The 57671-nt window shown below is 63.0% G+C and carries 52 protein-coding genes and 2 tRNA genes (1 of these 54 running past the window's edge); 33 read left to right on the top strand and 21 right to left on the bottom strand.

Going from position 1 to position 57671, the window contains the following annotated elements:
- The 3 genes from ACODR8_RS12565 to ACODR8_RS12555 all read left to right on the top strand — a co-directional run.
- Positions 1–558 carry the 3' portion of a DUF808 domain-containing protein gene (locus ACODR8_RS12565; protein WP_489007552.1) on the top strand. Its footprint begins 372 nt before the window's first position, so 558 of the gene's 930 nt are visible here — the last part of the coding sequence; its start codon lies off the left edge, out of view; its stop codon occupies positions 556–558.
- Positions 559–680: 122 nt separating this feature from the next.
- Positions 681–2087, top strand: coding sequence for an MATE family efflux transporter (locus ACODR8_RS12560; RefSeq protein ID WP_489007551.1), 1407 nt, complete (start codon positions 681–683; stop codon positions 2085–2087).
- 79 nt (positions 2088–2166) lie between these two features.
- Positions 2167–2487: a hypothetical protein gene (locus ACODR8_RS12555; protein ID WP_489007550.1), complete on the top strand. Its 321-nt coding sequence runs from the start codon at positions 2167–2169 to the stop codon at positions 2485–2487.
- Between the two features lie 109 nt (positions 2488–2596).
- Here ACODR8_RS12555 and ACODR8_RS12550 read toward each other — a convergent pair whose 3' ends face one another.
- From ACODR8_RS12550 to ACODR8_RS12535, 4 genes are all read right to left on the bottom strand, one after another.
- On the bottom strand, positions 2597–3367 hold the full coding sequence (locus tag ACODR8_RS12550; protein ID WP_489007549.1) for an ABC transporter permease: 771 nt from the start codon (positions 3365–3367) through the stop codon (positions 2597–2599).
- Positions 3364–4296, bottom strand: coding sequence for an ABC transporter ATP-binding protein (locus ACODR8_RS12545; RefSeq protein ID WP_489007548.1), 933 nt, complete (start codon positions 4294–4296; stop codon positions 3364–3366). Before ACODR8_RS12545 ends, ACODR8_RS12550 begins: the two co-directional genes overlap by 4 nt.
- An 87-nt stretch (positions 4297–4383) precedes the next feature.
- Positions 4384–5013 carry a class I SAM-dependent methyltransferase gene (locus ACODR8_RS12540; protein ID WP_489007547.1) on the bottom strand — a complete coding sequence of 210 codons (630 nt, stop codon included), beginning with the start codon at positions 5011–5013 and terminating at the stop codon, positions 4384–4386.
- Positions 5014–5051: 38 nt separating this feature from the next.
- The gene (locus tag ACODR8_RS12535; protein ID WP_489007673.1) at positions 5052–5954 is read right to left on the bottom strand and encodes a LysR family transcriptional regulator; all 903 of its coding nucleotides are present in this window, start codon (positions 5952–5954) and stop codon (positions 5052–5054) included.
- Between the two features lie 108 nt (positions 5955–6062).
- Between ACODR8_RS12535 and ACODR8_RS12530 the strand changes: the two genes are divergently transcribed.
- Entirely contained in the window at positions 6063–7559 is a 1497-nt protein-coding gene (locus tag ACODR8_RS12530; RefSeq protein WP_489007546.1) for a CoA-acylating methylmalonate-semialdehyde dehydrogenase, read from the top strand.
- A gap of 77 nt (positions 7560–7636) precedes the next feature.
- Here ACODR8_RS12530 and ACODR8_RS12525 read toward each other — a convergent pair whose 3' ends face one another.
- Positions 7637–7930 (bottom strand): GIY-YIG nuclease family protein, encoded by a 294-nt coding sequence (locus tag ACODR8_RS12525; protein ID WP_489007545.1) that lies wholly within the window; start codon positions 7928–7930, stop codon positions 7637–7639.
- Positions 7931–8101: 171 nt separating this feature from the next.
- On the opposite strand from ACODR8_RS12525, the gene ACODR8_RS12520 reads away from it, so the two are divergent.
- The 3 genes from ACODR8_RS12520 (at position 8102) to mmsB (ending at position 11537) form a co-directional block, all read left to right on the top strand.
- Entirely contained in the window at positions 8102–9262 is a 1161-nt protein-coding gene (locus ACODR8_RS12520; protein ID WP_489007544.1) for an acyl-CoA dehydrogenase family protein, read from the top strand.
- A 175-nt stretch (positions 9263–9437) separates the two neighbouring features.
- On the top strand, positions 9438–10508 hold the full coding sequence (locus ACODR8_RS12515) for an enoyl-CoA hydratase/isomerase family protein (protein ID WP_489007543.1): 1071 nt from the start codon (positions 9438–9440) through the stop codon (positions 10506–10508).
- Positions 10509–10529: 21 nt separating this feature from the next.
- Positions 10530–11537, top strand: a complete 1008-nt coding sequence (mmsB, locus tag ACODR8_RS12510; RefSeq protein ID WP_489007672.1) for a 3-hydroxyisobutyrate dehydrogenase — start codon at positions 10530–10532, stop codon at positions 11535–11537.
- A gap of 118 nt (positions 11538–11655) precedes the next feature.
- Here mmsB and ACODR8_RS12505 read toward each other — a convergent pair whose 3' ends face one another.
- The 5 genes from ACODR8_RS12505 to folE all read right to left on the bottom strand — a co-directional run bounded on the left by ACODR8_RS12505 (position 11656) and on the right by folE (position 17864).
- Positions 11656–12879, bottom strand: a complete 1224-nt coding sequence (locus ACODR8_RS12505; RefSeq protein ID WP_489007542.1) for a dipeptidase — start codon at positions 12877–12879, stop codon at positions 11656–11658.
- Complete coding sequence (locus ACODR8_RS12500; protein WP_489007541.1) at positions 12879–15272, bottom strand: TonB-dependent receptor; 2394 nt, start codon at positions 15270–15272, stop codon at positions 12879–12881. Before ACODR8_RS12500 ends, ACODR8_RS12505 begins: the two co-directional genes overlap by 1 nt.
- Positions 15273–15563: 291 nt before the next feature.
- Positions 15564–16340 carry an enoyl-CoA hydratase-related protein gene (locus tag ACODR8_RS12495; RefSeq protein ID WP_119744426.1) on the bottom strand — a complete coding sequence of 259 codons (777 nt, stop codon included), beginning with the start codon at positions 16338–16340 and terminating at the stop codon, positions 15564–15566.
- Between the two features lie 85 nt (positions 16341–16425).
- Entirely contained in the window at positions 16426–17262 is an 837-nt protein-coding gene (locus ACODR8_RS12490; RefSeq protein ID WP_489007540.1) for an SDR family oxidoreductase, read from the bottom strand.
- Positions 17259–17864 (bottom strand): GTP cyclohydrolase I FolE, encoded by a 606-nt coding sequence (folE, locus tag ACODR8_RS12485; RefSeq protein WP_489007539.1) that lies wholly within the window; start codon positions 17862–17864, stop codon positions 17259–17261. Before folE ends, ACODR8_RS12490 begins: the two co-directional genes overlap by 4 nt.
- Positions 17865–18022: 158 nt before the next feature.
- Between folE and ACODR8_RS12480 the strand changes: the two genes are divergently transcribed.
- Positions 18023–18622, top strand: coding sequence for a nucleotidyltransferase family protein (locus ACODR8_RS12480; RefSeq protein ID WP_489007538.1), 600 nt, complete (start codon positions 18023–18025; stop codon positions 18620–18622).
- Here ACODR8_RS12480 and ACODR8_RS12475 read toward each other — a convergent pair whose 3' ends face one another.
- Positions 18623–20293 carry an MFS transporter gene (locus ACODR8_RS12475; protein WP_489007537.1) on the bottom strand — a complete coding sequence of 557 codons (1671 nt, stop codon included), beginning with the start codon at positions 20291–20293 and terminating at the stop codon, positions 18623–18625.
- Between the two features lie 173 nt (positions 20294–20466).
- On the opposite strand from ACODR8_RS12475, the gene ACODR8_RS12470 reads away from it, so the two are divergent.
- From ACODR8_RS12470 to pgl, 5 genes are all read left to right on the top strand, one after another.
- Positions 20467–21675: an acetyl-CoA C-acetyltransferase gene (locus ACODR8_RS12470; RefSeq protein WP_489007536.1), complete on the top strand. Its 1209-nt coding sequence runs from the start codon at positions 20467–20469 to the stop codon at positions 21673–21675.
- A gap of 103 nt (positions 21676–21778) precedes the next feature.
- Entirely contained in the window at positions 21779–23956 is a 2178-nt protein-coding gene (locus ACODR8_RS12465) for a 3-hydroxyacyl-CoA dehydrogenase NAD-binding domain-containing protein (RefSeq protein WP_489007535.1), read from the top strand.
- 95 nt (positions 23957–24051) lie between these two features.
- On the top strand, positions 24052–25050 hold the full coding sequence (gene galE, locus ACODR8_RS12460; RefSeq protein WP_489007534.1) for a UDP-glucose 4-epimerase GalE: 999 nt from the start codon (positions 24052–24054) through the stop codon (positions 25048–25050).
- A 10-nt stretch (positions 25051–25060) separates the two neighbouring features.
- Positions 25061–25537, top strand: coding sequence for a YbaK/EbsC family protein (locus ACODR8_RS12455; RefSeq protein ID WP_489007533.1), 477 nt, complete (start codon positions 25061–25063; stop codon positions 25535–25537).
- Positions 25538–25541: 4 nt separating this feature from the next.
- On the top strand, positions 25542–26231 hold the full coding sequence (gene pgl, locus ACODR8_RS12450; protein WP_489007532.1) for a 6-phosphogluconolactonase: 690 nt from the start codon (positions 25542–25544) through the stop codon (positions 26229–26231).
- 192 nt (positions 26232–26423) lie between these two features.
- Here pgl and ACODR8_RS12445 read toward each other — a convergent pair whose 3' ends face one another.
- From ACODR8_RS12445 to ACODR8_RS12435, 3 genes are all read right to left on the bottom strand, one after another.
- Entirely contained in the window at positions 26424–26972 is a 549-nt protein-coding gene (locus ACODR8_RS12445; protein ID WP_489007531.1) for a hypothetical protein, read from the bottom strand.
- A 149-nt stretch (positions 26973–27121) separates the two neighbouring features.
- A complete protein-coding gene (locus ACODR8_RS12440) occupies positions 27122–27376 on the bottom strand; it encodes a hypothetical protein (protein ID WP_006963603.1) in 255 nt (84 codons plus the stop codon).
- An 83-nt stretch (positions 27377–27459) separates the two neighbouring features.
- Positions 27460–27672: a hypothetical protein gene (locus ACODR8_RS12435; protein ID WP_489007530.1), complete on the bottom strand. Its 213-nt coding sequence runs from the start codon at positions 27670–27672 to the stop codon at positions 27460–27462.
- A 139-nt stretch (positions 27673–27811) separates the two neighbouring features.
- Between ACODR8_RS12435 and ACODR8_RS12430 the strand changes: the two genes are divergently transcribed.
- Together ACODR8_RS12430 and ACODR8_RS12425 are read left to right on the top strand one after the other, a co-directional pair.
- The gene (locus ACODR8_RS12430; protein WP_489007529.1) at positions 27812–28924 is read left to right on the top strand and encodes a sensor histidine kinase; all 1113 of its coding nucleotides are present in this window, start codon (positions 27812–27814) and stop codon (positions 28922–28924) included.
- Between the two features lie 5 nt (positions 28925–28929).
- Positions 28930–29673: a LytR/AlgR family response regulator transcription factor gene (locus ACODR8_RS12425; protein ID WP_489007528.1), complete on the top strand. Its 744-nt coding sequence runs from the start codon at positions 28930–28932 to the stop codon at positions 29671–29673.
- Between the two features lie 132 nt (positions 29674–29805).
- Here the strand turns inward: ACODR8_RS12425 and ACODR8_RS12420 are convergent, their stop codons facing one another.
- Entirely contained in the window at positions 29806–30138 is a 333-nt protein-coding gene (locus ACODR8_RS12420; RefSeq protein ID WP_489007527.1) for a UrcA family protein, read from the bottom strand.
- Between the two features lie 967 nt (positions 30139–31105).
- Between ACODR8_RS12420 and uvrA the strand changes: the two genes are divergently transcribed.
- Positions 31106–34024 (top strand): excinuclease ABC subunit UvrA, encoded by a 2919-nt coding sequence (gene uvrA, locus ACODR8_RS12415; RefSeq protein WP_489007526.1) that lies wholly within the window; start codon positions 31106–31108, stop codon positions 34022–34024.
- 21 nt (positions 34025–34045) lie between these two features.
- Here uvrA and ACODR8_RS12410 read toward each other — a convergent pair whose 3' ends face one another.
- Both ACODR8_RS12410 and ACODR8_RS12405 read right to left on the bottom strand, forming a co-directional pair.
- The gene (locus ACODR8_RS12410; RefSeq protein WP_489007525.1) at positions 34046–35275 is read right to left on the bottom strand and encodes an AAA family ATPase; all 1230 of its coding nucleotides are present in this window, start codon (positions 35273–35275) and stop codon (positions 34046–34048) included.
- A gap of 17 nt (positions 35276–35292) precedes the next feature.
- On the bottom strand, positions 35293–35955 hold the full coding sequence (locus ACODR8_RS12405; protein WP_489007524.1) for a hypothetical protein: 663 nt from the start codon (positions 35953–35955) through the stop codon (positions 35293–35295).
- Between the two features lie 411 nt (positions 35956–36366).
- On the opposite strand from ACODR8_RS12405, the gene ACODR8_RS12400 reads away from it, so the two are divergent.
- Both ACODR8_RS12400 and ACODR8_RS12395 read left to right on the top strand, forming a co-directional pair.
- A complete protein-coding gene (locus tag ACODR8_RS12400; protein WP_489007523.1) occupies positions 36367–36699 on the top strand; it encodes a hypothetical protein in 333 nt (110 codons plus the stop codon).
- Between the two features lie 359 nt (positions 36700–37058).
- The gene (locus tag ACODR8_RS12395; protein WP_489007522.1) at positions 37059–41723 is read left to right on the top strand and encodes an NAD-glutamate dehydrogenase; all 4665 of its coding nucleotides are present in this window, start codon (positions 37059–37061) and stop codon (positions 41721–41723) included.
- 83 nt (positions 41724–41806) lie between these two features.
- Here the strand turns inward: ACODR8_RS12395 and ACODR8_RS12390 are convergent.
- Positions 41807–41881: transfer RNA gene (locus ACODR8_RS12390), tRNA-Gln, on the bottom strand.
- 123 nt (positions 41882–42004) lie between these two features.
- Here ACODR8_RS12390 and ACODR8_RS12385 point away from each other — a divergent pair.
- The 3 genes from ACODR8_RS12385 (at position 42005) to ACODR8_RS12375 (ending at position 43895) form a co-directional block, all read left to right on the top strand.
- Positions 42005–42520, top strand: a complete 516-nt coding sequence (locus ACODR8_RS12385; RefSeq protein ID WP_489007521.1) for a MarR family winged helix-turn-helix transcriptional regulator — start codon at positions 42005–42007, stop codon at positions 42518–42520.
- 63 nt (positions 42521–42583) lie between these two features.
- Entirely contained in the window at positions 42584–42898 is a 315-nt protein-coding gene (locus ACODR8_RS12380) for a hypothetical protein (protein ID WP_489007520.1), read from the top strand.
- Positions 42899–42974: 76 nt separating this feature from the next.
- Positions 42975–43895, top strand: a complete 921-nt coding sequence (locus ACODR8_RS12375) for a DMT family transporter (RefSeq protein WP_489007519.1) — start codon at positions 42975–42977, stop codon at positions 43893–43895.
- Here the strand turns inward: ACODR8_RS12375 and ACODR8_RS12370 are convergent.
- The gene (locus ACODR8_RS12370) at positions 43882–44640 is read right to left on the bottom strand and encodes an enoyl-CoA hydratase-related protein (RefSeq protein ID WP_489007518.1); all 759 of its coding nucleotides are present in this window, start codon (positions 44638–44640) and stop codon (positions 43882–43884) included. The two genes, ACODR8_RS12375 and ACODR8_RS12370, sit on opposite strands and share 14 nt — an antisense overlap.
- A 94-nt stretch (positions 44641–44734) precedes the next feature.
- On the opposite strand from ACODR8_RS12370, the gene ACODR8_RS12365 reads away from it, so the two are divergent.
- From ACODR8_RS12365 to ACODR8_RS12355, 3 genes are all read left to right on the top strand, one after another.
- Entirely contained in the window at positions 44735–45721 is a 987-nt protein-coding gene (locus tag ACODR8_RS12365) for a bile acid:sodium symporter family protein (protein ID WP_489007517.1), read from the top strand.
- Positions 45722–45788: 67 nt separating this feature from the next.
- Complete coding sequence (locus tag ACODR8_RS12360; RefSeq protein WP_489007671.1) at positions 45789–46949, top strand: aromatic ring-hydroxylating oxygenase subunit alpha; 1161 nt, start codon at positions 45789–45791, stop codon at positions 46947–46949.
- Positions 46946–48556, top strand: coding sequence for a phytoene desaturase family protein (locus ACODR8_RS12355; RefSeq protein ID WP_489007516.1), 1611 nt, complete (start codon positions 46946–46948; stop codon positions 48554–48556). The genes ACODR8_RS12360 and ACODR8_RS12355 overlap by 4 nt, the downstream gene beginning before the upstream one ends.
- Before the next feature lie 9 nt (positions 48557–48565).
- Here the strand turns inward: ACODR8_RS12355 and ACODR8_RS12350 are convergent, their stop codons facing one another.
- Positions 48566–48823, bottom strand: a complete 258-nt coding sequence (locus tag ACODR8_RS12350; RefSeq protein ID WP_489007515.1) for a hypothetical protein — start codon at positions 48821–48823, stop codon at positions 48566–48568.
- A gap of 41 nt (positions 48824–48864) precedes the next feature.
- Positions 48865–49206 carry a GIY-YIG nuclease family protein gene (locus ACODR8_RS12345; RefSeq protein ID WP_489007514.1) on the bottom strand — a complete coding sequence of 114 codons (342 nt, stop codon included), beginning with the start codon at positions 49204–49206 and terminating at the stop codon, positions 48865–48867.
- Positions 49207–49557: 351 nt separating this feature from the next.
- Here ACODR8_RS12345 and ACODR8_RS12340 point away from each other — a divergent pair, with 351 nt between their 5' ends.
- The 9 genes from ACODR8_RS12340 to ACODR8_RS12300 all read left to right on the top strand — a co-directional run bounded on the left by ACODR8_RS12340 (position 49558) and on the right by ACODR8_RS12300 (position 57605).
- A complete protein-coding gene (locus tag ACODR8_RS12340) occupies positions 49558–50553 on the top strand; it encodes an aspartate carbamoyltransferase catalytic subunit (protein WP_119749311.1) in 996 nt (331 codons plus the stop codon).
- Positions 50554–50682: 129 nt separating this feature from the next.
- The gene (locus ACODR8_RS12335; RefSeq protein WP_489007513.1) at positions 50683–51906 is read left to right on the top strand and encodes a dihydroorotase; all 1224 of its coding nucleotides are present in this window, start codon (positions 50683–50685) and stop codon (positions 51904–51906) included.
- A 235-nt stretch (positions 51907–52141) separates the two neighbouring features.
- A complete protein-coding gene (locus tag ACODR8_RS12330) occupies positions 52142–53059 on the top strand; it encodes a YihY/virulence factor BrkB family protein (protein ID WP_489007512.1) in 918 nt (305 codons plus the stop codon).
- 53 nt (positions 53060–53112) lie between these two features.
- A tRNA-Trp gene (locus ACODR8_RS12325) sits at positions 53113–53188 on the top strand.
- Between the two features lie 170 nt (positions 53189–53358).
- Positions 53359–53565 carry a preprotein translocase subunit SecE gene (gene secE / locus ACODR8_RS12320; protein ID WP_066857860.1) on the top strand — a complete coding sequence of 69 codons (207 nt, stop codon included), beginning with the start codon at positions 53359–53361 and terminating at the stop codon, positions 53563–53565.
- A gap of 39 nt (positions 53566–53604) precedes the next feature.
- Entirely contained in the window at positions 53605–54141 is a 537-nt protein-coding gene (gene nusG, locus ACODR8_RS12315; RefSeq protein WP_006968004.1) for a transcription termination/antitermination protein NusG, read from the top strand.
- 219 nt (positions 54142–54360) lie between these two features.
- A complete protein-coding gene (gene rplK, locus ACODR8_RS12310; RefSeq protein ID WP_489007511.1) occupies positions 54361–54792 on the top strand; it encodes a 50S ribosomal protein L11 in 432 nt (143 codons plus the stop codon).
- A 4-nt stretch (positions 54793–54796) separates the two neighbouring features.
- Positions 54797–55495, top strand: a complete 699-nt coding sequence (gene rplA, locus ACODR8_RS12305) for a 50S ribosomal protein L1 (RefSeq protein ID WP_489007510.1) — start codon at positions 54797–54799, stop codon at positions 55493–55495.
- 319 nt (positions 55496–55814) lie between these two features.
- On the top strand, positions 55815–57605 hold the full coding sequence (locus ACODR8_RS12300) for a DEAD/DEAH box helicase (protein ID WP_489007509.1): 1791 nt from the start codon (positions 55815–55817) through the stop codon (positions 57603–57605).
- The last annotated feature ends 66 nt before the right edge of the window (positions 57606–57671 follow it).

Below are 57671 nucleotides of genomic sequence, written 5' to 3'. Positions count from 1 at the left end.
CAGGAGGCACTCGAAACGCACAGCTCGGCCGATCTGGAAAACCAGAAAGTATCCAGCGCGATCCGCACCGACTTCATCCTGTCGGGGGAGATCATGGCGATTTCGCTCGGCACGGTCGCGGCCGAACCGATCTGGGAACAGGCCATCATCCTGGTGGTCGTCGCCTTCCTGATCACCGCAGGCGTCTACGGCGTCGTCGGTTTCATCGTGAAGATGGACGATATCGGCCTGCATCTGGCCGCCCGCACCTCCGCCGCCACCCGCGTGATCGGGCGCGGCATGGTGAAGGCGATGCCCGTCATCATGAGCGTTTTAGCGGTCGTCGGCACCGCGGCGATGCTGTGGGTCGGCGGTGGCCTGATCGTCCATGGCCTGCACGAATTCCACTGGGATGCCATCCCCGGCACGATCCACCACGCCGCACAGGCCGCCGCCAGCGCCCTGCCCGCCATCGGCCCGCTGGTCGACTGGACCGTCAACGCCATCGGCGGCGCGATCGTCGGTCTGGTCGTCGGCGGCCTGATCGTCGCCGCACTGCACCTGTTCAAAAAGCATTGAGCCATATGCCCCGGCAAACCACCTAAAATCCGTTCGGGCTGAGCCTGTCGAAGCCTTGTCCTTCTTCTGAGGAAGGACGCCCCTTCGATAGGCTCAGAGCCTGCCCCCGGCTCGATCGGGGGATGAACGGCCAGAGTTTCGAGACTAGCAACGTGACCCACCCCGGCCCCTCCCCCTGGCGTATCGAAGCCACCGCCCTTGTCGCCCTCGCGCTGCCGATGATCGCGGGCAATATCGCCTGGTCGGCGATCGCCGCGACCGATCTGCTGCTGCTTGGCCGTCTCGGCGCAGGATCGGTCGCAGCGGGCGCGCTCGGCATCAACCTGTTCCATGCGCTGCTGCTGTTCGGCATGGGGCTGGTCACCGCCGCCTCGCCGCTGATCGCCAGCGAGCGGGGCCGCCGCCGCCATTCGGTGCGCGACGTCCGCCGCACCGTTCACCAGACGCTGCGCGCCGCCACGCTGTTCGTCATCCCCGCCTGGGCCATATTGTGGCAGAGCGAGGCGATCCTGCTCGCCATGGGGCAGGACGCGGATCTCGCCCATGGCGCAGGCCGGCTGATGCGCGGCCTGCAATGGGCGCTGTTGCCGTTCCTCGGCTTCACCACCCTGCGCACCTTCATCGCCGCGCTGGAACGACCGATCTGGGGCCTGCTCATCATGCTCGCCGCTATCCCGTTCAATGTCCTGGCGGGATGGGCGCTCATCTTTGGCCATCTGGGCTTCCCGCCGCTCGGCCTGTTCGGCGCGGGGCTCGCCAGCACCGCCTCCTCCTGCTTCCTCTTCTTCGGGCTGCTTACCGTCATCCTGATCGACCGCCGTTTCCGCCGCTACGCGCTGGTCGGCCGCTTCTGGACGCGCGATCGCGAACGCCACCGGCAGGTCTGGGCGCTGGGCCTTCCCATCGCCATCACGCTGGGCTTTGAAACCACCGTGTTCAACGCCTCGGCGCTGCTGATGGGCCTCATCGACCGCGATTCGCTCGCCGCCCATGCCGTCGCGATCCAGATCGCCGCCCTGGTGTTCATGGTCCCCATGGGCATCGGCCAGGCCGCCACGATCCGCGTGGGCCTGGCCTATGGCCGCCATGATCGCGCGGGCGTGGGTCGCGCAGGCTGGCTGGCCTTGTTGATCGGCACAGGCTTTGCCTGCTGCGCCGCCCTCGCGCTCATCCTCCTGCCGCGCACGCTCGTTTCGGCCTTCTTGGACCTCAACAATCCCGCCAATGCGCGCACTGTCCAGCTCGCTGTCAGCTTCCTCGCCGTCGCGGCATTATTCCAGCTGGTCGACGCCGCGCAGGCCGTCGGCGCAGGCGTGCTGCGCGGGGTGCAGGATACCAGAGTGCCGATGATCTTCGCGATGATCGGCTATTGGCTCGTTGGCATTGGCGTCGGCACGATCCTGGCCTTTCCGCTGCGGATGGCGGGGCTGGGCATCTGGCTGGGCCTGGCCGCAGGCCTGGGGTCGGTCGCCGTGCTGCTGGTCACCCGCTGGTCCTTGCGCGAACGACTGGGGCTGGTGCGCGGCTGACAGGATTGCGCCGCCCGGAAATGGTGCAGCGCACAAAGCAATTGATCGAATCGCCCAAATCGGTCAGATGTTGATCACTATGCAAGCCCCGACCGAGATTTTTGAAGCGATCGCGCTCCAGAAGTGCCTGATGGTGACCTATAACAAGATGGTCGTCACCCTGGCCCCGCACATCCTCTACACGCGCCATGATGAGTTGTTCATCGACGCCGTGACCGTGGACCGCGACGGCAAGCCGCCGCGCGAGCTGAAACTCGGCACCTTCAAGCTGGTGGGCCTGTCCGACCTTAAGGTATTGGACCAGCCGTTCGAGGCGATGCACGGCCTCTACGACCAGAATGACGACAAATATCGCAACGTCACCCTGTTCGCCGTCGCGCCGGAGAGCGCCACCGCCTGATGGGCGGAAGCCTACTCAAAACCTCCGTTCGTTTCGAGCGAAGTCGAGAAACGTTGCGCGCAGGTTTCTCGACTTCGCTCGAAACGAACGGGCTGGGGCGTTTCCCCCCTCACTTCTTCAACCGATAGCCCGTCCTGAACATCCAGCCGATAATCCCCAGGCAGACCGCCAGCATCCCCGCGACGAAGATCAGGCTGAACTCGATCGCCACATCGCCCTTGCCAAAAAAGGTCCAGCGGAAGCCCGAAATCAGATAGACGATCGGGTTGAACAAGGTGATCGTGCGCCACGGTTCCCCCAGCATCTGCACGGAATAGAAGGCGCCGCCCAGAAACGTCATCGGCATGATCAGCAGCATCGGGATCACCTGCAACTGCTCGAAACTCTGCGCCCAGATGCCCAGAATGAAGCCGAACAGGCAGAAGCTGATCGCGATCAGGATCATGAATCCCGCCATCGCGAACGGGTGCGCCACCGGCACATCGACGAACAGATGCGCGGTCACGAAGATGATCGTGCCGATGATCAGCGACTTGGTCGCCGCCGCGCCCACATAGGCGATGATCGTCTCGGTCGCGGACACCGGGGCGGACAGCAATTCATAGATGGTGCCGGTGAATTTGGGCATGTAGATGCCGAAACTGGCGTTGAAGATGCTTTCGGTGAACATCGCCATCATGATCAGCCCCGGCACGATGAAGGCGGCATAGGGGATGCCGTCCACCTCCGTCATCCGCGACCCAATCGCCCCGCCGAACACCACGAAATACAGCGTCGTCGTGATCACCGGCACCAGCAGCCCGGTCAGCAATGTACGCCGGAAGCGATGCAGCTCGAAACTGTAGATGGCGGCAATGGCGCGCAGGTTGGACAGGCTCATGCCGCTTTCTCCTGATGCACCAGACTCACGAAAATATCCTCCAGGCTGCTCTGCGCCGTATTCAGATCCTTGTAGCCGATACCCAGATCGCCCAGTCGCCGCAGCAGCGACGACACACCGGTCCGCTCCGCCTGGGTATCGAAAATATATTCGATCTCCTGGCCATCGCCCTTCAGCGTCACGTCCCATTCCGCCAGTTCCGCCGGCACCGCCGCCAGCCGCTCGGCCAGCACCACGGTCAGCGATTTCTTGCCCAGCTTTTTCATCAGCGCGGTTTTGTCCTCGACCAGCATCAACTCGCCCCGGTTGATCACCCCCACCCGGTCGGCCATTTCCTCGGCCTCCTCGATATAATGGGTGGTCAGGATGATGGTGACGCCGGTCTCGCGCAATTGCCCGATCAGCTTCCACATGTCGCGGCGCAACTCCACGTCCACGCCCGCGGTCGGCTCGTCCAGAAACAGCACGCGCGGCTCATGGCTTAGCGCCTTGGCGATCATCACCCGGCGCTTCATGCCGCCTGACAGTTCCAATATCTTGGCATGGCGCTTGTCCCACAGCGACAGGTCGCGCAATATTTTCTCGATATGCGCCGGGTTACGCGGCTTGCCGAACAGCCCCCGGCTGAACGTCACCGTGTCGATCACCCGCTCAAACTGGTCGGTGGACAATTCCTGCGGCACCAGCCCGATGGCGTCGCGCGCGCCGCGATAGTCGCGCACGATGTCATGCCCGGCCACCTTCACGCTGCCTCCGGTCGCCCGCGCTATGCCGCAGATGATGGAGATCATCGTCGTCTTGCCCGCGCCGTTCGGCCCCAGCAGCGCGAAAATCTCGCCTTCCTCGATGGTCAGGTCAACGCCCTTGAGCGCCTCGAACCCCGACGCATAGCGTTTGGTGAGACCCTGAATGTCTATGATGGATGCCATGGATGGCTCTGCCCCTTTTGCGTTGCGGCAAAGATAGGAAGCAGATTGCCAAACGCAACCTATTCTCCGCTTACTATTCGCCGCGCCCTATTCGCCGCGACGAGTGAAACGGAAAACCGTCGCGGGCGGAAAATTGCGCACCGTCTGCCCCACCCGCACCACGTCCAGTTCCAGCGCATCGATGACTTCACGATTGACCGGCGGGCGCATCGAATACGTAAACTGCACGAAACTGCCACCAGGCTGCAACATGCGGAAGGATTCGGACAAAATGTCGTGATGCACATGCCGGTCCATCGCCAGCAGCGGCAGGCCGCTCACCACCGTCTGGTAACTGCCCGGTTCGCCAGCCGCCGCCGTCGACACGATCTGCGCCGGGGTTTCCAGTACCGACACATGCGGAAAATGCCGCCGCAGCCCGCGCGCGAAGGCCGGGTTGATCTCCACCACTTCCAGCTTTTCGGGCGGCAGGCCAGTGCCCAATATAGCGCGGGTAAACACCCCGGTCCCCCCGCCCAGCTCCAGCACCCGGCCATCCGCCGGGTTGATCTGCGCCACCATCAGCCGCGCCAGATAGCGGCTGCTCGGCACGACCGACGCGGTCTGGCGCGGCTTCTGCACCCAGGCCGCCAGAAAATCGAGATATTCGGTGGCACGGGCGCGAAATTCCCCGCGTGGCAAAGCGATTGCCCGGCTCCGCTTGGGCTTATGCTGCATAGGCGAAATGCGACCGCTCTCTATCCATCCCGACTCCCTTAACGAGCCGGAGGCGTGCCGTCGATTGGCTTTAGCGTTTCTATTCTCTCTTGCAGCCATTGCGCCACCGCCGCGATCCGCGCCAGCTTGCGCAGGTCGCCATGCATGACCAGCCAGAAACTGCGGATGATCTCCACCTGATCGGGCATCAGCGGCACCAGAGCGGGATCACGCCGCCCGATAAAGTCCGGCAAAACGCCTATCCCTGCCCCTTCCGCGATCATCCGCTGCTGCATGATGATGCTGGTCGACCGCAATGTCGCCTCCAGCCCCGCCTCCACCTCGTCCAGATAATCCAGTTCGGGCGAGAAGATGAATTCCGGCACATAGCCGATCAACGTATGATCCTTGAGCTGCGCCGCCCGTTCGGGCCGTCCCGCCCGCGCCAGATAATCGGGCGACGCATAAAGATGCAGCCGATAATCCCCCAGCCGCCGCACCATCAGCCGCCCGCGCTGTGGCCGCGCCAGCATCACCGCCATGTCCGCCTCCCGCTTGGACGGATTGAGGAAGCCCGACGCTGTGATCAGGTCCAGCCTTATCCCCGGATGCCGCCGGTTGAAATCGCCCATCCCCGGCGCCAGCACCCAGGTGCCAAACCCCTCCGCCACCGACAACCGCACCTGCCCGGCCAGCCGATGCTCCTGCCCCTGCGCATCCTCGATCGCCGCCAGCGCCGCGCTTTCCGCCGCCTCGGCATGGCCCAGCAATTCCTGCCCCCGCGCCGTCAGCGTCCGCTCCCCCGCGCCCAGCTCGAACAGCTCGGCGTCCAGCGCCTTTTCCAGCCGCGCCAGCCGCCGGGCGATGGTGGTCGCATCGATCCCCAGCGCCCGCGCCGCCGGGGCCACCTTGCGCGCCCGCGCCACCGCCAGAAATACCCTCAGATCGTCCCAGTCGAACATCGCCGCCACCGCCTGCAAATTTGCAGCCCGCCTATGCAAGACTTCGCCATTGCTTGCAATAACGCAAGCAGCCTAGAAGGCGGCAACCAACCGAGAGGATGCCTCCCCATGCGTGAGATTTCGCACAAGCTCGCCTTCGTCCACGACACGCCCCCCACGCGCTACAGCGACGTGTTCGATCCCAATAATGGCGGGGTGCAGGCCCGCGTCGCGCTGGGCGATGCTGCCCTGCTCGACCTCGCCGTCGCCGCCGCCAAGAAGGCGCAGCCCGGCTGGGCCGCCACCAACCCGCAACGCCGCGCCCGCGTCATGTTCAACTTCAAATCGCTGGTCGAAGCGAACATGAACGATCTGGCGCATCTGCTCAGCTCCGAACATGGCAAGGTGATCGCGGACTCCAAGGGCGACATTCAGCGCGGTCTGGAAGTCATCGAATTTTGCTGCGGCATCCCCCATGTGCTGAAGGGCGAATTCACCCAGGGCGCGGGGCCGGGCATCGACGTCTACAGCTTCCGCCAGCCGATCGGCATCGGTGCGGGCATCACGCCCTTCAACTTCCCCGGCATGATCCCGCTCTGGATGTCGGGCGTCGCCATCGCGACCGGCAACGCCTTCATCTTGAAGCCCTCCGAACGCGATCCCTCGGTCCCCGTCCGTCTGGCCGAACTGTTCCTGGAAGCAGGCCTGCCCGAAGGCATTTTGCAGGTGGTTCAGGGCGACAAGGAAATGGTCGACGCCATTCTCGACCACCCGGATATCAAGGGCGTCAGCTTCGTCGGTTCCTCCGACATCGCCCATTATGTCTATAATCGCGGCGTTGCCGCGGGCAAGCGCGTCCAGGCGATGGGCGGCGCGAAGAATCACGGCATCGTCATGCCCGACGCCGATCTCGATCAGGTCGTCAACGACCTGTCCGGCGCGGCCTTCGGTTCGGCTGGCGAACGCTGCATGGCGCTCCCCGTCGTCGTCCCCGTCGGCGAAAAGACCGCGATCGCACTGCGCGAAAAGCTGATCCCGGCAATCGAGGCGCTGCGCGTCGGCGTCTCCACCGATGCCGAAGCCCATTATGGCCCGGTCGTCACCGCCGCGCACAAGCAGAAGATCGAAAACTGGATCCAGACCGGCGTCGATGAAGGCGCGGAACTGGTGGTCGATGGTCGCGGCTTCACGTTGCAGGGGCATGAGGAAGGCTTCTTCGTCGGCCCCACTTTGTTCGACCATGTCACCACGGACATGAGCGCGTACAAAGAAGAGATTTTCGGCCCCGTGCTGCAAATGGTCCGCGCCGACAGTTTTGAAGAAGCCGTCTCGCTGCCCAGCAAGCACCAGTACGGCAATGGCGTCGCCCTCTTCACCCGCAACGGCCACGCCGCCCGCGAATTCGCCGCCCGCGTCGATGTCGGCATGGTCGGCATCAACGTGCCGATCCCGGTCCCCGTCGCCTACCACACCTTCGGCGGCTGGAAGCGCTCGGCCTTCGGCGACACCAATCAGCACGGCATGGAAGGCGTGAAATTCTGGACCAAGGTGAAAACGGTCACCCAACGCTGGCCCGACGGCGGCGCATCGGCCGACAGCGCCTTCGTCATCCCGACGATGGGGTGAGCCCTATTTCACCGTCATCCTGACGAACGTCAGGATCCAGGGCGTCAGGCACAGCGCCTGCCGCCCTGGATGCTGGATCAAGTCCGGCATGACGGTAGAAGCGGATCGAACCCCAGATCCTCGGCAAGATCGCGCCAGCGGGGATTGCCTGCCTCGATCAGATCGAGCTTCCATTTCCGCTTCCAGTTCTTCAACTGCTTCTCTCGAACAATGGCCACTTCCATGGTGTCGCACATCTCGAACCAGACCAACCGGTTCACATCATATCGGGCGGTAAATCCGTCCAAGGCCTTCTTGCGATGCTGATAGATGCGCGCCATCAGGTTGGACGTGACGCCGATATAAAGCGTCCCGTTGCGATCACTGGCCATGATATAAACGGCAGGTTGACGATCCACAGGGCAATGCTGCGATGCTGCAGATGACGAATCAAGCCAATCATCGTCATCCTGACGAAAGTCAGGATCCAGGGTTCCAGACGCGACCCATGACGCTCTGGATGCCGGATCAAGTCCGGCATGACGGCAATTTAGGGTAAGGCAATGACCAATCAGTTCGACCTGACCGACGACCAGCGCGAAATCCAGGATCTCGCCCGCCGCTTCACCGCCGACGCGATCACGCCCCATGCGGCGGAGTGGGACGAAAAGCATATCTTCCCCCGCGACACCATACGCGCGGCGGCGGACCTCGGCTTTGGCGGCATCTATGTCTCCGAAGCCTCCGGCGGCATCGGTCTGGGTCGCCTCGAATCCGCGCTGATCATGGAAGCCATGGCCTATGGCTGCCCCTCGACCAGCGCCTTCATCTCCATCCACAATATGGCAGCCTGGATGATCGACAGCTTCGGCGGACAGGCGGTCAAGGACGCCTATCTCCCCGACCTCATCCCCATGACCCGCATCGCCAGCTATTGCCTGACCGAGGCGGGCGCAGGCTCCGACGCCGCCAGCCTCAAGACCAAGGCCGTGCGGGATGGCGACCATTATGTCGTCACCGGCTCCAAGCAGTTCATCTCCGGCGGCGGCGAAAATGAAGTCTATGTCGTCATGGTCCGCACCGGCCAAAATACCCCTGAAGGTAACGGGCCGAAGGGCATTAGCTGCCTCGTCATCGACAAGGATATGCCGGGCGTCAGCTTCGGCGCGCAGGAACGCAAGCTTGGCTGGCACAGCCAGCCCACCGCGCAGGTCAATTTCGATGGCGTCCGCGTCCCCGTCGCCAACCTCGTGGGCGCGGAAGGACAGGGCTTCGCCATCGCCATGGCCGGTCTCGACGGCGGTCGCCTCAACATCGGCGCCTGTTCGCTGGGCGGCGCGCAGCGCTGCATCGACGAAGCCGTCCAATATACCAAGGATCGCAAGCAGTTCGGCCAGTCCATCGCCGACTTCCAGAACACCCAATTCACCCTGGCCGACATGCAGACCGAGCTGGAGGCTGCCCGCACGCTCCTTTACGCCGCCGCCGTCAAGGTGAGCGACAATGCGCCGGACAAGACGCGCTTCGCCGCCATGGCCAAGCGCTTCGCCACCGACACCGGATCGTCCGTCGTGGACCGCGCGCTGCAACTCCATGGCGGCTATGGCTATCTGATGGACTATCCCATCGAACGCTTCTGGCGCGACCTGCGCGTCCATTCCATCCTGGAAGGCACCAACCAGGTCATGCGCATGATCATCGCGCGGGATATGTTGCGGGATTAACCCCCCTCTCCCCGTTGGGGGAGAGGGTTGCGAAGGCTTGGCAGCGTGCTGCCTAGCCGTAGCTGGGAGAGGGGGACAGGGCCAGCGCGGTCCACCCCCTCTCCAACTTCGCCTAGGCGCGTGCCGCGCCAAGGCTTCGTATCCTCTCCCCGCCGGGGAGAGGCAGGAGAGAGACATGACCGACCAAGTCCTGACCTTCATCGAAAACAGCCCCAACGGCGCTGTAGCCCGCATCCGCCTGAACCGGCCCAAGGCGATCCACGCGCTGACGCCCGACATGTGCGACGCGATCAACGCCGCGCTACTCGCCTGGAGGAAGGATGACAGCGTAACCGCCGTGATGATCGACCACACCGAAGGCCGCGGCTTCTGCGCGGGCGGGGACATTGCGCTGATCGCCAACAGCGCCAAGACGGACTGTGTCGAGGCGGAGCGCTTCTTCCATCTCGAATATCGCATGAACCATCTGCTGTTCGTCTATGACAAGCCGATCGTCGCCTTCATCGACGGCATCGTCATGGGCGGGGGCGTGGGCATCTCCCTCCCCGCCCGCTACCGCGTCGCCACCGAGCGGACCACCTTTGCCATGCCCGAAACCGGCATCGGCCTTTTTCCCGATGTCGGCGGCGGCTGGTATCTCCCCCGCCTGCCCGGCCGGGTCGGCGCATGGCTCGCCGCCACCGGCGCGCGGATCGACGGGGCGGATTGCGCCGCCATCGGCATCGCCACCCACTATATGCCATCCGACACGCTGGAGGACGTCAAGGCGCGCATCCTCGCCGACCCCGCCAGCCTGACCGCGATCTTGGACGCCGCCACACAAACCCCGCCGCCCTCCAAACTCGAAGCCGCCCGCCCCGACATCGACCGACTCTTCGCCTCTGACAAGGCGGAGGAGATCGTCGCCGCGCTCGACGCCGACGGTGGCGAATGGGCCGCCAAACAACGCGCCACGCTCGCCACCAAATCGCCCCAGACGATCAAGGTCGCCCTGCGCCAGTTGATCGAGGGCGCGGCCCAGCCCGATTTCGCGTCCAACATGGCGATGGAATATGGCCTCGCCTGCGCGGTCATCCGCCGCCCCGATTTCGTCGAGGGCGTGCGCGCCCTGATCTTCGACAAGGACAACCAGCCGCAATGGAACCCGGCGACGCTGGAGCAAGTGAGCGACGCGATGATCGACGCCATCTTCGTGCCGCTGCCCGCCGACCAGCAATGGACCCCGCTGCCCGCCGTTGCCACCTGATCTGTCCTACATGGCAGGTGCCTGTTATGCTTCCAACGCACGCCGCCTGCCAGATGCCGCCCGCTTTCCGATAGGATCAGGGCCGCGCAAGAATATGTCCGATTTACCGGGAAATATGCGAAGTTAAGCAGGAGAAATGCCATCATGACCCAGACGATCGCCTTCATCGGCCTTGGCAATATGGGCGGCGGCATGGCCGCCAATCTGCTCAAGAATGGCTATGCCGTCCGCGCCTTCGACCTGTCGGAGGAAGCTCTGGCCAAGGCGGAAGCCCATGGCGCGACCCGCGCCAGCAGCGCCGCTGACGCGGCCACCGGGGCCGACGCCGTCGTCACGATGTTGCCCGCAGGCAAGCATGTCGAAAGCGTCTATGCCGGCGAAGTCTATGGCGCGGCCAATCCCGGTGCCTTGTTCCTTGATTGCTCCACCATCGACGTCGCCACCGCCCGCCGCGTGATCGAAGCGGCAACCGACAGAGGCTTCGACATGGTCGACGCGCCCGTCTCCGGCGGCATCGCCGCAGCCAATGGCGGCACGCTGACCTTCATGGTCGGCGGCACCGATGCTGCGTTCGAAAAGGCAAAGCCCATCCTGTCCGCCATGGGCAAGGCGGTGATCCATGCCGGCGGTGCGGGCAATGGTCAGGCCGCCAAAATCTGCAACAACATGCTGCTGGGCGCGACCATGGTCGCCACCTGCGAGACTTTCGCCATGGCCAAGAAGCTGGGCCTTGATCCCCAGACCTTCTACGACATCTCCAGCGTCTCGTCCGGCCAGAGCTGGTCGATGACCAGCTACTGCCCCGTCCCCGGCGTCGGCCCGCAATCGCCGTCCGACAATGGCTATCAGGGCGGTTTCGCGGTCGGCCTGATGCTCAAGGATCTGAAACTCGCCACCGAAGCCGCCGCCCTGGTCGGCGCGTCGGTGCCGATGGGCAATGCAGCGGAGGCCCTCTACCAGCTGCTCGCAAACCAGGGCGAAGCGGGCCGCGACTTCTCGCTGATGATCGAAATGCTGGAGGGGAAATAACCCCTCCCCGTCATCCCGGCGAATGCCTGGATCCAGGGCGGCAGGCACTGCGTCTTGCGCCCTGGATCCTGACTTTAGCTACGCTGCCCTTCGGGTCGTCAGGATGACGGTAGGAAAACTACTTCCCCTTGCCCGCCTCCGCCGCCGCCAGCACCCGCAGCACATTGCCCGACCAGATTTTCGCGACATCCGCCTCGCTATAGCCAGCCTTCAGCAGTGCGTCGGTGATCTTGGGCAGGTCCAGCACATCCTCCATACCGACCACGCCGCCGCCGCCATCCCAGTCCGCGCCGATCCCGACATGGTCCGGCCCCACCACCTTCAGCGCGTGCAGCATATGCGCCATGAAATCGTCGAAGGTCGCCCGGTCCGTGTCAGGATAAAGCCGGTCAATCTCCTGTCGCTTCGCCAGCAATTCGGCCCGCTTCTCGGCAGACATCTTCGCCCCCTCGCGCATCGACGCGAATAGCGCGCCCATCGCCTTCTGCCTCTCCGGGTTGGGCTTCGACGCTTTCAGATAGGTGCCATAAGCGTTCATCTGAATGACGCCCCCCTTGGCCGCCAAGGCTTTGAGATGCGCATCGTCAATATTGCGCGGATGGTCATAGACCGCCTTGCAACCCGAATGGGTCAGCAGCACCGGGGTGGTGGACAGCGCCAGCAGATCGTCCAGCACCTGGTCACTACTATGCGACGCATCAGGCACCACGCCCAGCCGGTTCATCTCTTTGAGCAGTTCCTTGCCCAGCGGACTTAGCCCGCCAAAACGCGGCTTCTTGGACGGGTCGGTCGAACTGTCGGCAAACTGGTTATGCGCAAAATGGGCAAAGCCCACCACCCGCACGCCCATGTCGTAGAAGGTCTGGAGCAGCGACACATCCTCGCCCAGCGGATAGGCATTTTCGATCGACATATAGACGACCCGCTTGCCCGCCGCGGCGATCGGCGCGGCGTCCTTCGCTTCCAGTGCCAGCGCAAAATTCGCCGGGTCCGCCGCCACCATCTCGCGGATCGACACCCCGCGCAGCAACGCAAAATCGCGCGCCTTACGAAAACCCTCGACCGTCAACGGTCCCTGCGACGTATAGATCGCCCAGAAACCGCCATCCAGCCCGCCCTTCTTCATGCGGGGCAGGTCCACCTGGGTATAATCCAAATGAACCCCATGCTCCTCGTCGATCGACCAGCCCGGCAGGTCGAGCGAGGCAGGCGTGTCCAGATGGCTGTCGAGCGTCAGCAATTTCTGGTGCAACTGCACCACCTTCTTCGACACCGCCTGCGCCGACGCCGGCCCTGAGATCAGCGCGACCAGCGCTGCCCCCATCAACAAACCGATCCGCATCAGATTTCGCCCGAAATGGTGAACTGGAAGGTGCGCGGGCTAAGCGGGCGGAATGCGCCATCGCCGGTCACCGTCGAGGAGATGAAGGACAACGTATCCTTGTCGAACAGATTGTCGATGTTGAACCGCGCCTTGATCCCCTTGACCGGGCCGAAGCTGATGCCGTCACCAATATCGACATAGGCGCTGAACACGGTGAAGGCGGGCACGCTAGAACCTGGCGTGTTGGTGAAGGTCGACCAGCGCTTGGACGTATATTTGCCCGAAATATTGGCGACCAGCCAGCTCGCCGGTTCCACCGTCACGCCGCCACTGACGATCCATTTGGCGCTGTCGGGGATATATTTGTCGGCGATCAGGATGGGCGTCGCCGCCGGGATATTATCCTTGAACTTGGCATTATTGTAGGTGACGTTCAGGTTGCTGTAGGCCAGCCCGTTCAGGAAAGACGGCTTGTAGGTGCCTGCAAATTCCACACCATAGGACCGCACCCGACCGACATTCTGGAAGAAGGTTTCGGTCGATGCGCCGCCGCCCGGCACGAAGCTGGTGATCGACTGGATGCGATTGTCGAACTTGGTGTAGAAAGCCGCCAACGACGCATAAAGCTGCCCCTGATTGGTGCGGATACCCAACTCCATATTCTTCGACCGTTCGGGCGCAGGCTGCGGCACCAGCCCGCCGCCGGGGCGGATGACCGAATAGATATCGTCCATCCCCTTGGGCAGCGCCATATTTTCGGCATAGGAGGCAAAGACCTGCGTGCGCTCGTCAAATTTGTAGAGCAACCCGCCCATCGGCAGGAAGAAATCGCTATAATGCGCGGTATTACTTTGCGGGCCGTAGCCCAAAATTCCCCTCGTGGCGGTCCCGGTGCCAGTCGTGCGGTAATAATCGTCGAATTCGCGATAACCGCGATGGACATAATCCAGATTCAGTCCCTTAAACCCGACATCGATGATGAAGCGGTCATCGGCCAGCTTGAGCGTGTCCTTCAGGAAGATCTGGAGCGTATCGCGCTTGGACCGGTAATCACGGCGCAGATAGACCAGCTCATCCAGATTGGGTGCGCCATCGGGCGCGCCATTGACCGTGTTGTAGCGCGCCTGGGTGCGATGATATTTGTCGACTTCGGCCCACACGCCCGCTTCGAGCGTATTGTTGCCCATTTCCCAATGCAGCTTGTTGGTGATGCCATAACGGTCGCCACCCACACCCGACAGGCCATATTGCACGCCCTTGGGCGCAACCACCGGAAGGCCCGCTTGCGCCTGCGGCGTGTAGCGGCTCAGCGAATTGGCATAGCCATCGGGCGACACGCCATAACCGTCCTTATCTTCCCAATAGAGGGTCGATTCCGCCCAGACGCCCTCGGCAATCCCGGCGTGGAAGGTCGCGCCATAGAGCTTGTCCTTCCGCACGTTGATGGCGAGGTTATAGACTGCTGTATAAGCTGCGTTGGAATAAGGCACGCCCGGCGCAGTCGCCAGCGGCGCAAAGCCCGGCGTCGTGTTGGGGACATTTTCAATATAGGCATAATTGCGCCCGCACTGGCCTAGTGCGTTCTTTGCTGCCGCTACGCAATTATACTGCGCCCGCGTGATCGTGGGCGAATCATAGTCGAAAAAGTCGTTGGACACGAATTTGAACCGCGCCCAGCTATCGCCGCCCAGGTCTGCGTGGATCTGACCTTCCCAATGCTCGCGGTCCACCGAACCCGGCCCCCGCCAGAGGTCCGTGTCCAGCTTCGTACGGCTGACATAGGCTGCAAACGGCCCGACCCGGCCGGTGCTTGCACGGATGAAGGTGCGGCGCAGATTCTGGTCGCCAAAGCTTTGCGACACGAACAGGCCCATCTCCTCCTGCGGCGCGATGCTGTTATACTGGATCACCGGACCCAGGGTGGAGTAGCTGGGCAGGCTGACATCGCCCGCGCCGATCGCGGCTTCCACGACGCCCAGATTTTCATTGTCGACATAGCGGAACACCGGGCTGCCGCCAAAGGCGTCGCTACGCCCTGTCGGGATGCCATCGACCACGAAGCCGATCTGATCGAGGTTGAAGGCGCGCGTCTGCACGCTGTTGCCAAATTCGTAGAGGCCCAGCGCGCCATCGGTCTGGACGTTGAAGCCGGGCAATTGCTCCAGCATTTTCAGGCCCGAAACGCCTGCAGGGGCCGACAGCAAAGCCTCCCGCGTCACCGCCACGACATTGCTCACCTTATCCTCGCCAATCGCTTCGGACGATTGCGAAATGCGGCGGCCGGTAACGGTGATGTTCGTCTCGTCATCTCCAACCGGCTCCTGCGCACAAGCAGCGCTTAGCGCGCCAGTCGCGCAGGCGAACAGCAACGCTGCGCGCGAGGAAAGACGGATCGACGAAATGACGGACATGCAAAAGGCTCCCTGTTTCACAACGAGCCAATCAGGTGGCGCATCGCGCGCCGCACCTCCCCCGGACGACTGCGGCGGACGCATCGCTGCGTCCGCCTATCGTTCTTTAGTTTTCTTGTGAAACGAAAGTGCCGGGAAACCCCGCCATCGACCAATGAGAATTTCTCAGCCTATCACGGGAAAATAGATAGAAACCAGCGTGTTCCCGCGCAGGCGGGAACCCAGTTGCGACGTCGGACTGGGTACCCGCCTGCGCGGGAACATGATCTTCAAAAGACCAGTCGCCGTCGCTCAGCGCCCCTTCCAGACGCCCGGCCGCTTCTCGACAAAGGCGGTCATGCCTTCCTTCTTGTCCTCGGTGGCGGTCAGTATCTGGAACATGCGCCGTTCGGTCAGCAGGCCCTGAGCCAAGCCCGTTTCGAACGCGATATTGACCATTTCCTTGTTCACCATCGCGGCCATGGGCGGCATCGCGGCAATCGCGGCGGCGGTCTTGAGCGCATCGTCCAGCAGATCGGCGGCGGGCACGATCCGGCTCACCAGCCCCGAACGCTCGGCTTCCTCCGCACCCATCATCCGTCCGGTCAGGCACATGTCCATCGCCTTGGCCTTGCCCACCGCGCGGGTCAGTCGCTGCGACCCGCCCATGCCGGGCGCGACGCCCAGCTTGATCTCCGGCTGACCGAATTTCGCCGTATCCGCCGCAATGATGAAGTCCGCCATCATCGCCAGTTCGCACCCGCCGCCCAGCGCGAAACCGGCCACCGCCGCGATCCACGGTTTGCGGGTCGCGACCACATGGGTCTGCCAGCCGGAAAAGAAATCCTGCAGGAAGAAATCCGCCCCGTCCTTGTCGACCATCTCCTTGATGTCCGCGCCCGCCGCAAACGCCTTTTCACTGCCGGTCAGGACCGCGCAATGCTGGGTCGGATCGGCGTCATAGGCGGCAAAGGCCGCGCTCAGATCGCTCAGCACCTGGCCATTGAGCGCATTTAGCGCCTGCGGCCGGTTAAGCGTGATCAGCGTCACTGCGTCACGCTGTTCCACCAAAATCGTTTCATAGGTCATCGCCATCTCCCTTATGCCTTTGGGTCTGCTCTATGGACGACGCGCGCCATCCGCCAGTCCCCGCTGCCCCGCATTTGCGCCGCACCTATCGGCACAGATGCATGAAGTCCCGGTCGTAACTGCGCATATGCGCGCCGCCATCGACATAGAGTGTCTGCCCGGTCACCGCGCTGGCATTGACCAGATACAGCACCGCCTCGGCAATCTGCTCCGCCTGCGGCAGGCGTGCGAGCGGCATCATCTGTTCCAGCCGCGCCATTTGCTCCGCGTCATAATCGGGCGTTGCGATCGTCAGCCCCGGTGCAACCGCATTGACCCGCACCTGCGGCGCCAGGCTGCTGGCGCTCGTCCGCGTCAATCCCGCCAGCGCCAGCTTGGACAAAGTATAGGCCAGCTGGTCGCCATGGGGATGGTCGATCCGCTGGTCCAATATGTTGATGATACACCGGTCACCCACGCCCGCCGGCACTGTCGCAAAAGCCTTGGTCAGCATCGTCGGCGCGGCGCAATTGACCGCATAATGGCGCATCAGATCATCGGCGGTCACGCTGTCCAGCCGGTCCTGCCCGAACATCGCAGCACTGTTGACGAGAATATCGGGCGGCCGGCCAAAGCGCGCCGCGACTTGCGCGACCAGTTCCTCGGCATTTTCCGGGTCGGCGAAATCGACGACGAACCCTTCCCACTGAGTCCCCTGCTCCTCCAGCGTCAGCGCCAGATGCGAATCGAGCCGCGTGTCATGACTCCCATGGATCGCCAGCGAATGGCCCGCCTTGGCCAGCGCCCCGGCAATGATCCCGCCCAGCCGCCGGTGGCCGCCCGTCACCAGCGCCAGTCGCTTGCCCGCGATCGGCAAGGCACCAGCCTCCGCCGCCCCACGCGCGCTGCCCAATGGGCGATATGGGACGTCCTCTTCGCTCATGAAGCGATGAGTTTCAGCACTTCCTCGCGCGACTTTTCATCGTCGCGGAACACGCCCAGCATCCGGCTGGTTTTCATGATGACATTGGGAGTCCGCACACCGCGCCCGGTCATGCAGCCATGCGTCGCCTCGATCACCACGGCCACGCCCTGGGGTTTCAGATGCTCCCAGATGCAATTGGCGACTTCGGACGTCAGCCGTTCCTGTACCTGCAAACGGTTGGCATAGGCGTGCAGCACGCGCGCCAGCTTGGAAATGCCGACCACATAATCACCGGGCAGATAGGCGATATGCGCCTTGCCTACGATCGGCGCCATATGATGTTCGCAATGCGACTGGAACGGTATGTCCTTCAGCAGCACGACATCGTCATAGCCGCCCACTTCATGGAAGATGCGGGAGAGATGATAGGCCGGATCGTCGCCATAGCCCCGGCAATATTCGCGCCAGGCCCGCGCCACCCGTTCGGGCGTCTCGACCAGCCCTTCGCGTTCGGGCGCATCGCCCGACCAGCGGATCAGCGTGCGGATCGCTTCCGCGACATCCGCCGGAACCGGCTCCTTACCTTCGCCAACCATCTCCGCATCGGGGTCATATGCCATGAACAGGGCTACTCCTTATCGTATCGGCCCCGCATATGGCAATTAGCCCCGCCGATGACCAGACCCTTTCACGGCTGTGGACACAAGATCGCACTGGTGGCAAATCGGACAAAAATCAGGGTCGCCAATGCATAATATGTCCTTCATCGTCTTGCCGCATGCGTACTGAACGGATCGCTGCCGTCCTGCTGGCGGCTGGCACCTCGTCGCGCTTTGGCGAGGGGGATAAGCTGATGGCGGAACTGCGCGGCAAGCCGCTGGCTGCCCATACGCTCGAAACCATAGCGTCGATGGCCTTTGCCGAACTGATCGCCGTCGTCCGCCCGATCGAGGTTGCCCCCGTTCTTCATCGCAAGCTCGACCGGCGGGGCTACACCATCATCGTCAACGACCGCCCCGAAGACGGGATTTCGGGCAGCATCGTGCGCGCGGTCGAACATGTCATGCCTGTGAACCGCATCCGCGGCATCCTCATCTGCCTGGCTGACATGCCTGACGTGCCGCAGACCCATTATAACCGCATCTGCCTGGCCGCCGAAGATATACGCTCGGTCGTCGCCAGCACCGACGGCTTCTCCTCCTCACCCCCCGCCTTCATCGGCCGCAAGCATTTCCCCGAACTGCTGGCCCTGAAGGGCGATCAGGGTGCGCGCGCCCTGCTCAGCCACGGGCTTCAGATCGAAACCACCTGCAATGTCCTGCATGACATCGACACGCCGGAGGATCTGCCCGGCTGGCGACCAACCACGTCCGAATGATCAGCTCGACCGGGTCGGGTCCGTCATCGCATCGCCCATCTCGCGTGGATCGGGTGCGCGGCTGATCGGCAGCGATCCGGTCTGCCGTTCCAGCATCCGGTGGACCACCGGCGGGACTGGCCCGGTATGCAGCACCCAGATCGACTTACTATTGGCAATATCGGCCACCGTTCGCCGCTGGTTGTGGCGCACATAATCCAGCCAGGTCGATACATGATAGCGCTCCAGCCATAGTTCAGGATCGCCCAGATCGCGCATCAACGACCAGCCATGCGCGCCGTCACGCCGCCTGATCCGTCGCCGTTCACTCATCGCAGCGAGAAACGGCACGATCGACCCGGCTGGAATACGATATTCGATGGTCACCACCACCGGTCCGCTGCGCGGCTCGACCGTCACCGCCGTGTCCGGTTCACGCCAGCTATTTTGCAGGTCCAGATTATCATCGCCAATCTGCGGCAATGGACGAATTAGGCCGATCATCGCCGCGACAAACTGCGCGGCTGCCGAGGCATAGAGCGCCTCGACCACGCCATGACGCTCGGCCAGCCAGCCAAACAGCCAGGCCCCGATGGCCATGCCACCAAAGGCGGTCATCTGATAGAGCGACACCGCCCGCGCCACGACCCAGCGCGGCGCGGACATCTGCACCGATACGTTGAAGGTCGCCAGCGCCGTGACCCAGCCGAACCCCGCCAGCAAATATCCCGGTAACGCCAGCGCCAGCCAGCCGCTCGCCCCAGTGATCGCCGTCCCCAGCGCCAGTATCAGCGCCGCGTTGCGCACGATCGTCTCGATCGAAAAGCGCGCCCGCAGGTAGCGGGTGGACAGCGCCCCGATCACCGCGCCTGCGCCGAATGCGCCGCTGGTCACGCCGAATGTCAGCGCCCCGCCACCCAATATGTCGCGAGCCACCAGCGGCATCAGCGCAGATACGGCGCTGGCCCCGATGCCGAACACGCTCGCGCGGAGCAGCACCAGCTGAATCTTGGGCGACATCGCCACGTAGCGTACCCCCGCCCGCATCGCGACGCCCAGTCGTTCGCGCGGCAACAGCTTGGGCGGCAAATCGGGCCGCCAGCGCGACAATACCGTCAGCAGCGCGATATAGCTGATCGCATTGGTCAGAAATGCCGCCGCCGCGCCTGCCGTCGCGACGATGACGCCACCGAGCGCCGGGCCGACGCTGCGCGCCAGGTTGAACCCCATCGAATTCATGGCGACCGCGCTCGGCAATATCGCGCGCGGCACCATGTCGCCCACCGACGCCTGCCAGGCCGGGCCGTTGATCGCGGTGGCGCAGCCCAGGGCAAATGTGAATGCCAGCAGCAACCAGGGCGTGATCAGCCCCGCCCAGGCCGTGACAGCCAACGCTGCCGACACGACCAGCATCGCCAATTGGCAACCAATCATGACCTTGCGCCGGTCCAGATTGTCGGCGACGGCACCCGCCCACAGGGACAGCAGCATGATCGGCAGCGTCGTTGCCGCCGGCACCAGCGCGATCAGCAGCGGAGAAGCCGACAGCGACGTCATCATCCACGCCGCGCCGACCGACTGGATCAGCCCGCCGAAATTGGATGCCAGACTGGCCGTCCAGATCGCGCGAAAGATAGGTATGGAAAGCGGCGACGGGGCTTTGGGGGAATCGACATCGGACACGCTCCCCATGAAGCGGAATATCGCCCAAGCGTCAAACCCGCGACTCGGCGGCCCCTGCCCTTACGTCAGGGCCACACCATGTAAAAACCACATTTCCCGCTTGCACTTTACGTAAACGTAAATACATTCACGTCCGTATCCGATGCCCCCGGCAAGGGTGACCCACGGAGAGGGAAAATCTTATGGAAGCCTATATTTACGACGCCGTCAGGACGCCCCGTGGCCGGGGCAAGGCCGACGGGTCGCTGCACGAAATCACCCCGGTCCAGTTGGCAACGCAGGTGCTGGAGGCGATCCGCAATCGCACCGCCATCGACACCGCCGATGTCGATGACGTGATCCTTGGCTGTGTCACCCCGGTCGGCGAACAGGGCGCGGACATTGCGCGCACCGCCGTCCTCAACGCCGACTATGCGCAGACCACGCCGGGTGTGCAGGTCAACCGTTTCTGCGCTTCCGGCCTAGAAGCCGTGAACATCGCGGCAGCCAAGGTCATGTCGGGCGAAGCGCTCTTCGCCATCGGCGGCGGCGTCGAATCGATGAGCCGCGTGCCGATGGCGTCGGACGGCGGCGCGATTGCGATGGACCCGGCGGTCGCCTACAAAACCTATTTCGCCCCCCAAGGCATCGGCGCAGACGTCATCGCTACCAAATTCGGCATCAGCCGCGACGATGCGGATGCCTATGCCGTCGAAAGCCAGAAGCGCGCCAAGATGGCGTGGGACGAAGGCCGTTTTGCCAAATCGATCGTCCCGGTTCGCGACGTGATCGGCCAGGTCGTCCTCGACCATGACGAACATATGCGCCCCGAAGCCACGATGCAGTCCTTGGGCGCATTGAAGCCCAGCTTCACCGCCTTGGGTGAGGAGATGCCCGGCTTCGACACCGTCGCCCTGCTGCGCTATCCCGAACTCGAACGGGTCAACCATATCCATCATGCCGGCAATAGCAGCGGCATCGTTGATGGGGCCGCCGCCGTGCTTGTGGGTGGTAAGGATATTGGCGACAAATATGGCCTCAAACCCCGCGCCCGCATTCGCGCCATGGCCTCGATCGGCTCTGAACCGCTGATCATGCTGACCGGCCCGGAATTTGTCGCGGGCAAGCTGCTCAAGCGCGCTGGCATGACCACCGCCGACATCGACCTGTGGGAACTCAACGAAGCCTTTGCCAGCGTCGTGCTGCGCTACATGCAGGCGATGAACCTCAGCCACGACCAGATCAACGTCAATGGCGGCGCGATCGCAATGGGCCATCCCCTGGGCGCGACTGGCGCGATGGTGCTGGGCACCGCGCTCGACGAACTGGAACGATCCGGCAAGGGCACCGCCCTCATCAACCTGTGCGTGGGCGCTGGTATGGGCACCGGGATTATCATCGAACGTATTTGACGGAATCATTCCCCCTCCCGCAGGCGGGAGGGGGTCAGGGGGTGGGCCAGTCTGGACGCAAAGAAAGCGCGGACATCCCTCCTTGAGGATCGGAGAGAGCATCATGCAGACCATCAAAATCACCACCGACGCCGACGGCATCGCCACCCTGACGATCGACGTCCCCGACCAGTCGATGAACGTCATCGGACCGGACTTCCTGGCCGATCTCGACGCCGCCATCACCCGCATCGCCTCGGACGAAGCTATCAAGGGCGCGGTCATCGCGTCGGGCAAGGATAGCGGCTTCATGGCCGGCATGGACCTTAAATATTTCGGCTCGATGCTCGCCACCGCGGACGGCAGCCGCCCGCAACCCGCTGCGATCTTCGATCAACTATTCGTCCTAAACCAGCTGTTCCGCCGCCTCGAAACCTGCGGCAAGCCCGTCGCCTGCGCGATCGAAGGCACCTGCGTCGGTGGCGGTTTCGAACTCGCCCTCGCCTGCCACCGCCGGATCGTCGGCGACAGCCCCAAGACACAGCTTGGCCTGCCCGAAATCCTCATCGGCCTCTTCCCTGGCGGCGGCGGGTCGCAGCGCCTCCCGCGCCTCATTGGCGTGCAGGCCGCGCTCATGTATATGCTCCAGGGCAAGCTGTTCCGCCCCGCCGAAGCAGCGATGCTCAAGGCCGTCGATCAGGTCGTGCCGCAGGGTACTGCGGTCGAGGCAGCCCGCGAATGGGTCAAGGCCAATCCCACCACCGCCACCCAGCCCTGGGACGTCAAGGGCTTCAAATTCCCCGGCGGCGTCGGACAGTTCAATCCCGCTTTCGTGCAAACCATGGTCGGTGCGCTGCCGATGACGCTCAAACAGACCCAGCGCAACATGAACGCCCCCGTCGCGCTCCTGTCCGCCGTCTATGAAGGCGCGCAACTCCCCTTCGATCGGGCGATCCGCATCGAAAGCAAATATTTCGCCAAGGTCGCGGCCGATCCGCAGGCCGCCAACATGATCCGCAGCCTGTTCGTCAACAAACAGGCCGCCGAACGCGGCGCGCGCCGTCCCAAGGATCAGCCCAAAGCGCCCACGATGAAGCTCGCCATGCTCGGCGCGGGCATGATGGGCGCAGGCATCGCCACCGTCGCCGCGCAGGCGGGGATGGACGTCATCCTGTTCGACCGCGACATTGCCTATGCGGAAAAGGGCAAGGCGCATGTTGAATCCGTCCTGTCCAAGCGTCTGGGCAAGGGCATGACGCCCGAAAAGCTCGCCGCAACGCTGGCCCGCGTCACCCCCACCGCCAGCTATGCCGACCTTGCAGGCGCGGACTTCGTGATCGAAGCTGTGTTCGAGGATGTCGCGATCAAGGCCGAAGTCACGAAACAAGTCGAGGCCGTGCTTGGCCCGGACGTCATCTTCGGCTCCAACACCTCCACCCTGCCCATCACCAAGCTGGCAGGCGCATGGTCCAAACCTGAAAATTTCATCGGCGTCCATTTCTTCTCACCGGTCGAAAAAATGCCGCTGGTCGAAATCATCCTTGGCAAACAGACCGGCCCTGCCGCCATTGCCAAAGCGCTCGACTTCGTCGCGCAGATCAAGAAAACGCCGATCGTCGTCAATGACTCGCGCGGCTTCTACACCTCGCGCTGTTTCGGCACCTATGTGCAGGAGGGCGCGGAACTGGTCGCCGAAGGGATCAACCCCGCCCTCATCGAAAATGCCGGCAAGCAGCTGGGGATGCCGGTCGGTCCGCTGGCGGTCAGCGACGAAGTGTCGATCGAACTGGGTTATAAGGTCATGACGGCGGCCAAGAAGGAACTCGGCGACGCCTATGTCGCGCAGCGCTCCGACGAGGTCATGACACAGATGGTCGACCTCGACCGCCTGGGCCGTAAAAATGCCAAGGGCTGGTACGACTATCCTGAAAACGGGAAAAAGGCGCTCTGGCCCGGCATCGCCGACCTCTTCCCCCCTGCTGACGACCAGCCCGATGTCGAGACGGTCAAGGAACGCCTCCTCTATCGCCAGCTGGTCGAATGCGCGCGCTGCTATGAAGAAGGCGTGCTGGAAACACCCGAAGATGGTGACATTGGCGCGATCTTCGGCTGGGGCTTTGCGCCCTATACCGGCGGGCCGTTTGCCCATATGGACACGGTAGGCATCGCCCATGTCGTGTCCGTGCTGGACCGGCTGGCTGCCGCTCATGGCGAGCGCTTCGCCCCCACCGCGCAACTGCGCGAAATGGCGGCGAGCGGCGGCACCTTCTACCGCCCCGCCCCCTCCCGCGCCGCAGCATGAAAAGACTGTAAATCCTAGCGTCCCTCGTTTAGGTCTCCCTCCCATACATCGTGTTCCCGCGCAGGCGGGAACACGACAGTTTATGAGGTGAGCATATGAGCGACAAACCGACGATATTGGTCACAGGCGGCGCAGGCTATATCGGCAGCCACGCGGTATTGGCGCTCAAGGATGCTGGCTATGGCGTTGTCGTCATCGACAATCTCGTCACCGGCTTCGACTGGGCCGTGCCCGAAGGCGTGCCGCTGGTGCGAGGCGACATTGCCGATCAGCCGCTGGTCGAAGCTACCCTGCGCGATCACAACATCACCGCGATCATGCACTTTGCAGGCTCGGTCGTGGTGCCGGAATCGGTCGAAAACCCGCTCAAATATTATCACAATAACAGCGCCAAGACCCGCGACCTGATCGAAAGCGCGGTCCGCGTCGGCGTCAAACATTTCATCTTCTCATCGACTGCCGCCACTTACGGAATCCCCGAAGAAAGCCCGGTCAAGGAAACAACGCCGCAGCGGCCGATCAATCCCTACGGCATGTCGAAGCTGATGACCGAATATATGCTGCGTGACGTCGCAGCGGCGCACCCGATGAACTTCTGCGCACTGCGCTATTTCAACGTCGCAGGTGCCGACCCGCAGGGCCGTAGCGGCCAGTCGACCGCTGGCGCCACCCACCTGATCAAGGTCGCGGTCGAAGCGGCGCTGGGCAAGCGCGCGGGCGTCTCCGTATTCGGCACCGACTTCGCCACCCCCGACGGCACCGGCGTGCGCGACTATATCCATGTGACCGACCTTGCCGCCGCCCATGTCCTCGCCCTCGAAGCCCTGATCGCCGATCCGGCGCGCAGCCATCTGCTTAACTGCGGCTATGGCAAGGGCTTTTCGGTCCTTGAAGTGCTGGATGCAGTCGATCGCGTCACCAACATGACGATCGACCGGACCATGGGACCGCGCCGCGCGGGCGACCCGGACGCGCTGATCTCCGACAATCGCGCCATCCTCGCCACTTTCCCCTGGGAACCACGCTACGCCGATCTCGACCTCATCGTCCGCCACGCCCTCGCCTGGGAGCGGAGCCTGAGCGAGCGCGCCTGAGGAAACTGAAATGAGCGAAGCCTCGGTCCGCGCCTGGTTTGCCGCAAACGCGCCTGACATTGCCATCATCGACCAGGGCGTCAGCACCGCGACCGTGATCGAGGCCGCGCAAGCGCTGGGCGTCGAACCCGCCCGCATCGCCAAGACGCTCTCGCTGCGCGTCGGCGATAGTGTCGCCTTGGTCTGCACCCGCGGCGACGCGCGCCTGCACAATGCCAAGGCGAAGGCGGCGCTGGGCGCCAAGCCGCGGATGCTCAGCGCGGACGAGGTCGAGGCGATTACCGGCCACCCGGTCGGCGGCGTCTGCCCCTTCGGCCTCGCCAGCCCACTGCCCGTCTATTGCGACGTGTCGCTGCAAGCCTTCGCCACCGTCTTTCCCGCCGCCGGGTCACGCACCAGTTCGGTCGAACTCAGCCCTGCGCGCCTCGCGCAGCTGACTGATGCCACATGGATTGACATCTGCACCCTGCCCGAATCTGTGGAATAATCTCATGCCTACCGAACATCATTTCACTGACGGCGGCGAGGCCGCCGCCCATCTCGCCGCCCGCATCACCACGTTGCTGGGCGAAGCCATCGCCGCGCGCGGCACTGCCAGCCTGGCCTTGTCCGGCGGTCGTTCGCCCAAGCCCGTGCTGGAGGCGCTCGCCCGCGCACCGCTCGACTGGAGCAGGGTCGTCGTCACTCTGGTCGATGAACGCTGGGTCGCCCCGGACGCGCCAGACAGCAATGAACGCTTGCTGCGCGGAACCCTGCTGACCGGTCCCGCCGCCGACGCGCAATTCGTGCCGATGAAGAATGACGCGCCCGACGCTTATACAGGTCAGCCAGCCGTCGAAGCCGCCTTCGCCGCTATCCCCTGGCCGCTCGATATCGTGCTGCTCGGCATGGGAGAGGACGGCCACACCGCCTCGCTCTTCCCGGCCGCCGCGGAACTGGCCGATGGCCTCATCAGCACCGCCCGCACCATCGCCGTCACGCCCCCCGCCGCGCCACACCAGCGTATGTCACTGACCGCCAGCGCGATTTTGGCCGCGCGCCATGTGTTTCTGCAAATCAGCGGAAACGCCAAAAAGGCGGTCTATGTGCAAGCGCTGGCCGACGGCCCAGTAGAACAGCTGCCCATCCGCCTGGCTCTGCTTCAGAACGAAACCCCAGTCGAGGTGTGGATCGGCGCCTAACGATCTCTAAAACCGTTCGCCCTGAGCCTGTCGAACCCTGTCCCGAGCGCCTGCCTTCGCAGGCAGTCGAAGGGGGCCGTCCTTCTTGAAGAAAAATACAAGGCTTCGACAAGCTCAGCCCGAACGGTTTTGTGTTCCGAAAATAAACCACAAAAGCGCCGCCTCCCCCCGGAAGCGGCGCCCTGCCCGGCCTTAGTTGGCCTTGCTCAAATCCACCTTCTCTACCCATTCAGGGTAGAAGGTCGGCTCGCGGTTGGACCAGCCCACTGCCGTCGCCGCCGCTTCGCTGATCGACTGGAGCAGCACGCGGCGTTTTTCGGGATGCAGATGCGGCAGGCTCGCCGCCGCGCAGAATGCGCCCGGCAACCATGGCCGCGCGCCAGCACCCAGCAACCGCTCATAGAGAAAACGATAGGACGAAAAACTCGCCAGCCGGTCCTGCCCCAGGTCGAAAGCGGAGATGGTCACCAGCGGGGCCATGAACGGCTCCACCTGGTCCAGGCCGCTGTCATCGGGGACGCGCGCCTTGATTTCCTCGATCCGGCCATAAATCCGCGCCTGCGCCCGGATGGAGGCTTCCTCCACCAGATCGCGCGACCATAGCTTCATCGCATCGCGGCGATGCAGGCCGATGTCGAGCGACCGGCGAATATAGCGTTGCGTGGCAGACGGGAAACTGGCGAATTCACGCAACTCCGCCAGGGTAACGGCCCCGTCCGCAGGTCTTGCACTCGTACCCATTGTCATGCCCTCCGACTTGAAGTCGATCGTCAGAACATGCGCCTGTTATGGTTACTATAGGCTTAAGCACCTGTTCCACGGCCATTCACAAGGGACCAGATTTTTTTGTGCGGCGCAACATGAAAATATCGGAGCCGCGCCGAACCGAGTCACGCGCCCGGTCGCCGCTCCAGCACTGCCCCTATCATGCTGCGCCACACCGCCACGTCGCCGGCCTGCGCCATCTGCGCATCCGGCTCACGCAGCGTGTGTAATATGGCATAGGCGTCATCGACATGATTGGGCCACGCCGCATCCACTGCGCCGGCCGCGTGGGGATCGCTGCCGCCGCCATTATGGCTCAGCTGACGGCCGGCCAGGACGCGGGCAATGCGTTCGATCGCGGGGGTGGCAGATGTCGGCATGGATTGGTCGCTCCTCTCAAAAGCGCAGGTGCGTATTCGCTCTCCCGCTACGCAAAACTAGCATGATTCCCGGCAAATAACCATCAATCCTGATCGCCCTTATAGCCCGATGACGGCACCGGATCGCCCTTATCATCAGGGTGGCTGTTGGCGGGCGGATCGGACGCATCCATCGAATCCTTTAACCCTTCGTCCAGCTTCTCTTCCTCGCTCAACACATGGTCCTGCGCATCGGATTCGCGGTCGTCGCCCGCTTCCTCGCGGCTGTTGGGGCGCACGCCATCTTGCTCGTTCATCGCTCTCTCCTCATTTCCCTGATCAACGGGCAGCGGCGGGCAGCGGTTCCCCGGCCTCGTTCGACCAACTGTCGGGCCAGTTCGACCAGCTACGCGCGGCTGGGGCGACATTTCCCCACGCAGCGCGTAAAAGGACAGGATGACAAGCCTTCCCGACGACGGCGAACGCGGCGTATCGCCTGCGATCGCGCTTTATTCCATCCTGGGTTTCTGGCTCTTCTACGCCATACTCGTGACCCTGCGCGCCGCCGTGATGGGCTTTGAATCGCAGGGCGAACTGGGCGTTCGTCGCGCCGTCGTCACCGTGATCGGCATCGTCGTCACCTGGATTCTCTATCTGGTGCTGCGCCGGTTCGACGCCAAGCCCTTGAGCGTCCGCATCGTCGCCGCCTTCTCGCTCGCCGCGCCCTTCGCGCTCGCCATGGCGTCGGCCAATTTCTACATGTTCAACGTCTATGACCCAGTGAACATCTTTGCCGATGCCGACCACAGCAAATATGGCAGCGAAGAAGCCTATGCCTTCGTCCAGATCGTGGAAGATGCGATCAGCCGCTATTTTTTCCTCGCCGCCTGGGCCGGCCTCTATCTCGCCCTCTCCTATGCAAGCGAAGCGCACCGCACCGAGCGCCGCGCCGCCCGGCTGGAGCGCGCCGCCCAGCAGGCCGAACTGCGCTCGTTGCGCTATCAGGTGAACCCGCATTTCCTGTTCAACACGCTCAACTCCCTCTCCTCCCTGATCATGAAGGACCGGCGGGACGAGGCGGAGCAGATGATCATGTCGCTCTCCAACTTCTACCGCACCAGCCTGACCGGCGATCCGCTGGACGACGTGCCGCTGGAGGAGGAAGTCCATCTCCAGAAACTCTATCTCGATATTGAAGGGGTCCGCTTCCCTGACCGGCTCAATACGGTGATCGACATCCCCCCCGCCCTGATGAGCGCCTGCGTCCCCGGCCTCATCCTCCAGCCGCTCGTCGAAAACGCGATCAAATATGGCGTTTCGCGCACCTCCAGCCCGGTCGAGATCCGCATCACAGCGCGGGAAGATGGCGGCTTGATGCACATCGCCGTTACCGACGATGGCGACAACCCGCCCAGCCTGTCGGACAGCGGCAGCGGCATTGGCCTCGCCAATGTGCGGGATCGGCTGACGGCGCGCTTTGGCGATCAGGGCCAGATCGTTTATGGTCCGCGAGAGGAGAAGGGCTTTTCTGTCCTTCTCACTCTGCCCATCATCCGCCGGGGTTGCTGACGCCCATGTCCATCCGCACCATGATCGTTGACGATGAGCCGCTCGCGGTCGAGCGGCTCCAGATGCTGTGTGCGCGCGAACCGCGCATTGCCCTCGTCGGGACCGCCACTGATGGCGAAGCCGCGCTGCGCCTGATCGAGGGGCTGAAGCCCGATCTTGTCATGCTCGACATCGCCATGCCCCTGCTCGACGGTATCGGCGTCGCCCGCGCGGTCGGCCGCATGGGCATCCGCCCGGCGGTCATCTTCGTCACCGCGTTCGAGGGTTTCGCCGTCGAAGCCTTCGACCTTGCCGCTATCGACTATATGCTCAAGCCGGTCGCGCATGATCGCCTGACCCGCGCGATCGACCGGGTCGAGGCAGCGCTGCGCAACCGCGCGCCCGAAGGCACCCCCGCCCCTGCCGAGCCGCAACCCGACTGGGCCGAGGAATTCTGGGTTCCCCATCGCTCCGAACTGATCCGCATCGCCACCGACCAGATCGACCGGATAGAGGCGGAGCGCGACTATATGCGCCTCCATGTCGGCAGCCACAGCTATTTGCTGCACCAGACGATCAGTAGCCTGGAGGAGCGGCTCGACCCGCAGCAATTCGTCCGCCTCCACCGCTCTCACATCGTCCGCCGCGACCATATCGCCCGCCTGCGTCACGACGGCAGCGGCGTCTGGTTCGCCGCCCTCACCGACGGCAATGAAATCCGCATAGGCCGCACCTTCCTCGCCAACGCCAGAGCCATGACCGGACGCTAAAAAATCCTCCCCAAGCTTGTCTTTGGGAAGGTGGCAGTGCGAAGCGCTGACGGAGGGGCCATGGCGCAAGCCCCACGCAAAAAAGCCCGGCATTCACCGGGCTTCTTCACGTCTGGGCGGGTAATTCTGCAATCAGTTCTGCACGCCCTTCGCGCCTGCATCGGCATAGCGTTCGCTGGTTTCGGCGCGGGCAATGGCGGTACTGATCGGCGCTTCGACCTGCGCGATCGCCATGGCCTTGCACGCCTGCGCGGTGAAGCGGTCGTCCGACTTGCACACCTTGCTGGCGGCGCGGGCGATGCGCTGGCGCAGTTGCCGCTGGTCCGCCGCCTTGGACAGGTTGAGGTCGCCATGGCGCACTTCGCTCGTGCGGCCATTGGAAACAAATTCTCCGGCGGAAGCCGAACCGGCGGTGGCGATCAGCGCAAGCGAACCCAGCGCGGCGAAAAGGGTGGAACGGAACATCGGGCTATCTCCTCAAATCTGCTGTGGCCCGGCCGCTGCCTGTTAGGGGCTGGCGGCGGTCCGGGTGCGAACGGGGCGGGCCTTTAGGTCTTTGGGGGCAGCGCCGTCTCCCGTTCGCCAACCCTGTTTAGGCGCATGGCGGTCAGCGCGCCCGCCCGGTTCGACCGGCAGCACTCCGCATCGGCCAACGACACTCCCGTCGACAAAGCGCCACGCGGCACAGACAAACAGCGCGACGAACGACATCAACGCCCCGCCAAACGACATGTGCCGTAACGGAAAGCCCATGCTCACAACTATTATATTTGGGGAAGGTCCGCTCGGAGCGGAAAGCAAGCCAGAGCCGATCGACAGTTAGTTCAGGTGGAGGCGAAAAGTGTGATTTTGGAGCACCGGAGCGCAGCCTACTCAAAGTAGGTGAGCACCGGAGCGCAGAAAATCGCGCTTTGCAGGCCCACATGGGCTAATTGTCGATTGGCTTTGTAAAACGCCCCCGGCGCAAGGGATGGCCGGGGGCGTATCCAGGATGCTGTCGGGCACCGGGATCAGGATGAACTGTTGCGGGAAAGACGGTGCGACATTCGCGTAACCGTATCCTGCATGACGCCCATCATAGCTCCAACACGGCCCCGCGAACCCGCCGTTCGACAACCCGCCCCCGCAACACGCCCGGCAGCATCCCTCGACGACAAACCGTCAACCCGCGTCCACCAACGACATCATGCCCCTGGCGACGGCCATCCAGCGAAAGCCAGCGCACCCTCGACTTGGGTCGATAACGCTACGTCATAGCCAAGAAAATCCGACATAACATATGACGGCGCGCTCATGTCTTTGGTGCAGGACAAACCTCTTTCCGCTCCACCGTGCGGATTTTCCCTTCTCAAATCCATGCGCTCGCCCCATCTGTCGGGACGACCGGCAGATGGTCTTGCCCGAACAGAACAAATCTGGAACAACACGCCCCATGAGTCTGACCCATATTTCCGTGCGCGGCGCGCGCGAGCATAATCTCAAGGGCGTCGATGTCGATCTGCCGCGCGACAGCCTGATCGTCATCACCGGCCTGTCGGGATCGGGCAAAAGCTCGCTCGCCTTCGACACCATCTATGCCGAAGGACAACGGCGCTATGTGGAATCGCTCTCCGCCTATGCGCGCCAGTTTCTGGAGATGATGCAGAAGCCCGATGTCGAACATATCGAGGGCTTGAGCCCCGCGATCAGTATCGAGCAGAAAACGACGTCGAAAAACCCGCGCTCCACCGTCGCGACCGTCACCGAAATCTACGATTATATGCGGCTCCTGTGGGCGCGCGTCGGCATCCCCTACAGCCCCGTGACCGGCCTGCCGATCAGCGCCCAGACCGTCAGCCAGATGGTCGATCGCGTGATGCTCCTGCCACAAGGCACCCGCTTCTACCTCCTCGCCCCCGTCGTGCGCGGGCGCAAGGGCGAGTATCGCAAGGAACTGGCCGAATGGCAGAAGGCGGGCTACACCCGCGTGCGCATCGACGGCGAGATGATGCTGATCGAGGACGCCCCCGCACTCGACAAGAAATATAAGCATGACATCGAAGTCGTGGTCGACCGCCTGGCCGTGGAACCCGACATGGGTACACGCCTCGCCGACAGTTTCGAGCAGGCGCTGAAACTCGCGGACGGGCTGGCGTTTGTCGATCTGGCCGATGGCGTCGTACCGGGCCGCGAGGATGAAGCCCCCGCAGCCGACAAGAAGATGAAGGGGTCCGGCATCCCGGCAAACCGCATCGTGTTCAGCGAAAAATTCGCCTGCCCCGTCAGCGGCTTCACCATTGCGGAGATCGAGCCGCGCCTCTTCTCCTTCAACGCGCCGATGGGCGCCTGCCCCGCCTGCGATGGCCTGGGCGAACGGCAGGAGTTCGACCCCGAACTCGTCGTCCCCAACGAAGCCCTGTCCCTCAAGAAGGGCGCGGTCGTCCCCTGGGCCAAATCCAACCCGCCCTCGCCTTATTATATGCAAGTCCTCGGCTCCCTCGCCAGGGAATTCGGGTTCAGCCTTGACACGCCCTGGGCCGACCTGCCTGGCGAGGTGAAGCTCATCATCCTCCACGGCACCGGCGGCGAGCCGGTGACGCTCAAATTCATGGACGGCCGCAAAAGCTATGAGGTGAAGAAAGCGTTTGAGGGCGTCATCGGTAACCTCAACCGCCGCCTGCTCCAGACCGAATCCGCCTGGATGCGCGAGGAACTCTCCAAATATCAGCGCGCCCAGCCCTGCGAAACCTGCCACGGCGCGCGCCTGAAACCCGAAGCGCTCGCAGTCAAGATCGCGGGCGAGGACATCTCGCTCTCCACCCGCCGCTCGGTCGTGGACGCGCTCAATTTCTTCACCGCGATGCCGGAGAAACTCAACGACCAGCAGAACCAGATCGCCAAGGCCATCCTCAAGGAAATTGTCGAGCGCCTGGGCTTCCTCAACAATGTCGGCCTCGATTATCTCAACCTCGACCGCACGTCAGGCACCCTGTCGGGCGGCGAATCCCAGCGCATTCGCCTCGCGTCGCAGATCGGCAGCGGCCTGTCCGGCGTCCTCTACGTCCTCGACGAGCCCTCGATCGGCCTGCACCAGCGCGACAATGACCGGCTGCTCGTGACGCTGAAGCGCCTCCGCGACCTCGGCAACAGCGTCATCGTCGTCGAGCATGACGAGGATGCGATCCGCCACGCCGACTATATTGTCGATATGGGGCCGGGCGCGGGCATCCATGGCGGGCAGATCGTGGCCCAAGGCACGCTGCCTGAAATCCTGAAAGCCAAAAACAGCCTCACCGCCGATTATCTCAATGGCACTCGCCGCATCGACGTGCCGGCCAAGCGCCGCAAGGGCAATGGCAAGAAGATCACCGTCCACAACGCCCGCGCCAACAACCTCACCGGCGTCACGGCCAGCATCCCGCTCGGCACCTTCACCTGCATCACCGGCGTCTCCGGCTCTGGCAAGTCCAGCTTCACCATCGACACGCTCTACGCCGCCAGCGCCCGCGCCCTCAATGGCGCGCGCATCCTGGCCGGCGCGCATGACAAGGTGACGGGCCTGGAACATTGCGACAAGGTGATCGACATCGACCAGTCGCCCATCGGCCGCACCCCCCGCTCCAACCCGGCCACCTATACCGGCGCCTTCACCAACATTCGGGACTGGTTCGCGGGCCTGCCCGAAAGCCAGGCGCGCGGCTACAAGCCCGGCCGCTTCAGCTTCAACGTCAAGGGCGGCCGCTGCGAAGCCTGCACCGGCGACGGCCTGATCAAGATCGAGATGCACTTCCTCCCCGACGTCTATGTCACCTGCGACGTGTGCCACGGCGCGCGCTACAATCGCGAAACGCTGGAGGTGAAGTTCAAGGGCCACTCGATCGCCGACGTGCTGGACATGACGGTCGAGGATGCGGTCGAATTCTTCAAGGCCGTCCCGCCCATCCGCGACAAGATGGCCATGCTCGCCGAAGTGGGCCTGGGCTATGTCAAGGTCGGCCAGCAGGCCACGACCCTGTCAGGCGGCGAAGCCCAGCGCGTCAAACTCGCCAAGGAACTCGCCCGCAGAGCCACCGGCCAGACCCTCTACATCCTCGACGAACCCACCACCGGCCTGCATTTCGAAGATGTCCGCAAACTGCTCGAAGTCCTCCACGCGCTGGTCGACCAGGGCAACAGCGTCGTCGTGATCGAACATAATCTGGACGTCATCAAGACCGCCGACTGGATCATCGACATGGGACCAGAAGGCGGCGTCAAAGGCGGCGAAGTGGTCGCGGAAGGCACGCCGGAAAAGGTCGCAAAGGAGCCGCGGTCATTTACGGGGCATTATCTCGCGCCGTTGCTGGGGCTGGAGAGTGTGGCGGCGGAGTGAAGCATGGGACACGCCGTTAAATCAAAATAATTTGATCACTTTGCCTTCATCATCAATTCTAAATCTCGTTCTCAAAATCATTCTTAGTTTTGGCGAAACAAATCTGTATCCTTCGCCAGTAGGAAGGCGCCTCAAAAGAGGATTCTCAGCATTCATAAAACTGGCAAGGATCTGCGGAATATTAAGATTAATGTTTTCAGCGACTTTAAATTTATCCCTGACCGTTTTTTCAACATCGATGTATTTAAAATCTTCTTTTTGATATTGCCCTAAACAGTACAGGACCTGATTTTTTCTTCCCACTTTTGTATCTCTAGAATTCATCAAAAGCTCGATAGTGCCTAAATCATGCGACAACGAATCCTGTGCCCAATCTTTTTCTGCCTCGGAAACTATATCCTTATTTATTATACCTCTGTTTCTACTCGCACCCAGAGATATTTTAAGGCACAACTCCTGCACTTCCTGAGCTATTCTATCAGATTTCCAGCATATATCCCTGTAAAGTTCCATTTTATCTAAAGAAAATGTGTATTTTAGATATTTTTCAAAACCTTGACTCATAACAGAGTAAGCTTCTCCAACTTCCATCCGAGCAACTTCTGGTATTTCGACAAGTCTATTTGATATTGTATATGCATTACTGACTTTGGATATCATGTGCCTTATATTATTTGGCGTCCCCACTATTAGAACTTTTATATTATAGTTCGCTACAGCCTCTTCATCCGCAGAAATTATCAAACCGGCAATATCTTTGACGATTTTTTCATTATCGACAACCTGTTCGAAATTATCGAGGACTAAAACTCCTCGCCTCCCGCCAGAAGCAATTGACATTTCATGTACAAGCCTAACAAACGCGCTTGGATTCCAACTTTTATATTCAATAGTTTGCTTTATTGACGCGCCGATCCCCATCGGACGCGCCCCGCCCTCTAGTTCTGTTTTTTTAGACAATGCAGTTTGATGACCTATTTCACCAAGCTTGTTTTCAAATAGAGCTTCTATCGAGCCAGCAGAGCTAGCATTCCCGAGATTTATTACTTCAAATGGAACACGAAGTTGCTTAAAGACTTTCTTATAAAGCCACGTTTTACCATTGCCACTCTCTCCATGAATTATTATATATTTTTGGCCACCCAAAGCATCTTTTAAACGACTTTCCAAAGCAGGTCGTTCAACATATGTTCTTTGATTTATATCGCGCGCACGCGGAGTAAAAACCTCATTTGGATCAGATACAGCCATAAAACTTTCCAATTTTACTAGTATTCTTTGCGCAACTCATCGTGCAATTGTAAAATCTGAGCATATTTTTTTTCAAAAATGGACTCTTCGTTTCCTAGAAGCGGATTTTTATCAACGGCAAAATTAACGCCTCTTATGACATCTAAAATCCTGACCTCTTCCCAGCTCAGAGCGGGCAGTGCTCGCCCGATCATCCAAAGACCTAACCTTGCAGATTCCTCATTCAACTCAGGGCTAGGAGCAAAATAGGGATAAACAAAATGCTGTAGATCGACACCATCGATTACTGACAAAAAGTTCTCAACCTTAACTATGCCATTTAATGAGGAGAATCTATATCGACCCTTTGGCGCTTCTAACGGTCTAAATGGCTCATTGGTCCAGCGTCGCCGTTTATCCCACCACAGCAAAAATCCATCCCTTAACTGTGGGTATAAATTTTCTCTACCACTATTAGCTTCAATTCTAACGTCAATGCTGTCGTGCAGGTCTATTTCACCTACAACATGACGCTTCGCATCAGACCAAAAGGGACCATAAAAATCACCTCCTGCGCTGATAGCGCCATTTTCTTTTGCAAGATCATCTCTGATCTCAGATCTTATTATCGAAATTTTCGCTGGATTTGGGAGATAGAAAATTTTTAATAATTTTCGGAGATGAATGGATCTTAACGACATAATCCCTCCGTTTTGAAGCTAACACGGCGTAGTTTGGTCGATTGCATACACTATGATAATTTCAGGATAAGCACCAACGAAACAATTTTTAATTGGCGAAATTATTAACGATTGCATTAGTTTGCGGCATTTGTGGATAGACGCAATGGCTAACTTAGCCTCTAACGTCACAGCCATCTCGGAGAGATATCGAGCATAGTTCCTTTCGAGGACAGAAGCAGCGATGGCGTCTGACGAACCCTGTATCCCGCATGATCAGGTGATGGCAGAACTGCGCGCGATTATCGAGCGCCGCAAGACCGCCTGACGCGCCCATCAAACACACCCGCCAACAATATCCCTAGCCGCCCGGCTACCCCTTGGCCCAAGGCCACGACGCTGCTCGCGCGCCATAATGGGGAGGGTCCATCCATGAAATCACTCACCACCGCCGCCACATTCGCCGCTGCCCTGCTGATCGCCGCGCCCGCCGCGCAGGCTGATGATGGCGAGGACAATGCCCTTGTCCTCGTCAACAAATCGACCGTGGACGCCATCCAGTTCTACACCAAGCGCAAGAATGGCACCTGGTCGAACGACTGGCTCAAACTGCCGGTCAAGCCTGCCACCACCCGCGCGCTCAAATTCTTTGAAGGTGACGAACGCTGCGAAGTGCAGACCCGCGTCGTCTTTGCCGAAGCCAGCGAGTTCAACAGCCCGGTCGACTATTGCGGCGTCACCAATAAAAATATGTTCACGCAGTAACAGGGACCGATCGCCTCCTTTGGGGCAGCGCCGACACATATAGGCGCAGAGCGGCACGACGCGCTGCCCGGTCGGCGCGGATCGCGGTAAAATGCTCCAGAGGCGCCCTTATCCGCGCTCGACATGCGGCGCGGGCTGGCCGATAGTCGCGCCATCATCTGCCCCGCCACCACGCGCGGGACATGTTGCGCTGCATCATATTATTTCAACGCTAAGACACTTTATTTCGCAAACAGGGTTGAGCCTCCCCATGGGCGGAGGCATATAGACGGTCGAAAGCCGAGGAGTCGCATGGCGGCGATCCAGCGTCTCCTCCGTTCAATTCCAAGCGGGACAAGCCCGCGTGAGAGGTTAGGCGAATGACGGCGCTGGCGGACGCGAACATCAAGGAAGTCGATACGTTCATCCGGGAGGCGCTGGAGGCAGCGCTGGAGCGGGGTGCCTTGCCCGGCGAACGCGAGGGGCTGGACGAGCAGGGCATAGCGGCCGCCGCCGCATTCCTGGGCCGCACCGCCAACGGGCGCAAGCCGGGCGACGCCGCGATCATGGTCGAGACGCTGGGCGAAGGCGCGAACGGTCGCTACATGCGGATCGCGATCGTCAATGACGACATGCCGTTCCTGGTTGACAGCATCGCCAACACGCTGGCCGCCGCCGACATCACCATCCACCGCCTGCTGCATCCTGTCCTGTCGGTGACGCGCCATGCCGACGGAACTCTCGCCGCGATCCTGGATGATGACGTGCCGGGCGCGCGCCGCGAATCGATGATCTATATCGAGGCTGACCGGGCCGACGCCAAGGCGCGCCGGGCGCTGGAAAAGGCGCTGCGCGACACGCTGACCGACGTGCGGGCGGCGGTGGCCGACTGGGCGCCGATGCAGGCGGCGATGGCGGCGGACGCCGACGCGGTGCCGGACGAGGAAGGCGCGGCCCTGCTGCGCTGGTTCCTGGCGCGCCATTTCACCCAGACCGGGCATGAGCTGTGCAACCGCGATGGCACCACCCAGTCGCGGCTAGGCATCTGCACCCTGCGCGACAAGACGCTGATCGCGCCCGCATCGCTGGAGGCGGCTTTCGTGTGGTTCGAGGAAGGCAAGCGCACGCCGCTGATCATCAAGTCCAGCCGCATCTCGCGCATCCATCGCCATGTGCTGCTGGACCTCATCATCATCCCCGTGCGCGAAGGGCGCGAGGTGAAGGCGCTGTCGATCCATGCCGGCATGTGGACCAGTTCGGGCCTGTCGGCGACGCCGGACAAGGTGCCGTTGCTGCGATCGACCCTGTCCAACCTGATGGACAAGTTCGGTTTCGATCCGGCGGGCCATGCGGGCAAGACGCTGGCCCATGCGCTGACCGCCCTGCCCCATGACATCACCATCGGTTTCGATCGCGAGACGCTGGAGCGGCTGGCGCTGACCTTCATGTCGCTGACCGACCGGCCCCGGCCCAAGCTGGCGCTGGCGACCAGCGCGCTGGCGCGGCATCTCTACGCCTTCGTCTGGTTGCCGCGCGACGAATTGTCGACCGCGCGACGGGTGGCTGTGCAGGACATGTTGTCGGAAGCCGCCAATGGCCCGGTGCTCAGTTGGTCGATCGCGCTGGAGGAAGGTGGCCTTGCGCTGCTGCGCATCACGCTTGACCTGCGCGAAGGCGGCGTGGTGCCGGACGATGTCGCGCTGGACCATCAATTGAAGCAAATGGTGCGCGGCTGGCTGCCCGCTGTCGAGGAAGCGCTGACGCAGACCGAAGAGCCAGGCCGCGCCGCCGCGCTGGCGCAGCGTTACGCCGGAGGCTTCCCGGCGGTCTATCGCAATGGCGCAGGGCCAGCCGAAGCGGCGATCGACATTCGCCTGATCCATGGCCTTGCGGGGGCTGGCGACAAGGCGATCCGCATCTATCGCAACCCAGAGGACAGCGCCGAACGGCTGCGGCTCAAACTCTACAGCCATGTGACGATCGCCTTGTCCGAAGTGGTCCCGGCGTTCGAGAATTTCGGTTTCCGCGTGATCGAGGAGATGACGACGGCAATTGATGGCGGCGCGCTGGGCCATGTCCAGCGTTTCGTGCTGGAACTGCCCGCGGGCGGCGATGCGCAGGGCGTCGTGGCCCGCGCCGACATCGTCACCGAAGCGATCGCCCAGGTGCTGGAAGGCCGGGCGGAAAATGACCGGTTCAACGAACTGATCGTTACCGCTGGCCTGACCCCGCGGTCGGTGGTGCTGTTCCGGGCGCTGTTTCGCTATCTGCGCCAGACCGGCATGGCCTATGGCATGGCGACCTTTGCCGAAACGCTGCGCCGGGCGCAGGGGGTGGCGGTCAATCTGATCGCCCTGTTCGAGGCGCTGCACGATCCCGCCGCGCGCGATGGCGCGGACGCACGGGTGGCAGAGGCGCAGGCCGCGATCGACGCCGGACTCGAAGCGGTCACGGCAATTGACGAGGACCGGGTGTTGCGCCTGTTGCGCGCGGTCATCAGCGCAACGCTGCGCACCAATTTCTTCAGCAAGGCAGCGGTCGAGGCGCTGGCGTTCAAGCTGGACAGCGCGCAGGTGCCGGGCCTGCCCGCGCCGCTGCCGTGGCGCGAAATCTGGGTCTATAGCCCCCGTGTAGAGGGCATCCATCTGCGTGCCGGGCCGGTGGCGCGCGGCGGGCTGCGCTGGTCCGACCGGCGCGACGATTTCCGCACCGAAATATTGGGCCTGATGAAGGCGCAACGGGTCAAGAACGCCGTCATCGTCCCGACCGGGGCCAAGGGCGGCTTCTATCCCAAGCAATTGCCAAGCCCCCAGGTCGATCGCGACGCCTGGCTGGCGGAAGGCACCGAAAGCTATCGCATCTTCATCCGCGCGTTGCTGTCGGTCACCGACAATATCGTCAATGACCATGTGAAGCATCCCGCGCAAGTCGTGGTGCGCGACGGCGACGATCCCTATTTCGTGGTTGCCGCCGACAAGGGGACCGCCACTTTCAGCGACGTCGCCAATGCCATCGCGCTCGACCGCAAATTCTGGCTGGGCGACGCTTTTGCAAGCGGCGGGTCCAATGGTTACGACCATAAGGCGATGGGCATCACCGCGCGCGGCGCGTGGATTTCGGTGCAGCGCCACTTCGCCGAAATGGGCGTCGATGTGCAGAGCGAACCGGTCAGCGTCGTGGGCTGTGGCGACATGTCGGGCGACGTGTTCGGTAACGGGATGCTGCTCAGCAAGGCGATCAAGCTGGTCGCCGCGTTCGACCATCGCCACATCTTCTTCGACCCCGCGCCCGATCCGGCGAAAAGCTGGGAGGAGCGCAACCGGATGTTCCAGCTGCCCCGGTCGAGCTGGGAGGATTATGACAAGGCGCTGATCTCCAAGGGCGGCGGCGTATTTTCCCGCGCGCTCAAGAGCATCCCGCTGACCCCGGAAATCCAGGCGATACTGGGTGTCACGGAAGCCGAGATGGAGCCGACCGCACTCATTTCCGCGATCCTCAAAGCCCCTGCCGACCTGCTGTGGTTCGGCGGCATAGGCACCTATGTGAAGGCGGCGGCGCAGAGCCATGGCGATGTCGGTGACCCGGCCAATGACCGGCTGCGCGTCAATGCCGAGCAGCTGCGCGTCAAGGTGATTGGCGAAGGCGCCAATCTGGGCACGACACAGGCGGGGCGCATCGCCTTTTCACTGCGCGGCGGGCGGATCAACACCGACTTTATCGACAATAGCGCGGGCGTCGATTGTTCGGATAATGAGGTCAATATCAAGATCGCCCTCAACAAGGAGATGGCCGACGGCCGCCTGCCGTTCGAGGAGCGCAACACGCTGCTGGAAAGCATGACCGATGCGGTCGGCGCCATCGTGCTGGAGGATAACCGCTTGCAGGCGCTGGGCCTGTCGATTGCCGAGAGCGGCGGCGCGGCGGATCTGGCAAGCTATGTGCGGTTGATCGAGACGTTCGAGGAAAGCGGGCGACTGGACCGGCAGGTTGAAGGACTGGCCGCGAACGACCAGTTGCTGCGGCGCGGACAGGACGGTCAGGGGCTGACCCGGCCGGAACTGGCCGTATTGCTCTCCACCGCCAAGCTGACCTTGCAAGACGCAATCGAGCAGGGTGACCTCGCCAGCGACGAAAGCATGACCGGCGAGCTGATGGCGGCCTTCCCCGCTGCGATGCAGGAAAAGGAAGCCGACGCGATCGCTGCCCATGCCCTGCGCAAAGAGATTATCGCCACCAAGGTCGCCAACCGCATCGTCAACCGGCTGGGCCTGATCCATCCGTTTGAGCTAGTGGAGGAGGAAGGCTGTTCGCTGGGTGACATGGCCAGCGCCTTCCTGATCGCCGAGCGGCTTTATGACATTGGCACGCTGTGGGCGGATATCGACGCCGCCGAGATGGCGGAAAGCGCGCGGCTCGCCCTGTTCGGCGATATTGCCGGCGGGATGCGGGCGCAGATTGCCGATATCTTGCGCAGCCAGCCGGCAGGCACGCTGCCCAGCGCAGGTCTGGCGGCGCTGACCCAGGGCGTCGGATCACTGGCGGCGCAGGTCGATGATCTGCTGACGAACGAGGCGCAGCGCCGTACCAATGCCGTGACGGACAGGCTGCTGGCGCTTGGCGCGCCAGAGGCGCTGGCGCGGCGGACGGCGGGTCTGTTCAAGCTGGACGGCGCGGTCGGCATCGCAGCGCTGGCCGGAAAGATGGGCGTGGACGAAATCGCGCTGACCCGCGCCTTCACCCATCTGGGCGAAGCGGTGGGCATCGACTGGGTCCAGTCCGCCGCCGCGCGCATGGAACCGACCGACCCGTGGGAGCGGCTGCTGATTTCGGGCGTCGCCCGCGACATGCAGCAGGTACGGCTCGATTTCCTGGCGCAGGGGAAAGGCAAGGATATTTCCGCCCATGTCGAAGAGTGGCTGATCCAGCGCGGTCCGCGTATCCGCCAGTTCCGCACTCTGGTGCAACGCGCCAAGGCGGCGGCAACGCCCAATGTCGCCATGCTGGCGGAGATTGCGGGCCAGGCGCGCGGGTTGCTGGGACGGTAAGACATGCCCATGACGGGAGGCGCGGAAGGCAGAAGCCTTCTCCGCCTCCCCTGTCAGGGTGATTCGGTGATGTTCAGGAAAATTGGCTGGGGCGGCAGGATTCGAACCTGCGCATGGCGGCATCAAAAGCCGCTGCCTTACCGCTTGGCGACGCCCCAGCATGGCCGACTTTCGTCGGCGCGGTCAGGCATATAGCGTGTGATTGGCGAAAGGAAAGCCTAGTCATCATCCTTTTGGGACGGCATTAGGATACTTTCCTCCCGCGCTGGATCAACGCAGCCATGACCGTCACCAGTTCGTCCCCTTCCTCCGCCCAAATGTCGCCCGCCTCCCCCCTGTTCCTGCGCGAGGATGAGATACGGCGCGGAATCGAGATGCTCTATTTCGGCTATTCGGCCCTGACCCGGTCGATCGACGAAGGGCTGGCCGCGATCGGGCTGGGCCGGGCGCATCATCGCGCACTCTATTTCATTTCGCGCCAGCCCGACCTGACGGTCAAGGACTTGCTGCGACTGCTGGCGATCACCAAGCAATCATTGGGGCGGGTTCTCAATGACCTGATCGAGCGCGGCTATATCGAGACGCGGCCCGGTCCCAACGACCGTCGCCAGAAATTGCTGCGGCTGAGCGAGGCGGGCGCGGCGCTGGAGGCGGAACTGTTCCGCGCGCTGCGCGAGAAGATGGCGGCCGCCTATGCGCAGGCAGGGCAAGGGTCCGTCACCGGCTTCTGGCGGGTGCTGGAAGGGCTGATCCCCGATCAGGACCGGTCGATGGTGTTCGGGCTGCGCGGCGGATAGCACGCAACCTTATCGCGCCTGCTGCGCTTATGTCGCTCCACGCAAATGGGAAAAGGAGCCATCATGCGCACATCTGTTCTGACCGCACTTGCGGTCCTGTCGGTCGCCAGCCTCTCGGCCTGCTCTGAAAAGTCCGAAGATAGCGTCGAAAATGCCGGCGCTTCGATCGGCAATGACATCAGCCGGTCGGTCGATCGCGCGGGCGACACAATCGACAATGGGCTGGACAAGGCCGGACGCGCGATCGACGAGGGCGCGGACAAGATCGGCGCGGCGACGAGCGAGGCAACCAGCGACGCAGAACGCAAGGCGGATGCCGCGAAGCGCGATGTCGGCGCATCGCTGGAAGAAGCGGGCAAGGACCTGAAGAACGAATGATCCGTCCGGGTGCGCGGCCCTCATGCCGCCCACCCCCGGCTTGACCGCGCCCTGCGGGGTCCATAGCGGTCGGCGCATGACCCAAGCCGCCGCCGTCCTCGACCGTCCCCCTGCCCCCAGCCGCTGGCTGATCGGCCGTCCCGAACTCGCGCTGATCGGCGTGACGATGCTGTGGGGCGGGACGTTCCTGATCGTCCATGGCGCGATGACGCAGTCGGGACCGCTCTATTTTGTCGGGTTGCGCTTTGGCACGGCAGCGTTGCTTACGCTGCCGTTGGCAATCCCGGTGCTACGCGGGATGACGCTGCGCGAAATATGGGCGGGGCTGGTAATCGGGTTGGGGATTTTCGTCGGTTACACGCTCCAGACTTGGGGACTTCAGACGATTTCGAGCAGCGCATCGGCCTTCATCACCGCGGCCTATGTGCCGCTAGTGCCTGTGCTGCAATGGATCATCCTGCGGCGGCGGCCCCGACTAGCGAGCTGGATCGGGGTGGTGCTGGCGTTCATCGGCCTGTTGCTGGTCGCCGCGCCGGAGGGTGGCATGGCGCTGGGCCAAGGCGAGATATTGACGCTAATCAGCACGGTGGCGATCGCGCTGGAGATCATTTTCATCAGCCTGTGGGCAGGCAGCGTCAATGTGCTGCGGGTAACGGTCGTGCAACTGGCAGTGACGTCCCTGCTCGCCTTTGCCTGCATGATGCCCGCTGGCGAGGCGATCCCGCCCTTTTCCTGGGGCGTGGTGATCGCCGCCTGTGGGCTGGGCGCGATGACTGCGATCATCCAACTGGTGATGAACTGGGCGCAGCGCACCGTGTCGCCGACGCGGGCGACTTTGATCTATGCCGGTGAGCCGGTCTGGGCCGGGATCATCGGCAGAATAGCGGGCGACCGCCTGCCGCCCATGGCGCTGCTGGGCGGGGTGCTGATCGTTGCTGCGGTGATCGTGAGCGAGTTACACTTTGGCAAACAGTTGGACGGGCCTATCCCCTCTTAAAGACCGGGGGGCGTTTTTCGAAGAAGGCGGTGAAGGCTTCCTGGGCTTCGGGCGAGGCCAGCGTTTCCCGGAACAGCCGCGCTTCCTCCTCGATCCGTGCGGTGAGCATAGCAGGATCGCCCTTCATCAGGCGGCGGGTCGCGGCGAGTGCCTGGGGCGGCTTGGCCATCAGCGCGGCGGCTTTGGCGCGGGCATGGTCGAGCAGCGTGTCGGCCGGGACGATCGCGGTGACGAAGCCCGCGCGGTCGGCAGCCTCGGCATCCATCGGTTCGCCCAGCATCAGCATCGCCGCCGCCTTGGCATGACCCATCACGGCCGGCGCAAGCAGGCTGGACCCCGCTTCCGGCACGATCCCCAGATTGACGAACGGCATGATGAAGCGCGCGTCGGGCGCGGCATAGACCAGATCGCAGTGGAACAGCATCGTCGTGCCGACGCCCACAGCCAGCCCCTGTACCGCGGCGACCAGCGGCTTGTCGAAGGCGGCAATGGCGCGGATGAAGGCGAAGGCGGCAGCGCCCCCCTCCGGCCCGGCCATGAAGTCTTTGAGGTCATTGCCTGCGCAGAATGCGTCGCCGCGCCCCGCAAACAGCACCACGCCAATGTCAGTGCGGGCAGAGGCATCGGCCAGCGCGGCGGTCATGGTCCGATACATGGGGCCGGTCAGCGCATTTTTCTTGTCGGGCCGGTCGATGTGGATTTCCAGCACGCCGTCCTGCTCGATCACCGCAATAGACTCGCTCACGATCCGCTCCTTATTGGCTTGTGCGAATCTGTTGGCTCAACGATGGGGCGGCGTCTATCCCCCTTTTTTCGCCCTTCCCTGCCCAGGTTGCCCGATGACCCGCCTTCGTGAACTGATCGATCCCTTCCTGCTGCTGTTGCTTGGCACGGTTGCGCTAGCGTCAATCCTGCCAGCGCGGGGCGACGGTGCGCGGATCGCAGATGCGGCGGCGGATGCGGGCATTGTGCTGTTGTTTTTTCTGCATGGCGCAAAATTGTCGCGGACGGCGATATGGGAGGGGGCAAAGGCGTGGCGGCTGCATCTGGCGGTGCTGGCGACGACCTTCGCCGTCTTTCCGCTGCTGGGACTGGCGAGCCAGCATATCGGCGCAGTGCCGGACGGGATGCGGGCGGGGCTGCTGTTCCTGACGCTGCTGCCGTCGACGGTGCAATCATCCATCGCCTTCACCGCGATCGCGCGGGGGAATGTCGCCGCCGCTGTGGTCAGCGCCTCCTTCTCCAACCTGCTGGGCATCATCCTGACACCCCTGCTGGTCAGCTTGCTGATGCAGCGGACGGGCAGCGGCAGCCTGGTCTCGCTGGCCTCGATCGAGGGGATCGTGCTGCAACTGCTGCTGCCCTTCCTGATCGGCCATCTGGCCCGGCCGTGGATCGGCGGGTTCGTGGCGCGGCACAAGGCGATGATCGGGCGGGTCGATCGCGGATCGATATTGCTGGTCGTCTATACCGCTTTCAGCGCAGCGGTGGTCGAAGGACTTTGGCAGACCGTGTCGGCGGGGGAGATGGCGTTGCTTGCCGGGCTTTGCGTCGCTCTGCTCGCGATAGTGCTGTGCTTCACCTGGGGGCTGGGGCGGATGATGGGCCTGTCGCGGGCGGAGCGGATCGTGCTGGTCTTTTGCGGGTCGAAGAAGAGCCTGGCGACCGGGGTGCCGATGGCGGGGCTGCTATTCCCGGCCAGCGCAGTGGGCGCGATATTGTTGCCGGTGATGCTGTTTCACCAGATCCAGCTGATGGCCTGTGCCGTGCTGGCGCGACGTTACGGCGCGCAGGACGAAAAAGCCGACACTGAGCTGGACATATAGCTGGTATAAACGCGCATTCTATTATACGTTCGTAAAATTGATCGACAGCGTCGGGGGATGCGCGGAGATGGTGGAGCAGGCGGAAAGCGGGGCAGACCCGGATGCGGGCTGGAGCCTGCCGGCCTGGACCTATAGCGACCCGGAATTTTTTGCCGCCGAAGTCGAACGCATCTTCCGCCCCAGCTGGCAGATCGTCTGCCATATAAGCGACATTCCCAACCCCGGCGATTTCCATACGCTCGATTATGTCGGCGAGAGCGTTATCGTCATCCGCGGCGAGGATGGCGCGGTGCGGGCCTTCACCAATGTCTGCCGCCATCGCGGCGCGCGTATCGTCGATGGCGCTTCGGGCTGCGCGAAGAAGCTGGTCTGCCCCTATCATGGCTGGACTTACGAGAATGACGGGCGGTTGACGGGCGTACCGATGAAGGCGGGCTATGCGATGGACATGGCCGATCATGGCCTGGTGCCGGTGGAGGTCGAGGATTTTTACGGCTTCCTGTTCGTCCGGCTGGCCGATGATGGCGGGCCGTCGGTGGCGCAGATGATGGCCCCCTATGTCGCGGAGATTGCCCCCTATCGCTTTGCCGATCTGCGCGCGCTGGGGCGGGTAACGTTGCGGCCGCGGGACGTGAACTGGAAGAATATCGGCGATAATTATTCCGACGGGCTGCACATCAGCGTCGCGCACCCCGGCCTCAAACGGTTGATGGGCGATGGCTATGGCGTCGAGGCAAGCACCCATGTCGACAAGATGTGGGGACCGATTGTCGAGCGGCCATCGGCCAACTGGTCCGAGCGTGCCTATCAGCGATTTCTGCCGGACGTGCCGCACCTTCCGCCGGAACGGCAGCGGCTCTGGACCTATTTCAAGCTGTGGCCCAATTTCGCCTTCGACATCTATCCCGATCAGGTCGATTTCATGGCCTGGTTGCCGGTATCGCCGACACAGACGCTGATCCGCGAGATCAGCTATGCGGTGCCGGACGACCGACGCGAGATGAAGGCGGCGCGCTACCTGAACTGGCGGATCAACCGGCAGGTCAATGCCGAGGATACGGCGCTGGTCGCGCGGGTGCAGGCGGGGATGGCGTCGGACAGTTTTACCGTCGGGCCGCTGCATCAGGATGAAGTGGCGCTGCGCCATTTTTGCGGGCGGATGCGGGGGGTGATCCCGCAGGCGCGGCAGCATCGCGCGCCAGCGGCGGGGTGGAGTAATAGCGCATGACCAAATCCTACGATGCCGCCATCATCGGCGGGGGGCATAATGGGCTGGTCTGCGCCTTCTATCTGGCGCGGGCGGGGTATAAGGTGCGCATCCTGGAGCGTCGCCATGTCGTGGGCGGGGCGGCGGTGACGGAGGAATTTCACCCCGGTTTCCGCAATTCGACTGCCAGCTACACGGTCAGCCTGCTCAATCCCAAGGTCATCGCCGACATGAAGCTGGCCGATCATGGCTATCGCGTCATCGAGCGGCCGATCAGCAATTTCCTGCCCCAGCCCGATGGCGGTTATCTGAAACTGGGCGGCGGGCTGGAGCGGACGCAGGCGGAGTTCGCCCGGTTCAGCGCGAAGGACGCAGCTGCCCTGCCCGCTTATTATGACGCGCTGGAGGTGGTGGCGGACGTGCTGCGCGACATGGTGCTGAAAAGCCCGCCCAATGTCGGCGACGGGCTGTCGATGATCGTCGATGCGCTCAAGCAAGGGCGGCGGATCGCAGGGCTGTCGATCGAGCAGCAGCGCGACGCGCTCGACCTGTTCACCAAATCGGCGCGCACTTTCCTGGACAGCTGGTTCGAGAGCGATGCGGTGAAGGCGGCTTTCGGCTTTGACGCGGTGGTGGGTAATTATGCCAGCCCCGACACGCCGGGCAGCGCCTATGTGCTGCTGCACCATGTCTTTGGCGAGGTGAACGGCAAGAAGGGCGCATGGGGCCATTGTGTCGGCGGCATGGGCATGATCACCCAGATCATGGCGCGGGTCGTGACCGCCATGGGGGTGGAGATCAGCCTGGAAGCACCCGTCGATCGCGTGCTGGTGGATGGCGCGCGGGCCGTGGGCGTGCGGCTGGAGAGTGGCGAGGAGGTGATGGGCAAGGCGGTAATCGCCAATGTCGGGCCGAAATTGCTCTATGAGCAGATGATGGACCCGGCTGACCTGCCCGCCGATTTTATCAAGCGGATCAAGGCGTTCAAGGCGGGTTCGGGGACGTTCCGCATGAATGTGGCGCTGAGCGCTTTGCCCGATTTTACCTGCCTGCCCGGTGTGGGGGAGCATCATCAGTCGGGCATCATCCTGGCCCCGACGCTGGATTATATGGACCGGGCCTATATGGACGCGAAACGCGACGGCTGGTCGAAAGCGCCAATCGTGGAGATGCTGATCCCGTCCATCATCGATACGTCACTGGCACCGGAGGGGTGCCATGTGGCGAGCCTCTTCTGCCAGCAATTTGCGCCGGAACTGCCCGATGGCCGGAGCTGGGACGATGAGCGGGAGGCGGCGGCGGACTGCATCATCGCGACGGTGGAAGCCGCCGCGCCGGGCTTTGCGGGAAGCGTGATCGCGCGGCAGATCCACTCGCCGCTCGACCTGGAGCGCAAATTCGGGCTGGTCGGCGGCGACATCATGCACGGCCATCTGTCGCTGGACCAGATGTGGGCCGCGCGTCCGGTGCTGGGCCATGGCGCGTATCGCGGGCCGATGAAGGGGCTGTATATGTGCGGCGCTGGCACGCATCCGGGCGGCGGCGTCACCGGCGCGCCGGGGCATAATGCCGCGCGGGAGGTGTTGCGTGACGGGGCGGTGTTTGGGCGGTTGTGGCGGCGGGGGTAGGTCGACCTGTCAGCCGTTCAATTCTGCGCATAGCTTGTTCAGAATTTCATCACCGTCGGATGAACTGGAAATCAGGCAAGGATCATCCCACTCGTTCTGAAAAGTGAATGAACAGCCGCCAAAGGAATATACCGCTAGAACTGGGTATTGTTGTATCGATGGGACGCCATAGTGTTTGCGTATAGCAGCAGTGACATTGGGCAAATCAACGACGTCAAATTCCAAAGAAAAATGACCATTTGAGAGTTCCAGAATCGTGATCGCCATACGCTTTCTCGTTTTGGAAGAAGGACAAGGCTTCGACAGGCTCAGCCCGAACGGGGGAGAGGGACGCCCTCCTCCGTTCGCCCTGAGCCTGTCGAAGGGTCGTCCTTCCTGTTTCGCGCCAACGCGCTGATCCTATCCCAATCTCCCCGGATCAGAGCCAGCTTCTTTGCCCTACTCCACCCCTTCAAGCGGCGCTCCATTTCCAGTGCCTCGATGCGCTGGGTGAAACATTCGCACCAGACCAGTTTGACCGGCAGCTTGTCGCTGGTGAAGCCAGCTATGCCCCCCTGTTCATGCTGGCCGATACGCTGTTCCAGATTATCGGTATGGCCGACATAGAAAGTGCCTCCCGCACAATGCAGCATGTAGGTCCAGAATGGCATTGGGGCAGCAGAACAGAAGAACGGTCCTTCGACAAGCTCAGAGCCTGGCCCCGGCTTGATCGGGGGACGAACGGATGTTGGGTTTCTGTTGACCTTGGCGGCATTTCCGGCATTTTCAAAACATGGACGGAAAAGAGGAAAGCAGGCGGGATCGAACTCGTGAAGCAGCACTTCGGAGGATCACTCGGTTGCGGCGGCCATTACCTGCGGGTTGGAAGTTCGACCGGGAAGAGGCGAATGCGCGCGACTGACATCGTCGGCTCGCTTTGCTCGCTACCCACCCCCGGCCCCTCCCTGAAAGGGAGGGGAGTTTTGGTTGCCCTCGCCCCTCCCCTCGCCTAAAGCGCATCCATGCCCGAAACGACCGCCGCGCCCGCTTCGTCCGACCTGACTGGTCGGGCGCTGTTTCCGCACAGGCATTTGCTGTCCATTGCGGACCTGATGCCCTGGGAAATCCGTTTTCTGCTGGATGAGGCGGAGCATTGGGCGCGGGCGAACCGCAGCGGGGCGCGCAAGCATGATGACCGACTGGCGGGGATGACCCAGATCAACGCCTTTTTCGAGAATAGCACCCGGACTTTGCTGTCGTTCGAGATTGCCGGCAAGCGGCTGGGCGCGGACGTGGTCAACATGCATGCGGGCCAGTCGAGCGTGAAGAAGGGCGAGACGCTGATCGACACGGCGATGACGCTCAATGCCATGGCCGCCGATGTCATCGTCATCCGTCATGCCAGTTCCGGCGCGGTCGCGCTGATCGCGGACAAGGTGGACTGCCCGGTGCTGAATGCGGGCGATGGCTGGCATCAGCATCCGACACAAGCACTGTTGGACGCGCTGACGATCCGGCGGCGCAAGGGCGGTTTCGAGGGGCTGATCGTCGCGATCTGTGGCGATGTGCTGCACAGCCGGGTCGCGCGATCCAACATGCTGTGCCTGGCCGCGCTGGGCGCACAGGTTCGCGCGGTGGCGCCGCCCACGCTGATGCCGCCGGAGGTGGAGATGCTGGGTGCGACGCCCTTTACCAGCATGGCGCAGGGGCTGGACGGCGCGGACGTGGTGATGATGCTGCGGCTCCAGAATGAGCGGATGGACGGGGCGTTCATCCCGTCGGCGCGCGAATATCATATGCTCTATGGGCTGACGCCGGAGCGGCTGGCGCTGGCCAAGCCCGATGCGCTGGTGATGCATCCGGGGCCGATGAACCGGGGCGTGGAGATTTCGAGCGTGGTGGCGGACCATCCGACGCGCTCCGCGATCACCGAGCAGGTGGAGATGGGCGTGGCGATCCGCATGGCGTGCCTGGACGTGCTGACGCGCGGCGCGCGGGGCGTGGAGGGGTGGGCGTGATGCTCGTATCCACATCCGTCATCCCCGCGAAGGCGGGGACCCATTTTGCCGTCGCTGGCCAAGGCGTGGGAGGCGAGATGGGTTCCCGCCTGCGCGGGAATGACGGGGTTTGGTTTGAGGGAATAGCGCGTGACTAAACTCGCCATCATCAATGGCCGCCTGGCCGATCCGGCGGGAGATGCGCTCCAATCCGGTTCCATCCTGATCGAGGGCGACCGGATCGTCGCGGCCGGGGACATTGCCGTGCCTGCCGACGCGGAGACGATCGACGCGCAGGGGCAGGTGGTGGCGCCGGGCCTGATCGACCTGGGCGTCTTTGCCACCGACAAGCCGGCCTTTCATTTTGGCGGCATCACCCGTGCGGCGCTAATGCCTGATCAGTCGTCGCTGCTGGATGATGCGGCGCTCATTCGGCAGGCGACGCGGGCGGGGAAGCCCGATTTCTGGGTCCATCCGATCGCGGCAGCGACGCGGGGCCTGGCTGGCACGGAACTGGCCGAGATCGGCATGATGCAGGCGGCAGGCGCGAAGGCGGTCGGCACCGGGCGGCAGTGGATCGCGGATTCGGGCGTGATGCTGCGGGTCTTGTCCTATGCGTCGGGACTGGGGCTGACGGTGATCGCCCATGCCGAGGATGGCGGGCTGGCGGGCAAGGCGGTGGCGACCAGCGGCGAAACGGCGACGCGGCTGGGCCTGCCCCATGCGCCCGCCTGCGCCGAAGCAATGGCGATCGCGCGCGACATCATGCTGGCGCGGCAGGCGGGTGCGGCGATCCATTTCCGGCTGGTGACGACCAAGGCGGGCTTCGACCTCATTCGCGCGGCGAAAGCCGAAGGGTTGCGGGTAAGCTGCGGCATCAGCCCTGCCTATCTGTTTCTGGCCGACAATGCGGTGTCGAACTTCCGTACCTTCGCGCGCCTGTCGCCCCCGCTCCGGTCGGAGGATGACCGCAAGGCGAGTATCGCGGCGGTGGCGGACGGGACGGTCGATGTCATCACCTCCAGCCATGATCCGCGCGGGGCCGAGGACAAGCGCCTGCCCTTCGCCGACGCCTCGCCCGGCATGGCGGGGGCGGAGACGCTACTGGCGCTCTCGCTCAATCTGGTGCGGGAGGGGCATGTGTCGCTCAACCGGCTGATGACGCTGCTGAGCGCCAATCCGGCGCGGATTTTGGGCGTCAATGCGGGCAGCTTTGCGAGCGGAAGCGCGGCGGACCTGATCTTCGTCGACCCCGATGCGCCGTGGATCGTCGACAGCGCGAAGATGGCGGCGGCAGCGGGCAACACGCCGTTCGACCGCGTGCCGGTGCAGGGCCGCGCCCGGCGGATCATGAAGGGCGGGGTGTTTTTGTGACATATTGCCTTCTCCCTTGGAGGAGAAGGATATGGAGCCTTGCCGAACGCAGTGAGGTTAGGCGCAGTTGGATGAGGGGATGCCACGGGCGATGGCGCAGAACACCCTCTCCCAGCTACGACTAGGGCAGCAAGCTGCCAAGTCTGCGCGACCCTCTCCCTGGAGGGAGAGGGATAAAGGGTGGGAACCCCCTCCCCCTTCATGCGCTTGCCCGGTTGAGCAACAGGGGACGCCGATGAACCAGCCAGTCGCGCAGCAAGTCCACGTCGATGCGCCGTGGAAGATACCGCCGCGGGCCTGGTGGGAGATTTTGAAGCGCGTCTATGGTGCGCTGTCGGCCAATCATGTGGGATTGCTGGCGGCTGGCGTCGCTTATTATGCCTTTTTGTCGATCGCGCCGATGATGGCGGCTGTGGTGCTGACCTATGGGCTGTTTGGCGATCCGGCGATGGTCGGGCGGCATATGCAGGCGATCATCGCAGTCGTACCGACCGATGCGGCCAAGCTGATCAACGACCAGCTGCTGGGTGTCGTCAGCACCGCCAAGCCTGCGATCGGCTTTGGCCTGGCCGCGGCGCTCGGCATCGCGGTTTATGGCGCGACGCGGGCGGCTTCGGCGATCATGGAGGCTCTCAATATCGTCTATGGGCAGAAGGAAGGGCGCGGGATCATCGCTTTTACCCGCGTGTCTATGGGCATCACTTTCTCCGCCGTACTGGTGATGGTGGCAGGCGTATTTACCGCCACGGTGATCGGCCTGATCCAGACATGGCTGACCAGTTGGGGCCCGGGCATATTGTTCGCGATCAAGGCGGTGACGTGGATGTGCGCGGGGTTGCTGGCCAGTGTGATCTTCGGCCTCATCTACCGGTTCGGGCCGAACCGGCGGCAGGCGCAGTGGCAATGGCTGACGGTCGGGTCGGTCACGGCCACCCTGTTCTGGCTGGTCGTGACGCTGGGCGTGTCCTTCTATGTCGCGACATTCGGCAATTATAACGAGACCTATGGGTCGCTGGGCGCAGTGGTCGTGCTGCAATTATGGCTGTTCGTGTCGGCCTATGTCGTGCTGCTAGGTGCGCAGATCAATGCGGAAGCCGAGCGGCAGACCAGTGCCGAAACGACCATCGCCGATCCCCAAGAAAAAGCTGCATAATCGCGCTTGCCCTGCCCGGCAGGCCACGCTAAAGCGCCCTCCTTCGCTGGCACAGGAGTGTAGCTCAGTTGGTAGAGCGTCGGTCTCCAAAACCGAATGCCGTGGGTTCGAGTCCCTCCACTCCTGCCAAGCGTTCCAGCAGCATCCTTGTTTTCCATGAGGTTTGCCGCTAGACGCGCCGTCGAAATTGTGTCGCGAAGCCATGCGGCCGCATCCCCCGGACGCCGATATGGGCGGGATCGGGAGGGCGGACTATTGCTTCGCGTTTTGGTGTTTGTGCAAAGGGTTTGAGGCAGGCGATGGCGAAGGTTTCCCCCGGCGAATTCGTCAATCAGGTGAAAACCGAAGCGTCGAAGATCGTGTGGCCCACGGGTCGCGAAACGGTCATGACCGGCGTGATGGTCGTCATCATGACGACGCTGCTGGGCCTCTTCTTCTTTGGCATCGACACTTTTTTCGGTGCGATCGTCCAGTGGCTGCTGGGCCTAGCGGCGGGTCAGGCGTGAACGTGACTGCGTTGGTTTTTGGGAGTTTGAAACGGTAACATGGCGCGCTGGTACATCATCCACGCCTATTCGGGCTTCGAGAACAAGGTCAAGGAATCGATCCTGTCCGAAGCGGAGCGCATGGGCCTGACGCAGCTGGTCGAGCAGGTCGAAGTGCCTGTCGAAACCGTGACCGAGGTGAAGCGCGGCAAGAAGGTGCAGGTCGAGCGCAAGTTCATGCCCGGCTATGTCCTGGCCAAGCTCGCCATGAACGACGACATCTATCACCTGATCAAGAACACGCCCAAAGTGACGGGGTTCCTGGGGTCGATGGGCAAGCCGCAGCCGATCAGCGAATCGGAAGCCGCACGTTATTTCGGCGCCCGCAAGGAAGCCGAGGCCGCCCCCAAGCACAAGGTCAGCGTCGATTACGAAATCGGCGATGCGGTCAAGGTTTTGGACGGTCCCTTCGCCAGCTTCAACGGCACGGTCGAGGAACTGGATTTCGAGAAGAACCGGGTCAAGGTGTCGGTGTCGATCTTCGGTCGCGCCACGCCAGTGGAACTGGATTTCGAGCAGGTAGAGCTTTCCAAATAAGGAAAGCTCGTGTCCCGGCGAAGGCCGGGATCCAGGGCGTCTGGGCGTGACGTCGCATGATTTCGCCCTGGGTGCCGGATCAAGTCCGGCATGACGGGGCAAAAAGGAATTTCCGGGCAACCGGGAATAAGCGCGGGAGGAGGCTTTGGCCTTCGTTTGCACCGCTAAACTTGAACCGGGCGTGGCTTTCGGGTCCGCCCAGCAACAGAGTGAGTCATCATGGCCAAGAAGATTACGGGCTATATCAAGCTCCAGGTGCCCGCTGGAGATGCCAAGCCTGCCCCGCCGATCGGCCCAGCACTGGGTCAGCGCGGCGTGAACATCATGGAATTCTGCAAAGCGTTCAACGCGCAGACGGCCAATGTCGAAAAGGGTACGCCCCTGCCGACGATCATCACCGTCTATGCGGACCGCAGCTTCACCTTCACGATGAAGCAGCCGCCTGCCACCTTCCTGATCAAGAAGGCGATCAACCTGAAGTCGGGTTCCAAGGAACCGGGCAAGATCGTCGCTGGCAAGATCACCCGCACCCAGCTGGCCGAAATCGCGCAGGCCAAGATGGTTGACCTGAACGCGAACGACATCGACGCAGCAACGAAGATCATCGAAGGCTCCGCTCGCGCGATGGGCCTCGACGTGGTGGAGGGCTAAGACCATGGCAAAGCAGACCAAGAAGGCGAAGGCTCTGGCCGCCGCGATCAACAAGGAAAGGCTGCACGGCGTCAATGAAGCGCTGGGCCTGATCAAGACCCACGCGACCGCCAAGTTCGACGAAGGCGTCGAAATCGCGATCAACCTGGGCGTCGATCCCCGTCACGCCGACCAGATGGTCCGTGGCGTCGTCACCCTGCCCGCCGGCACCGGCAAGGACGTTCGCGTCGCCGTGTTCGCCCGCAACGACAAGGCACAGCAGGCGCTCGACGCCGGTGCCGACATTGTGGGTGCCGAGGATCTGCTGGAATCGATCCAGGCCGGCAACATCGATTTCCAGCGCGTCATCGCGACGCCGGACATGATGGGTCTGGTCGGTCGTCTGGGTAAGGTGCTTGGTCCCAAGGGCCTGATGCCGAACCCGAAGCTTGGCACCGTGACGCCGAACGTCGCCGAAGCCGTGAAAGCCGCCAAGGGTGGCCAGATCGAATTCCGCGTCGAAAAGGCCGGCATCATCCATGCGGGCATCGGCAAGGCGAGCTTCACCGCCGAAGATCTGCGTCGCAACTTCGACGCCTTCGTCGATGCGATCGTCAAGGCCAAGCCGACCGGTTCGAAGGGCAAATATGTGCGCAAGATCGCCCTGTCCTCCTCGATGGGTCCGGGCGTGAAGGTCGATGTGGCGGAAGTCGCCGCAATCTGATTTTTGCGCTATAGACAATCAGGCAAGCCTCCTTCCTCGCGAAATGGGGAAGGAGGCTTTCCTGTTTTTACGTTCATCCTCCCCTGCAAGGGGAGGGGGACCGCCGCGTAGCGGTGGTGGAGGGGTATCACCCTATCGAGAGGGGGACACCCCTCCGTCAGGGCTTCGCCCTGCCACCTCCCCTTGCAGGGGAGGATGGTATGAAACCGGAGTGTGCGACCTTGCACTCCGGGCGTCCGATCGATCGGGCGGAAGGAACAGGTCTTTTGGTATCCGTCGGCATATGGCGGGTCGCTATTATCCGATGGAATACAAAAACATGGCATTTGAAACTCTCCCCCCTATCCTCGCGCAGGCGCTCACGACCAAGGGCTATGAGACCCTGACCGAAGTGCAGGCGTCGGTCATCGAACCCGAAGCGATTGGTCGCGACATGATCGTGTCGGCCAAGACCGGGTCGGGCAAAACCGTCGCCTTCGGCCTGGCCATGGCCAGCGAATTGCTGAGCGAAGAAGGTCGCCTGCCGCCGCCCGCCTGGCCGCTGGCGCTGGTGATCGCGCCGACGCGCGAACTTGCGTTGCAGGTCAGCCGCGAACTGGAATGGCTCTATGCCGGGGCGCGCGCGCGCATCGCCACCTGCGTTGGCGGCATGGACGCCGCGCGGGAACGCAAGGCACTGGCGCAGGGCGCGCATATCGTCGTCGGCACGCCGGGCCGTCTGCGCGACCATCTGGAACGCGGCGCGCTCGACCTGTCGGCGCTCAAGACCGCCGTGCTGGACGAAGCCGACGAAATGCTCGACATGGGCTTCCGCGAAGATCTGGAAGGCATCCTTGACGCCACCCCCGATGGCCGCCGCACATTGCTGTTTTCGGCGACCATGCCCAAGCCGATCGTGGCGCTGGCCCGTCGCTACCAGAAGGACGCGATCCAGATCGCAACCACATCGACCGAGCGCGGCCATGGCGACATCAGCTATCAGGCGATGACCGTCGCGCCCGCCGACATCGAAAATGCCGTGGTCAATCTGCTGCGCTTTCATGAGGCGGAAACGGCAATGCTGTTCTGCGCCACGCGCGACAATGTCCGCCATCTGCACGCCAGCCTGACCGAGCGGGGCTTTGCCGCCGTGGCGCTGTCTGGCGAACATAGCCAGAATGAGCGTAACCATGCGTTGCAGGCGCTGCGCGACAAGCGGGCGCGGGTGTGCGTCGCGACCGACGTCGCCGCACGCGGCATCGATCTGCCCACGCTGACGCTGGTTGTGCATGTGGAAATTCCGCGCGACGCGGAAACCATGCAGCATCGGTCGGGCCGGACCGGCCGCGCGGGCAAGAAGGGCACCGCCGTGCTGATCGTCCCCTATCCGCGCCGTCGCCGGGTAGAAGGGATGCTCAAGGGCGCGAAAATTCCGGTCGAATGGACGTCCGCCCCCACCAAGGAAGCGATTGCCGCGCAGGATGCCGAGCGTCTGCGCGCGCGCCTGCTGGAACCCATGGAGCTGGAAGAGTCCGACTGGGCGCTGGGCGGCGAATTGCTGGAGGCCAAGAGCGCCAAGGAAATTGCGGCCATGCTGGTGCGGTCCGCCCGCGCCGCGCTGCCTGCGCCCGAAGAGCTGCTGGACGGCAGCGATGCCCCGGCCCGCCGCGAAGGGCCGCGCCCCGGTTTCGAGGATACCCAGTGGTTCCGCATGAATATCGGCCGCAACCAGAATGCCGATCCGCGCTGGATATTGCCGCTGATCTGCCGTCGCGGCCATGTGTCGCGCGGGGACATCGGCGCGATCCGCATCACCACCAACGACACGATGTTCGAAATCCCCAAGGCGATCGCGTCCAAATTCCTGGCCGCCGTCCGCCGCACGGGCGAAGCGGGTGACGAGGGCGCGGATGTGCTGTTCGATCCGGTCGATGGCGCACCGCGCGAGGAAGCCCGCGAAAAGCGCAAGCAACTACGCCCCGCCAATGGCGATCGCCCCAACCGCACCGGCCCGCCCCGTGGCGGTCCCGGCAATTTTTCCCGCGGCGGCGCAGCACCGCACAGCCCGCGTCCGTTCAAAGGCGCTGGCGCCGGTGGCCCGCGCAAAGGTCCGCCGCGCAGCCGGGGGTAACACCCTTTAGAACAGCTAGAGCGTGATGAGATTAAGTTCGTTGATATCCGGCATGGGTAAGGAAAT

The sequence above is a fragment of the Sphingobium sp. FG58 genome (assembly GCF_057809055.1).
This window is presented reverse-complemented; position numbering and strand designations above follow the sequence as displayed.

Coding starts and splice junctions, on each gene's coding strand:
- ACODR8_RS12340 (WP_119749311.1), top strand. CDS start 49,558: ATGCCCGAAACGACCGCCGCGCCCGCTTCGTCCGACCTGACTGGTCGG.
- ACODR8_RS12330 (WP_489007512.1), top strand. CDS start 52,142: ATGAACCAGCCAGTCGCGCAGCAAGTCCACGTCGATGCGCCGTGGAAG.
- ACODR8_RS12535 (WP_489007673.1), bottom strand. CDS start 5,954: ATGTTCGACTGGGACGATCTGAGGGTATTTCTGGCGGTGGCGCGGGCG.
- secE (WP_066857860.1), top strand. CDS start 53,359: ATGGCGAAGGTTTCCCCCGGCGAATTCGTCAATCAGGTGAAAACCGAA.
- ACODR8_RS12350 (WP_489007515.1), bottom strand. CDS start 48,823: ATGGCGATCACGATTCTGGAACTCTCAAATGGTCATTTTTCTTTGGAA.
- ACODR8_RS12365 (WP_489007517.1), top strand. CDS start 44,735: ATGACCCGCCTTCGTGAACTGATCGATCCCTTCCTGCTGCTGTTGCTT.
- ACODR8_RS12425 (WP_489007528.1), top strand. CDS start 28,930: ATGTCCATCCGCACCATGATCGTTGACGATGAGCCGCTCGCGGTCGAG.
- ACODR8_RS12490 (WP_489007540.1), bottom strand. CDS start 17,262: ATGAGCGAAGAGGACGTCCCATATCGCCCATTGGGCAGCGCGCGTGGG.
- ACODR8_RS12530 (WP_489007546.1), top strand. CDS start 6,063: ATGCGTGAGATTTCGCACAAGCTCGCCTTCGTCCACGACACGCCCCCC.
- ACODR8_RS12560 (WP_489007551.1), top strand. CDS start 681: ATGAACGGCCAGAGTTTCGAGACTAGCAACGTGACCCACCCCGGCCCC.
- ACODR8_RS12445 (WP_489007531.1), bottom strand. CDS start 26,972: ATGGGTACGAGTGCAAGACCTGCGGACGGGGCCGTTACCCTGGCGGAG.
- ACODR8_RS12550 (WP_489007549.1), bottom strand. CDS start 3,367: ATGAGCCTGTCCAACCTGCGCGCCATTGCCGCCATCTACAGTTTCGAG.
- ACODR8_RS12345 (WP_489007514.1), bottom strand. CDS start 49,206: ATGCCATTCTGGACCTACATGCTGCATTGTGCGGGAGGCACTTTCTAT.
- ACODR8_RS12430 (WP_489007529.1), top strand. CDS start 27,812: ATGACAAGCCTTCCCGACGACGGCGAACGCGGCGTATCGCCTGCGATC.
- uvrA (WP_489007526.1), top strand. CDS start 31,106: ATGAGTCTGACCCATATTTCCGTGCGCGGCGCGCGCGAGCATAATCTC.
- ACODR8_RS12495 (WP_119744426.1), bottom strand. CDS start 16,340: ATGACCTATGAAACGATTTTGGTGGAACAGCGTGACGCAGTGACGCTG.
- ACODR8_RS12540 (WP_489007547.1), bottom strand. CDS start 5,013: ATGCAGCATAAGCCCAAGCGGAGCCGGGCAATCGCTTTGCCACGCGGG.
- ACODR8_RS12475 (WP_489007537.1), bottom strand. CDS start 20,293: ATGGGGAGCGTGTCCGATGTCGATTCCCCCAAAGCCCCGTCGCCGCTT.
- ACODR8_RS12520 (WP_489007544.1), top strand. CDS start 8,102: ATGACCAATCAGTTCGACCTGACCGACGACCAGCGCGAAATCCAGGAT.
- ACODR8_RS12440 (WP_006963603.1), bottom strand. CDS start 27,376: ATGCCGACATCTGCCACCCCCGCGATCGAACGCATTGCCCGCGTCCTG.
- ACODR8_RS12500 (WP_489007541.1), bottom strand. CDS start 15,272: ATGTCCGTCATTTCGTCGATCCGTCTTTCCTCGCGCGCAGCGTTGCTG.
- ACODR8_RS12400 (WP_489007523.1), top strand. CDS start 36,367: ATGAAATCACTCACCACCGCCGCCACATTCGCCGCTGCCCTGCTGATC.
- ACODR8_RS12300 (WP_489007509.1), top strand. CDS start 55,815: ATGGCATTTGAAACTCTCCCCCCTATCCTCGCGCAGGCGCTCACGACC.
- ACODR8_RS12545 (WP_489007548.1), bottom strand. CDS start 4,296: ATGGCATCCATCATAGACATTCAGGGTCTCACCAAACGCTATGCGTCG.
- galE (WP_489007534.1), top strand. CDS start 24,052: ATGAGCGACAAACCGACGATATTGGTCACAGGCGGCGCAGGCTATATC.
- ACODR8_RS12420 (WP_489007527.1), bottom strand. CDS start 30,138: ATGTTCCGTTCCACCCTTTTCGCCGCGCTGGGTTCGCTTGCGCTGATC.
- rplA (WP_489007510.1), top strand. CDS start 54,797: ATGGCAAAGCAGACCAAGAAGGCGAAGGCTCTGGCCGCCGCGATCAAC.
- ACODR8_RS12410 (WP_489007525.1), bottom strand. CDS start 35,275: ATGGCTGTATCTGATCCAAATGAGGTTTTTACTCCGCGTGCGCGCGAT.
- ACODR8_RS12525 (WP_489007545.1), bottom strand. CDS start 7,930: ATGGCCAGTGATCGCAACGGGACGCTTTATATCGGCGTCACGTCCAAC.
- folE (WP_489007539.1), bottom strand. CDS start 17,864: ATGGCATATGACCCCGATGCGGAGATGGTTGGCGAAGGTAAGGAGCCG.
- ACODR8_RS12435 (WP_489007530.1), bottom strand. CDS start 27,672: ATGAACGAGCAAGATGGCGTGCGCCCCAACAGCCGCGAGGAAGCGGGC.
- ACODR8_RS12405 (WP_489007524.1), bottom strand. CDS start 35,955: ATGTCGTTAAGATCCATTCATCTCCGAAAATTATTAAAAATTTTCTAT.
- ACODR8_RS12355 (WP_489007516.1), top strand. CDS start 46,946: ATGACCAAATCCTACGATGCCGCCATCATCGGCGGGGGGCATAATGGG.
- ACODR8_RS12555 (WP_489007550.1), top strand. CDS start 2,167: ATGCAAGCCCCGACCGAGATTTTTGAAGCGATCGCGCTCCAGAAGTGC.
- ACODR8_RS12480 (WP_489007538.1), top strand. CDS start 18,023: ATGCGTACTGAACGGATCGCTGCCGTCCTGCTGGCGGCTGGCACCTCG.
- ACODR8_RS12375 (WP_489007519.1), top strand. CDS start 42,975: ATGACCCAAGCCGCCGCCGTCCTCGACCGTCCCCCTGCCCCCAGCCGC.
- ACODR8_RS12360 (WP_489007671.1), top strand. CDS start 45,789: ATGGTGGAGCAGGCGGAAAGCGGGGCAGACCCGGATGCGGGCTGGAGC.
- ACODR8_RS12505 (WP_489007542.1), bottom strand. CDS start 12,879: ATGCGGATCGGTTTGTTGATGGGGGCAGCGCTGGTCGCGCTGATCTCA.
- ACODR8_RS12385 (WP_489007521.1), top strand. CDS start 42,005: ATGACCGTCACCAGTTCGTCCCCTTCCTCCGCCCAAATGTCGCCCGCC.
- ACODR8_RS12395 (WP_489007522.1), top strand. CDS start 37,059: ATGACGGCGCTGGCGGACGCGAACATCAAGGAAGTCGATACGTTCATC.
- ACODR8_RS12470 (WP_489007536.1), top strand. CDS start 20,467: ATGGAAGCCTATATTTACGACGCCGTCAGGACGCCCCGTGGCCGGGGC.
- ACODR8_RS12455 (WP_489007533.1), top strand. CDS start 25,061: ATGAGCGAAGCCTCGGTCCGCGCCTGGTTTGCCGCAAACGCGCCTGAC.
- rplK (WP_489007511.1), top strand. CDS start 54,361: ATGGCCAAGAAGATTACGGGCTATATCAAGCTCCAGGTGCCCGCTGGA.
- ACODR8_RS12380 (WP_489007520.1), top strand. CDS start 42,584: ATGCGCACATCTGTTCTGACCGCACTTGCGGTCCTGTCGGTCGCCAGC.
- ACODR8_RS12515 (WP_489007543.1), top strand. CDS start 9,438: ATGACCGACCAAGTCCTGACCTTCATCGAAAACAGCCCCAACGGCGCT.
- nusG (WP_006968004.1), top strand. CDS start 53,605: ATGGCGCGCTGGTACATCATCCACGCCTATTCGGGCTTCGAGAACAAG.
- pgl (WP_489007532.1), top strand. CDS start 25,542: ATGCCTACCGAACATCATTTCACTGACGGCGGCGAGGCCGCCGCCCAT.
- ACODR8_RS12465 (WP_489007535.1), top strand. CDS start 21,779: ATGCAGACCATCAAAATCACCACCGACGCCGACGGCATCGCCACCCTG.